At 63.3% G+C, this 54,496-nt stretch carries 45 protein-coding genes and 2 pseudogenes; 24 read left to right on the top strand and 23 right to left on the bottom strand.

Translation table 11 applies throughout. The features are described 5' to 3' along the window. Both B3T59_RS17255 and B3T59_RS17260 read right to left on the bottom strand, forming a co-directional pair. Positions 1 to 822: BRCT domain-containing protein (locus B3T59_RS17255; protein ID WP_349681974.1), on the bottom strand; the 822-nt coding region annotated here is incomplete at its 3' end. An 83-nt stretch (positions 823 to 905) separates the two neighbouring features. Then, positions 906 to 1,445, bottom strand: coding sequence for an exonuclease domain-containing protein (locus tag B3T59_RS17260; RefSeq protein ID WP_005206401.1), 540 nt, complete (start codon positions 1,443 to 1,445; stop codon positions 906 to 908). 580 nt (positions 1,446 to 2,025) lie between these two features. Between B3T59_RS17260 and B3T59_RS17265 the strand changes: the two genes are divergently transcribed. Beyond that, complete coding sequence (locus B3T59_RS17265; protein WP_005206402.1) at positions 2,026 to 2,937, top strand: DUF5655 domain-containing protein; 912 nt, start codon at positions 2,026 to 2,028, stop codon at positions 2,935 to 2,937. Positions 2,938 to 2,986: 49 nt separating this feature from the next. Here the strand turns inward: B3T59_RS17265 and B3T59_RS17270 are convergent, their stop codons facing one another. From B3T59_RS17270 to B3T59_RS17285, 4 genes are all read right to left on the bottom strand, one after another. Further along, entirely contained in the window at positions 2,987 to 3,349 is a 363-nt protein-coding gene (locus B3T59_RS17270; RefSeq protein WP_005206403.1) for a hypothetical protein, read from the bottom strand. Then, on the bottom strand, positions 3,346 to 5,793 hold the full coding sequence (locus B3T59_RS17275; RefSeq protein ID WP_267625683.1) for an AAA family ATPase: 2,448 nt from the start codon (positions 5,791 to 5,793) through the stop codon (positions 3,346 to 3,348). The genes B3T59_RS17270 and B3T59_RS17275 overlap by 4 nt, the downstream gene beginning before the upstream one ends. A gap of 146 nt (positions 5,794 to 5,939) precedes the next feature. After that, complete coding sequence (locus B3T59_RS17280) at positions 5,940 to 6,614, bottom strand: hypothetical protein (RefSeq protein ID WP_287004465.1); 675 nt, start codon at positions 6,612 to 6,614, stop codon at positions 5,940 to 5,942. A 225-nt stretch (positions 6,615 to 6,839) separates the two neighbouring features. Continuing rightward, the gene (locus B3T59_RS17285; protein ID WP_287004466.1) at positions 6,840 to 7,550 is read right to left on the bottom strand and encodes an NUDIX hydrolase; all 711 of its coding nucleotides are present in this window, start codon (positions 7,548 to 7,550) and stop codon (positions 6,840 to 6,842) included. 95 nt (positions 7,551 to 7,645) lie between these two features. Between B3T59_RS17285 and B3T59_RS17290 the strand changes: the two genes are divergently transcribed. The 3 genes from B3T59_RS17290 (at position 7,646) to B3T59_RS17300 (ending at position 11,489) form a co-directional block, all read left to right on the top strand. Then, positions 7,646 to 8,908 (top strand): vWA domain-containing protein, encoded by a 1,263-nt coding sequence (locus B3T59_RS17290; RefSeq protein ID WP_287004467.1) that lies wholly within the window; start codon positions 7,646 to 7,648, stop codon positions 8,906 to 8,908. A 286-nt stretch (positions 8,909 to 9,194) separates the two neighbouring features. Next, positions 9,195 to 10,289 (top strand): IS110 family transposase, encoded by a 1,095-nt coding sequence (locus B3T59_RS17295; RefSeq protein WP_064861632.1) that lies wholly within the window; start codon positions 9,195 to 9,197, stop codon positions 10,287 to 10,289. Between the two features lie 192 nt (positions 10,290 to 10,481). Next, positions 10,482 to 11,489 (top strand): ADP-ribosylglycohydrolase family protein, encoded by a 1,008-nt coding sequence (locus B3T59_RS17300; RefSeq protein ID WP_287004470.1) that lies wholly within the window; start codon positions 10,482 to 10,484, stop codon positions 11,487 to 11,489. Here the strand turns inward: B3T59_RS17300 and B3T59_RS17305 are convergent. Then, positions 11,486 to 11,743, bottom strand: a complete 258-nt coding sequence (locus B3T59_RS17305; protein ID WP_287004472.1) for a hypothetical protein — start codon at positions 11,741 to 11,743, stop codon at positions 11,486 to 11,488. The genes B3T59_RS17300 and B3T59_RS17305 overlap by 4 nt on opposite strands. 245 nt (positions 11,744 to 11,988) lie before the next feature. Further along, positions 11,989 to 13,836, bottom strand: coding sequence for a DUF2075 domain-containing protein (locus B3T59_RS17310; protein ID WP_349681975.1), 1,848 nt, complete (start codon positions 13,834 to 13,836; stop codon positions 11,989 to 11,991). Between the two features lie 174 nt (positions 13,837 to 14,010). Between B3T59_RS17310 and B3T59_RS17315 the strand changes: the two genes are divergently transcribed. Continuing rightward, a complete protein-coding gene (locus B3T59_RS17315) occupies positions 14,011 to 17,088 on the top strand; it encodes a DUF3427 domain-containing protein (protein WP_376782611.1) in 3,078 nt (1,025 codons plus the stop codon). A gap of 33 nt (positions 17,089 to 17,121) precedes the next feature. On the opposite strand, the gene B3T59_RS17320 is transcribed toward B3T59_RS17315, so the two are convergent. Continuing rightward, entirely contained in the window at positions 17,122 to 18,816 is a 1,695-nt protein-coding gene (locus tag B3T59_RS17320; protein ID WP_287004474.1) for a DUF262 domain-containing protein, read from the bottom strand. A 648-nt stretch (positions 18,817 to 19,464) separates the two neighbouring features. On the opposite strand from B3T59_RS17320, the gene B3T59_RS17325 reads away from it, so the two are divergent. Then, entirely contained in the window at positions 19,465 to 20,271 is an 807-nt protein-coding gene (locus tag B3T59_RS17325) for a Fic family protein (protein WP_287004476.1), read from the top strand. A gap of 167 nt (positions 20,272 to 20,438) precedes the next feature. Then, positions 20,439 to 22,061 (top strand): long-chain fatty acid--CoA ligase, encoded by a 1,623-nt coding sequence (locus B3T59_RS17330; protein ID WP_287004477.1) that lies wholly within the window; start codon positions 20,439 to 20,441, stop codon positions 22,059 to 22,061. Between the two features lie 30 nt (positions 22,062 to 22,091). On the opposite strand, the gene B3T59_RS17335 is transcribed toward B3T59_RS17330, so the two are convergent. Further along, on the bottom strand, positions 22,092 to 22,472 hold the full coding sequence (locus B3T59_RS17335) for an excalibur calcium-binding domain-containing protein (RefSeq protein ID WP_005207136.1): 381 nt from the start codon (positions 22,470 to 22,472) through the stop codon (positions 22,092 to 22,094). Between the two features lie 138 nt (positions 22,473 to 22,610). Next, positions 22,611 to 22,841, bottom strand: coding sequence for a zinc-binding dehydrogenase (locus tag B3T59_RS17340; protein WP_287004498.1), 231 nt, complete (start codon positions 22,839 to 22,841; stop codon positions 22,611 to 22,613). 325 nt (positions 22,842 to 23,166) lie between these two features. Between B3T59_RS17340 and B3T59_RS17345 the strand changes: the two genes are divergently transcribed. Next, the gene (locus tag B3T59_RS17345) at positions 23,167 to 23,388 is read left to right on the top strand and encodes a PASTA domain-containing protein (RefSeq protein WP_269449453.1); all 222 of its coding nucleotides are present in this window, start codon (positions 23,167 to 23,169) and stop codon (positions 23,386 to 23,388) included. Between the two features lie 10 nt (positions 23,389 to 23,398). Here the strand turns inward: B3T59_RS17345 and B3T59_RS17350 are convergent, their stop codons facing one another. Continuing rightward, positions 23,399 to 24,262, bottom strand: coding sequence for an N-acetylmuramoyl-L-alanine amidase (locus B3T59_RS17350; RefSeq protein ID WP_231894332.1), 864 nt, complete (start codon positions 24,260 to 24,262; stop codon positions 23,399 to 23,401). A 27-nt stretch (positions 24,263 to 24,289) separates the two neighbouring features. On the opposite strand from B3T59_RS17350, the gene B3T59_RS17355 reads away from it, so the two are divergent. Continuing rightward, on the top strand, positions 24,290 to 25,372 hold the full coding sequence (locus B3T59_RS17355; RefSeq protein WP_039856129.1) for an HNH endonuclease: 1,083 nt from the start codon (positions 24,290 to 24,292) through the stop codon (positions 25,370 to 25,372). A gap of 13 nt (positions 25,373 to 25,385) precedes the next feature. Here the strand turns inward: B3T59_RS17355 and B3T59_RS17360 are convergent, their stop codons facing one another. After that, positions 25,386 to 28,694 (bottom strand): DEAD/DEAH box helicase, encoded by a 3,309-nt coding sequence (locus B3T59_RS17360; RefSeq protein ID WP_287004500.1) that lies wholly within the window; start codon positions 28,692 to 28,694, stop codon positions 25,386 to 25,388. Positions 28,695 to 28,855: 161 nt separating this feature from the next. Here B3T59_RS17360 and B3T59_RS17365 point away from each other — a divergent pair, with 161 nt between their 5' ends. From B3T59_RS17365 to B3T59_RS17375, 3 genes are all read left to right on the top strand, one after another. Next, positions 28,856 to 30,511, top strand: coding sequence for a nuclease-related domain-containing DEAD/DEAH box helicase (locus tag B3T59_RS17365; RefSeq protein ID WP_005207143.1), 1,656 nt, complete (start codon positions 28,856 to 28,858; stop codon positions 30,509 to 30,511). Positions 30,512 to 30,578: 67 nt separating this feature from the next. Continuing rightward, entirely contained in the window at positions 30,579 to 31,094 is a 516-nt protein-coding gene (locus B3T59_RS17370; RefSeq protein ID WP_287004479.1) for a DUF1942 domain-containing protein, read from the top strand. A gap of 61 nt (positions 31,095 to 31,155) precedes the next feature. Further along, positions 31,156 to 31,848, top strand: a complete 693-nt coding sequence (locus B3T59_RS17375; RefSeq protein WP_064861742.1) for a hypothetical protein — start codon at positions 31,156 to 31,158, stop codon at positions 31,846 to 31,848. Positions 31,849 to 31,933: 85 nt separating this feature from the next. Here B3T59_RS17375 and B3T59_RS17380 read toward each other — a convergent pair whose 3' ends face one another. Next, positions 31,934 to 32,419, bottom strand: coding sequence for a pyridoxamine 5'-phosphate oxidase family protein (locus B3T59_RS17380; protein ID WP_064861741.1), 486 nt, complete (start codon positions 32,417 to 32,419; stop codon positions 31,934 to 31,936). A gap of 103 nt (positions 32,420 to 32,522) precedes the next feature. Between B3T59_RS17380 and B3T59_RS17385 the strand changes: the two genes are divergently transcribed. Then, positions 32,523 to 33,494 carry a ketopantoate reductase family protein gene (locus tag B3T59_RS17385; protein ID WP_064866990.1) on the top strand — a complete coding sequence of 324 codons (972 nt, stop codon included), beginning with the start codon at positions 32,523 to 32,525 and terminating at the stop codon, positions 33,492 to 33,494. 560 nt (positions 33,495 to 34,054) lie between these two features. Here B3T59_RS17385 and B3T59_RS17390 read toward each other — a convergent pair. Beyond that, positions 34,055 to 34,372 carry a DUF2853 family protein gene (locus B3T59_RS17390; protein WP_064861812.1) on the bottom strand — a complete coding sequence of 106 codons (318 nt, stop codon included), beginning with the start codon at positions 34,370 to 34,372 and terminating at the stop codon, positions 34,055 to 34,057. Between the two features lie 148 nt (positions 34,373 to 34,520). Here B3T59_RS17390 and B3T59_RS17395 point away from each other — a divergent pair. The 3 genes and pseudogenes from B3T59_RS17395 to B3T59_RS17405 form a co-directional block, all read left to right on the top strand. After that, positions 34,521 to 34,798: pseudogene (locus tag B3T59_RS17395) on the top strand (epoxide hydrolase N-terminal domain-containing protein); the annotation flags it as partial. A gap of 69 nt (positions 34,799 to 34,867) precedes the next feature. Further along, positions 34,868 to 35,680 carry an alpha/beta fold hydrolase gene (locus tag B3T59_RS17400; protein WP_287004502.1) on the top strand — a complete coding sequence of 271 codons (813 nt, stop codon included), beginning with the start codon at positions 34,868 to 34,870 and terminating at the stop codon, positions 35,678 to 35,680. A 91-nt stretch (positions 35,681 to 35,771) separates the two neighbouring features. Next, a complete protein-coding gene (locus tag B3T59_RS17405; protein WP_039856137.1) occupies positions 35,772 to 37,523 on the top strand; it encodes a DUF3556 domain-containing protein in 1,752 nt (583 codons plus the stop codon). Here the strand turns inward: B3T59_RS17405 and B3T59_RS17410 are convergent. Next, positions 37,477 to 38,733: a lipase family protein gene (locus tag B3T59_RS17410; protein WP_005207151.1), complete on the bottom strand. Its 1,257-nt coding sequence runs from the start codon at positions 38,731 to 38,733 to the stop codon at positions 37,477 to 37,479. The two genes, B3T59_RS17405 and B3T59_RS17410, sit on opposite strands and share 47 nt — an antisense overlap. A 211-nt stretch (positions 38,734 to 38,944) precedes the next feature. Here B3T59_RS17410 and B3T59_RS17415 point away from each other — a divergent pair, with 211 nt between their 5' ends. The 5 genes and pseudogenes from B3T59_RS17415 to B3T59_RS17435 all read left to right on the top strand — a co-directional run bounded on the left by B3T59_RS17415 (position 38,945) and on the right by B3T59_RS17435 (position 45,041). After that, positions 38,945 to 40,240 carry a TY-Chap domain-containing protein gene (locus B3T59_RS17415; RefSeq protein WP_287004484.1) on the top strand — a complete coding sequence of 432 codons (1,296 nt, stop codon included), beginning with the start codon at positions 38,945 to 38,947 and terminating at the stop codon, positions 40,238 to 40,240. A 26-nt stretch (positions 40,241 to 40,266) separates the two neighbouring features. Next, positions 40,267 to 40,980 (top strand): GNAT family N-acetyltransferase, encoded by a 714-nt coding sequence (locus B3T59_RS17420; protein ID WP_064861817.1) that lies wholly within the window; start codon positions 40,267 to 40,269, stop codon positions 40,978 to 40,980. Between the two features lie 22 nt (positions 40,981 to 41,002). Next, positions 41,003 to 41,959 (top strand): adenosine deaminase, encoded by a 957-nt coding sequence (locus tag B3T59_RS17425; RefSeq protein WP_287004486.1) that lies wholly within the window; start codon positions 41,003 to 41,005, stop codon positions 41,957 to 41,959. A 492-nt stretch (positions 41,960 to 42,451) separates the two neighbouring features. Continuing rightward, positions 42,452 to 43,836 (top strand): annotated as a pseudogene (locus B3T59_RS17430) (LLM class flavin-dependent oxidoreductase). Then, positions 43,833 to 45,041 carry an acyl-CoA dehydrogenase family protein gene (locus tag B3T59_RS17435; RefSeq protein WP_287004488.1) on the top strand — a complete coding sequence of 403 codons (1,209 nt, stop codon included), beginning with the start codon at positions 43,833 to 43,835 and terminating at the stop codon, positions 45,039 to 45,041. The pseudogene B3T59_RS17430 and the gene B3T59_RS17435 overlap by 4 nt, the downstream one beginning before the upstream one ends. A gap of 6 nt (positions 45,042 to 45,047) precedes the next feature. Here B3T59_RS17435 and B3T59_RS17440 read toward each other — a convergent pair whose 3' ends face one another. Next, entirely contained in the window at positions 45,048 to 45,692 is a 645-nt protein-coding gene (locus B3T59_RS17440) for a TetR/AcrR family transcriptional regulator (RefSeq protein ID WP_287004489.1), read from the bottom strand. Positions 45,693 to 45,855: 163 nt separating this feature from the next. On the opposite strand from B3T59_RS17440, the gene B3T59_RS17445 reads away from it, so the two are divergent. After that, the gene (locus B3T59_RS17445; protein WP_197494621.1) at positions 45,856 to 46,392 is read left to right on the top strand and encodes a hypothetical protein; all 537 of its coding nucleotides are present in this window, start codon (positions 45,856 to 45,858) and stop codon (positions 46,390 to 46,392) included. Between the two features lie 14 nt (positions 46,393 to 46,406). Here the strand turns inward: B3T59_RS17445 and B3T59_RS17450 are convergent, their stop codons facing one another. Further along, a complete protein-coding gene (locus B3T59_RS17450) occupies positions 46,407 to 47,780 on the bottom strand; it encodes an ATP-binding protein (protein ID WP_287004490.1) in 1,374 nt (457 codons plus the stop codon). A 453-nt stretch (positions 47,781 to 48,233) separates the two neighbouring features. Between B3T59_RS17450 and B3T59_RS17455 the strand changes: the two genes are divergently transcribed. Continuing rightward, on the top strand, positions 48,234 to 49,091 hold the full coding sequence (locus B3T59_RS17455) for a glycoside hydrolase family 16 protein (protein WP_005205398.1): 858 nt from the start codon (positions 48,234 to 48,236) through the stop codon (positions 49,089 to 49,091). 259 nt (positions 49,092 to 49,350) lie between these two features. Here the strand turns inward: B3T59_RS17455 and B3T59_RS17460 are convergent, their stop codons facing one another. From B3T59_RS17460 to B3T59_RS17470, 3 genes are read right to left on the bottom strand one after another with little or no spacing between them, the layout of a single operon-like run. Further along, entirely contained in the window at positions 49,351 to 50,085 is a 735-nt protein-coding gene (locus B3T59_RS17460; protein WP_376782612.1) for a helix-turn-helix domain-containing protein, read from the bottom strand. 3 nt (positions 50,086 to 50,088) lie between these two features. After that, positions 50,089 to 51,279, bottom strand: coding sequence for an NAD(P)/FAD-dependent oxidoreductase (locus B3T59_RS17465; protein ID WP_005205395.1), 1,191 nt, complete (start codon positions 51,277 to 51,279; stop codon positions 50,089 to 50,091). Next, positions 51,276 to 52,610, bottom strand: a complete 1,335-nt coding sequence (locus tag B3T59_RS17470; protein WP_005205394.1) for an FMN-binding glutamate synthase family protein — start codon at positions 52,608 to 52,610, stop codon at positions 51,276 to 51,278. Before B3T59_RS17470 ends, B3T59_RS17465 begins: the two co-directional genes overlap by 4 nt. Here B3T59_RS17470 and B3T59_RS17475 point away from each other — a divergent pair. Beyond that, positions 52,609 to 52,746 (top strand): hypothetical protein, encoded by a 138-nt coding sequence (locus B3T59_RS17475; protein ID WP_156527431.1) that lies wholly within the window; start codon positions 52,609 to 52,611, stop codon positions 52,744 to 52,746. The two genes, B3T59_RS17470 and B3T59_RS17475, sit on opposite strands and share 2 nt — an antisense overlap. A 95-nt stretch (positions 52,747 to 52,841) precedes the next feature. Here B3T59_RS17475 and B3T59_RS17480 read toward each other — a convergent pair whose 3' ends face one another. Next, positions 52,842 to 53,573 carry a protein glxC gene (locus tag B3T59_RS17480; protein ID WP_005205392.1) on the bottom strand — a complete coding sequence of 244 codons (732 nt, stop codon included), beginning with the start codon at positions 53,571 to 53,573 and terminating at the stop codon, positions 52,842 to 52,844. Then, the gene (locus tag B3T59_RS17485) at positions 53,561 to 54,457 is read right to left on the bottom strand and encodes a glutamine amidotransferase (protein ID WP_005205390.1); all 897 of its coding nucleotides are present in this window, start codon (positions 54,455 to 54,457) and stop codon (positions 53,561 to 53,563) included. The genes B3T59_RS17480 and B3T59_RS17485 overlap by 13 nt, the downstream gene beginning before the upstream one ends. Positions 54,458 to 54,496: the final 39 nt, after the last annotated feature.

The following is a 54,496-nucleotide window of genomic DNA, read 5'->3' on the forward strand; positions in this document are numbered from 1 at the left end:
CACATTGCCGTCGCTTCCGAGTTCGAATGCGACGACATCGACTTCGGGCGCAGCGAGCCGCGCGGAACTCCACGACACGTTGACGGTGAACTGCGCGAGACCCGCAGGGAGGTCGATCACCGCCCCTGGCGTCATCATCACCGGTGTCCGTTCCCTTTGTGCAGGAGAGCTTCTCGTTGGCTCATTGCTCGCGACTGCGTCGGGTTCGACACCGAGCGCGGCATCGACGTGGTGTATTCCCAACAACGTCAACGATCGCTCGCGAACCTTGGCCATCCGCGGATCGCCCTCACCACCATTGAGTAGCAACACATCAGTGACACCTGCGGTCAAATTGATGGCTGGCGCCGCACCCAACTGTGTAATACGCGAACGCATGAGCGTCGCCTCGAGGTGACTGCCACCCATGACCAGCACTCGGCGGCCAGCCCAGGGGCCCGACGGAAGTGACCTGGCGGACTGCTTCGCCGTCGTGGGTGTCGGCGCGCCAATCACGGTGACGATATCGACTGATTCCGGCGCCGTCTTCGGTACTCCAGCGACAATCCGGCCAGCGAGTTCTAGGACAGTTGCCTCGTCGAGGATCGGGATTCCAGATTCCCTTGCCCGCCGCAGTTTCCGTGAGTCAAGCAATCCGGGATTGGCTATGACGAGTCCGGTCTTGCCGCTTGCCGAGTTCATCACGTCAAGTCCGGCGTCAGAGAGACGTCGTGCAAGGTCAGGTCGGGGTATCGCCGTCGGGCCAGTGATGACGACCTTCGTGCCCTGCACTAGGCCGATCGTGGGATCGTACCGACCGGGCGTGCGCCATGGGCATGGCACACGTGTCGCCTTGTCGGGGTATGCGCGTGACGACTCGGAACACGCGACAATTGGTAGCTGCAGACCGAGGTCGTCGGCGAGGCCTACACTGCGGCGGAAAATCTCTGCGAGAGTGCGGACGTCGTCGCGCGCATCGTGCGCGGCGCGCTGGCGGATCCCCAGTAGCCTGCCAGGGTTCCGAGCTTGACGTTCGGTACGTCGAGCTGCAGCCGACGTGCAAGCGTCACCGTGCAGAGGCGTTGTGTAATAGGCAGTTTCGTATGAAGCCTGCGCGCCTCTTCCACGAGGAACCCGTGGTCGAAGGTGGCGTTGTGTGCGACGAGGGTGCGTCCGGTCAGCATATGTTCGAGGTGTGGCAACGCGGCGTCGAACGTCGGTGCGCCACGCAATCTCGCGGTGGTCAGGTTATGAATGTGGACGGGACCGGGGTCGCAGCCAGGGTTCAGGAGTGTCGAGTACTCGTTTTGCACTCGGCCCGCTGAGTCGAGCGTGAGCGCCGCGAGACTCAGCACGCGGTCACGGCGCGCGCTGGTGCCCGACGTCTCTACGTCGACGAGAACCCAACCCGTGCCGATATCGGCCGTCGACCACACACGCCCACTTGATTGCGCTGCGCCTGACATCTCCGCCCTTTCCTGATGCTAGACAGAGACTCTTGCACATATCGCCGACAATGAGGTGACGCATCGGTGCGCCATGTTGGAACAGGGTAACGCGCGGCGTGCAGCTCACGATTAATAGTCAACCCTTGAACAACGTGGTTGGAGGACCGTTGGCGAAATCGATCAAGCCTGGAATCCTCTGTCTTGAGGGCGATTGGGTTCGCGACGACCCTTCAAGCCGGATGACGATGGACCGGCGCTCGAGCTTCTCGAACGGATGGACTTTGTGACGCTGCACCACCGCAACGTTAAGACGATTCCGGAGTTGTGGCGACATGTCGATGACACTGGCTCGCGATGCAAACCCATGTACAAGAATCGATAGTGCTCAAATGTCTTGCTGTCCCAGTGGTCGAGAGATTCGCCAGATGCGGCTTGGTCAAGGCGGCAAGTCCACGCTCGAGGTCAACACCCGAAGAGCCCGCCCCCGGCACACGGCTAGCATGAGCGACAGGATTGAGGCTCACTGCGCCATCCCGACCACCACGGGACTTGCCTGGCCTCTGTCACGCCGAGGGCTGCACGCGAACAAGGAGGCAATGTGTCTGACCTGAAGTTGTTTCGGATCGACGACGGCATTGCAACCGAGCTGACCAGCTCCTCGGTCAAGTTGGAGAGGTCGCTACAGCTCGTCGTCGAACGGAACATGGACACTCTCTTCGGGGTCCGCTTTCTCTCGTCGGAATACAGCACCGGCGTTCGGCACGGCGGTCGGATCGACTCCTTGGGACTTGATGAGAACTCGTCACCGGTCATCTTCGAGTACAAACGCGCTACGAACGAGAACGTAATCAACCAGGGATTGTTCTATCTCGACTGGCTACTTGATCATCGAGCCGAGTTCGAAATGCTGGTTCAGAAACGCCTCGGGAGTGAGGTCGGAAGCGCAATCGACTGGCGAAATCCACGCCTGATATGCGTGGCGAATGGATTCACACGATACGACGAGTACGCAGTTCAACAAATCAACCGAAGCATCGAGCTAGTCAGGTACCGCGACTTTTCGGGCGAATTGCTGGCGCTTGAGCTGATGACTTCGACGAAGGCCGAGCCGACAGGCATCGACGAACCGACAACCCCACGACAACAACCCTCATCAAAAACGGTCACGGATCTACTGGGGCAGGCATCCCCGCAGTTGCGCGGCCTCTACGAATCAGTCGAGAGCTATTGCGAAGGCTTGGGCGACGACGTCACGAAGAAGGTCCTCAAGAACTACTTCGCATTTCGCCGACTGAAGAACTTTGCCTGCGTGGAGGTCCATCCACAATCGGGAGCCGTGCTTCTCTATCTCAAGGTCGACCCGACGAATGTCGTTTTGACCGAAGGTTTCAGTCGAGACATGAGAAACATCGGCCATTTCGGCACCGGCGACCTCGAGTTGCGCATTACAAACGACGCCGAACTCGAGACCGCTTTGCCGCTCATCCAACGAAGCTACGAAGCAAGCTGACAGACTGCCGCGGCGCTCCGAAGACCGGCAGGTGTCGACCGATCCGCGGTCAACACGGCCCGACACGTGCCTTGGCGACCACGTCCCCCACGCCTTCACACAGAGCCCTGACCTCGCCGACCGTCGGCGACAGTTCGTAGGCGTGCTGGTGGCAGCACGCGCTGAGCTGGTACCACAGCGAGGCCAGCTGGTCAGCACGCAGTCGGTCGTCGAGCGCTCTGAGCAGTGCCAAGCGTGATCGCATCGTCGCCCGCTCGCACGGGGCGTCGATGGCGAGACATCGCTCGTCGATGTACTCCTCCACCGCTTGCCGCGCGACGACGGCAGCAAGCCGCGACGAATTGCCCGACGTCGAACGACTCAGTCCCACAAGGAGTTGCTGTGCGTAAGCGAGCAACTCGAGCGGTGTCACTTCCCCTCCAAGAGGTCGGCGACGGTCTTCCGCAGATCCCGTACGTTGTCCTTGGTGACGACCGCACCTTCGTGAGTACCCTTGTTTGCAATGAACAGTGCGGGTCCGCGGTAGTCGCGCCACGACCGCCAACCCGAGATATTTGCGCTGGCGTCGCCCTCGAGAGCAAGTGCCACGCGTTGATTCATCTTGGTGAAGTCGCCCCAGAGCTTCTCGGACTCCCGCTGAGACTCTCCATCTGCATTGCGCCACGTGAAGAAGCGTTGTCGCGCAGCAGATTCAATTGCAAGTCGGAAGAGTGCCGGGCATGCCCGTTGCTTCACATCGTCGGGAACATTGTCGTCGACGACCACCGCGTACGCGTCTTCGACGTAGCGGCGTGCAGGATCTTCGGCCGGCTTTACCACCAACCTCGAACCGGACTCGCGCGACACTTCGATCAGATGCGCTTCAATGGATTGCTGACGAATCGCGGTGGCCAGGCGGTCGTCGTGCGAGAACACGATGATCTGTCGAGTCTTTGCGAGATCCCTGAGGACATTGAGGAATCCGTCGATCTTGGCGGGGTCCATCGCCTGGATTGGATCGTCGAGCACGATGAATCGGAATGGACTCGACGACGCCGTAGCCCGCGGCAAGAACAGCGCGAGGGCGAGCGCGTGCAGTTCACCCTGACTCATCACCGACAGCGCGCCTGCAGGTTCGCCGTCGACGGTTCCCTGCAGAATCGCCTTGCGGTGAGTGCGCTTACCTTCCAGCGTGATCGTGGAGACGTCGACGTCACTCTCCTGGCGAAGCTGAGCCCAAATCGCCCGCGCGCCTTCCGCAATCGGCTCGAGTCGTTGCTCGCGCAACAACTGAGCATTGTTGCTCACCCACTTCTTCGCAGCGTCGAGAACCGCGACGATGTCGTCGGTCTCCCTCGCAGTGCGTTCCAGCGCAACCCATTCCATCGTTCGCTCAGCCATCGGCGCCCAGACGCTCTGGTGTTCGTCGAGCGCGGCAGCGGCGTCTGCCTGCACTGCGCCCAAAGCGGCGTGAACAGCGGGGAGCTTCTCTTCGAGATAGAGCGGAAGATCCTCAACCGCAACGGCTTCGATAGCCTCCGCACGCGCGGCCCGATACGCGTCGAGGGACGCCAGTTCGACGTCGACGAGAGGAGCGATGTCGGGGAGCGAACTGAGCAGGCTTCGCGCTGAGCGTTCGAGCTGTTGGATGGATTGTCGCGCTTCGCGATACAGTGCCAGTTGCTCGTTCTCTTGATCGATGACCACGCGTGCGTGTGCTTCCCACTCCGCATCGAGGACGCCTTGTTCGCAGACCGGGCACGCGACAGAGCCGGTCCCCGATGCCGTGCGAAACTCCAACGCTGCCGACAGCAACTGTGTGCGCTGTTCGGCACGTTCGAGCGTGCTGTCGGCAAGTGTGCGCAGATTGACCAGGGCGTCACGCAGTTGAGCGGCCAGTGCCGATGCGTCGACGTCGGGTTGTTGATATTCGACGATCACGCGTAGCGCGTCAACACCGCCATGTTGTCCACTGACACCGGACACCATGTTGGCGATCGCATCGAGGTCATACTTGTTGGGACGCAAAATCTTTGCCAGCGCCACTACTGCCGGATCGTCAATTCCGACCACGGCCTTCTTCAGCGCAGTGCGAGCGTCGTTGGCCGTCTTTCTCGCCTGACGTCGTGCCGTGTACTCGGCAGTGAGCCGTGTCTCGGCGTCGAGAACCTCATCGAGCGCGAGGAGCTTGTCGAGCGCGTCGTAGAGCTTCGAGGGTTCTTGTTCCAGCAGTCCGCCGATTTCGTCGTAACTGAGGATCGGACGATGGATCTCGATGGCTGTCGACCATCCCAATGCGTCGACGCCGACTTCCCGTTTCTCGCCCGTGCGCTGCGACCAGCGCTTCGCGTCGTCGAGACTCGCGTCGGCCGACCATGATGCCCCGATCGAGGTCGACGGGCCGTCTTCGACGGTGAAGTCGACCTGGACCTCACACGGGTTGCCCTGGTGCAGGTTTCGCCAACTGTCGGCCCACAGTTGCGACTTCTTCGCCCGCCAACGGTAGCTCTCGCCGGTGAGGGCGTACTCAAGCGCTTCGGCGAAGCTCGACTTGCCCGATCCGTTTCGACCGCTGACGACTGTGATTCCCGGGTAGGGCGTGATGTCCAGGGATGCTGCGGGACCGATGCCGCGGAAGCCGGCCACCGTGATGCTGCGCAGGAACGCTCCGGCGGGTTCGGCTGCCGCCTCGGTCGGCTCGGGTCGCTGATGCGCGGATGTGCCACCACCGAGGTAGTCGCTGAGCGCCTGATCGCTGTCCATCGCCGCGAGGACGAGATACTTGACGTTTTCGTTGAGATCGGCGTCGGCGTCAAGGAGATCCCACACCGTCTCGGTGAGCGACTTCTGCCCGATGGTGTCGATCGTTTGCGTCATGGCTGCCCCTTCCGCGTGCAGGATGACTCTCGCATACGGGGCTGACAGTCGGGACGAAGTTGCGCAGCAATCAGGACGTATCGAGTTCGAAGTGGGCAGGGTGAGCTGACTTGTGACCAGCGGTGCGTAGTGACCTCGAACGCCACTCAGACCGGAAACCGACCGGCCAGATAGCGTTCCGCCGCTCGTCCATCTCCGAGTTCTGCTCGCGCCTCGGGCGTCAACCAATAGAAGCGAAGCATCCAGAAGAGCCCGATACCTCCCGGCGTGTACGAGCCACTCTGCTCAAAGTTGTAAGCGCGGCCGCTCTCCGGTACGACGCAGATAGTGTGGCCGGTGTGGGATCGCCCTGCTTCGGGGTGGTCTTTGATGGTCGCGATGTTGTCCCACGGCACGTCGAGTCGCCGCAGCCCGTCAAAGATCGTGATCGTGTTTGCGCCAAGCTGCACGCGGGGCGACCCGTGACGCGCGAGCATGAGTAAATGAGTCAATGCCGTCGCCGCGGCAACCGCCGCAGCGATAGAGAAAATGAGCCTTTGCCCGCCGGACAGTTCGAGATCAATCAGATGCAGAGGCGCCAGTACTGCGAACGCGGCTCCAGCGATATCCAACGCACCTATTCCCGTGTTCGCGAGCGTTTGACTTTTCGCGTCCGGCAGGACGATCAGTCCCGCCGCTGACCACACACATCGCGGCACGACGCGTTCCGCAATTCTGACGCGGTACGCGTTGACTGCAAGCGCGCCCGCCCCGATTCCCAAGGGGATCGACACGAGAACCGTCGGTAACTCCCCAACCGCCAGTACGCGAATGGTCCACATCGCACACAGCATCGTGAAGACCGCAAAGAGCCCGATCGAGAAGAGGAACTGGCCACGGCGATCGGTCCACGAGTCGGGTACCGGAAAGCGCGTTACCGACACGCGGGATCCCCAGCCTTTCGACGGTTAAATAAGTCGCCCAGCATCGCTTCCCTCGTCGAACGTTCGAGAGGCTAATGTAGCAACTCGGACATTTCACCTACCGTTCGACCGCCGCCAGCGCGATCACCCATCCTTACTCGGCAGCTTCCAGCCGAACGTCGCGGTTGGGGGTGCGCTCTTCATGAACAACCGCGCCGGCCGTCCGCCGCCGACCCTGGTCTCCGGAACGCCCATCTCATTGATTTTCGGCTCCAACAGCGGCTGCACGCGCCGGTTGAACGAGTCCCGCATCAGGCGTCGCCCAAGGATCGCTTCATGCAGCTCACGCAGGTCCGATAGCGTGTACGGCTCGGGCAGCAGACTGTCTGGGTCGGGACGGTCCTCGTAGCGTTCACGAAGGTTGTCAGTGGCGGATGCAATGATCTCGTCATGGTCGTAGAGCAACCGCTCCCCCGACGCGAGACGCCCGTCAGCGTCGAGTGGGGCAAGCTCTCCGACGACGTCCGTCAGCGATGAAGCAGGTTGCGCGACGGCATGCGCGATCGAGATCGTCCACCCGCGGGGATCTCGATCAGGATCGCTGAACACCGCGAGCAGATGCGGACGGACGCGATCGGGTGAAAGCCCCAGCTTGAGTTCCAGAACCTCACCGACCGTCTCCTCGACGGTGCGCCGTTCTCGAATGAAACGGCCCGGCAAGGCTGGTTGTCCAGAGTCCGAATCTCGTTGCACGACAACGTTCAACTGACCGTCGACGACGGTCAGTACTGCGATGTCGACGGCGACGTTCGGGCGTGGATAGCTTGCGAGGCGAGATCGTGAGGTCGTAGCCACCCCTTGACACTATTCGCATTTTCACTCAAACTACTAATCGCACTTCCGCGCAAAGTCGCCTCGGTTCGTCACCCGGGCGGGAACAGGAGCAGATCATGAAGTTCTCCACCGCCCTCGACGTAGACGTCGTCGCTCACGAGTCCGCCGACGAAGTCTCCGTACTGATCGAACTGGAAGCACCCGAGGCGCCAACCACGGAACGGGCGCCCTCCGCTCTGCAGATCGTCCTGGACCGCAGTGGTTCGATGAGCGGTCCCCCACTCGAGGGCGCCAAGAAGGCGCTCGCCGCGGTCATCAGCCGACTCGACCCGCACGACGTATTCGGTGTCGTGACTTTCGACAACGAGGCCCAGGTTGCCGTGCCCGCTGGCCTACTGGCCGACAAGGAGCGTGCCGCCGATCTCGTCGAATCGATTGTCTCCGGTGGCTCCACCGACCTTTCGTCGGGCTACCTTCGTGGCCTGCAGGAACTACGCCGCGCTGCCAAGCAGGCCAGAATCAGCGTCGGCACAGTGCTTGTCATCAGTGACGGCCACGTCAACAGCGGTATCAGCGACGTCGACGAGTTCGCATCGTTGACCGCCAAGGCCGCCTCCGACGGCATCGTGACCTCGACGCTCGGTTACGGACGCGGCTACGACGAGACGCTGCTCGCAGCAATTGCGCGCTCTGGCAACGGGAACCACGTGTTTGCCGACGACCCGGATGCCGCAGGTGCGGCGATCGGCGGCGAGGTCGACGGGTTGCTGTCGAAGGCCGTTCAGGCGGTGACACTGACCGTGCGGTTCGTCCCGCAGGTGCAGGTGAGCCTGTACAACGATCTTCCCGCACATCAGACCGCGGACGGCGAGGTGACGATCGAACTAGGCGACCTGTACGGCTCCGAAGCGCGAAAGCTGCTGCTGAAGTTGGCCGTTGACGGGATGTCGGGGTTGGGTGTCGCGCAGATCGCGGAGCTCGAGCTGCGCTACGTCGAGTCGGCGACGCTGACTGAGCACACGGTGACTCTGCCGGTGACGGTGAACGTGGTGCCGGGCGACGAAGCAGAGGGTCGAGTCGCCGACCCCCGCGTGCAGTCGGAGAAGCTCTACCAGGAGGGGCAGGCCGCCAAGCTGCGCGCGTCGGAAGCGTACGAGCGTGGCGATCTGGATGCCGGCAGCTCGTACCTGGAAGCGTCGCGGGACAGTTTGATCTCCTCGGCAATGCTCGCCGCACCTGCCGAGCGAAGCGCGATCGACGACGAGCTGTCGCTGATCGAGGAGCTCGGGACCGTTGGCGCCACAGGTGACGCGGGCTACGTCTCGAAGATGACGCGGGACTCGTACCATCTCGGAAACCGGAAGCGCGGTCGGCGGTAGGGATCGCGCTGGTCGAGCTTGTCGAGACGGTGAGGATGGGAGTGCGGCTTGATCGAGTGTTCTGACTTTTGTCGAGACTGACCCCGGTTGGGTGTCTTGAAGTGGACCTGTCGATCCCGGTCGGGTCGTGGACACACCCTTGGTTCGACTGATGGAGCCGGGTGAGGCAGTGACTTCATAGGAACCTGTCGGCAGCGGTTATGGCCGACTCTTCACCGTCCTGTCCGCCTCACCCGGCGATGTCATCCCCGTGCCGTAGGACACGACTCAAGGAGACATAACCGCGATGACCAGCATGACCGTTACCCCGCCGCCGCTGCAACCGATGTACGGCGGAGTCGACACCCATAAAGACACCCACCACGCCGCGGTCGTCGATACCGATGGCCACCGCATCGCTGACCGCGAGTTCGCAACCGGCCAGCACGGTGATGATCAGATGTGTGCCTGGCTGACGCAATGGCCGATCGAGGCGATCGCCGTCGAGCAAACCGGCACCTACGGTGCCGGCCTGACACGTTCGCTGCACGCTGAGGGCTACCGCGTCAAAGAACTCAACCACCCCGATCCCACGGTGCGCGCGTGCGCAGGCAAATCCGATCCCATCGATGCCTACAGCGCAGCGCAGGCAGCCCGCACCGGGCGAGCCTCCATCACCCCGAAAGACCGGACCGGGATCATCGAGTCCATCCGAATGATCAAGGCCGCCAGAGCATCCGCGATCAAAGCACGCACCGCCGCGGTCAACCAGATCCGCGACTTCACGATCATCGCACCCCAGATCCGCGACAAGCTCACCGGCATGACCACCACCGGCATGATGGCCGTCATCATCACCTGGCGACCCCACCGCGACCACCTCGACGACCCCGTCCAAGCCGCCAAACTCGTGCTCCGTCAGGTCGCGATCCGAGTCCGTGAACTCGACGCCGAAATCACCGCCTACACCCGCCACCTCGACACGTTGACCGCCCAGATCGCGCCACGGCTGCGTGCACTGCCACAAGTGGGCACCCTCAGCGCTGCGCAACTGTTGATCACCGTCGGTCAATGCCCCACCCGAATCAAGACCGACGCCCAGTTCGCGCGGCTGTGTGGGATCGCCCCGATCCCGGCATCCTCGGGTAAAACCCACCGCACCCGCCTGCACCGTGGCGGCGACCGTCAAGCCAACTGCGCGATCCACCTCGTCACCATCGGCCGGCTCAACCGACACGAGAAAACCATCGCCTACCGCGACCGCCGAACAGCCGAAAACCTCTCCACCAAAGACATCATCCGCGCCGTGAAACGCTACGTCGCCCGCGAACTGTTCTACGCCCTCAAAGCAGACCTCACCGCCTGGGACACCAACCAAAACAACCACGCCCACACCACTTGACGGACTATAGGAACGTCCACCCCCGGCAGTTGAGCCGAGCCGCCGCTGGTCGAGCTTGTCGAGACCCCCGGTGGTTAGCCGCCCCCCGCTGGTCGAGCCTGTCGAGACCCGCCGGTGGTTGAGCCGACCGCGAGGCGCCAGCCGAGCCGTCGTGTCGAAACCACCCACCCAACCCGAAAGGCCTACCCACCAATGCAACTCACCCCCGCGCAAGCTGACCGCGCCTCTGCGGTCGTCCTCGGCACCGGCATCGGCGACGCGCTCGGAGTTCCCTACGAATTCCAACCCCGACTCGGCTCAGAAGAAGTCCCAGTCATGAAAGGCGGAGGCCTCGGCAATTACGAACCCGGCGAATGGAGCGACGACACCTCGATGGCGATTGTGATCGCCGAGGCTGTTGCCGACGGGCACGACCTCACGTCCGAGGAGGGCCTCGACGCCGTTGCCCGCGGATTCATGCGCTGGTACACCGACTTCGACGGCAACCCGCCCGACATCGGCAACCAGACGCGGGCTGTACTCAGCGCAACACATCGTCGTCTGAAGTCAGATCTGACCGCGACAGTCGGCTCTGTGATGCTCGCGGAGTCCCAGTCCTTCGCCGCTGCCAACCCTCGCTCAGCCGGCAACGGCGCGCTGATGCGGACTGGACCGGTCGCGCTGGCTCACCTCGATGATCGCGAGACGCTCGCCGACGCCGCAAGGGCCGTCGCCTCGCTCACCCATGCTGACGAACTCGCCGGAGACTCGTGCGTTCTGTGGAGCGAAGCAATCCGTCTCGCGATCGTCGACGGCAAACTCGACGTCTACGCCGGACTCGACCTCATCCCCGATTCGCGGCGGTCCCAGTGGCGCTCCTGGCTCGCTGACGCCACGACCCAGAGTCCGGCGCGCTTCACTCCCAACGGCTTCACGGTCACAGCGTTGCAGGCAGCCGCCTCATCCATCCTGCACACGCCAGCCGACGACGGCCAGACGCATGTCAGGGAAAGTCTCTACACCGCGATCCGAATCGGGGATGACACCGATACGGTCGCGGCCATCGCCGGCGGACTGCTGGGCGCGCGCTGTGGGCGGGACGGGTTCGCCGAAGAATGGGTCAGTGCTGTGCACGGGTGGCCAGCGAGTGGTGGCCTGTCGACGACCGCTGCGGTTCTCACGCATCTCTCCCGCCCCACTGAGCGGCGGAGCACTCTCTAGGCGCCCCTCCTCGAACGTTCCTTCACTTCGTCGACGAGCGCCGTCCACTGGGAGGCGCTGATTAATTCGACCGACTCGGCTTTTGGGTTGGCTGCACGACGGATTCCTTCCGAGATTGCCTTTGGGATCGGATCGTCGTACGCCGTTGGCACCTGGGTCGCACTTGCTACGAGTTGGGAATCGAATCTATAGCGGTAATAGAGCGCCGACTGCTCTTTTTCATCCGGCCAGAAGTAACTGGATTCGATCCTCACGGGAGCCAGTACGCGGAACAAATACAGGCCAACCGCACTGGTAACCCATTCTTCGGGCTGGCACCGCGGACCGCGGCGTAAACCGCTTGCACACGCACCAATCACGTGCCAGTCGAAGGAAATTCCTTTCTTCCACCCGTACGGCTCACGGCGCAAACCCCATCGACCGTGCTTGATACCAAACCGAAGATTCTGCTGTACACCGGGCGCGACTCCCGAGTATGTCGTCAGTACTGACGGCATGTTCACCGCCCCACTAACTTTTGTAGCAACTCCTGCGTCTCCGGGTCCGTCGAGTAGATCCTCATACCCCGCATACCGCGTGTCAGGAGCACCTTGTAGGTATTCCGAATCGCCTTGTCGAAAGCAGCGTGGTCGGCCTTCTTCACCTGGTTGTCGAAGTTGTACTCTGGCCGCGCAACCCAGTGGTCCTCGCGCCACACCAGGTCGGGACCGAAAATGACTGCGCCATAATCATATTCAAATCCCTGCGCGGTATATACGCACCCAACCTGTCCGAAGCCTGCTGGATCGGTGGCCCAGAGCTCTCGGCCGGGGGCGTCACCGTGCCGCGTCGATTTGGGATTGTTCCATGGTCGCTTCCAGTCGCCGATCACGATGTCAGTCGCTAGCGGCTGACCGGTCTCGGGGTTACTCCATCGCCAGCAGTACCCTGCGACGATTCGGGCCGAATAGCCTTCATCGAGCATCCGCTCAAGCTTGTCCTCGACCGCTGACGGCGTCTCGTCGACGCTGACTTCAAAGGCCTCGTCGCCCTCCCACTCGATCGGGCCTCCCGGCTCGAGGTCGAGGAGCCTTCGAACCCAGTGGTCGTAGGCGCTGCTGCCGCCACACCGGAACTGACCGTCGAGCGAGATGAGTTTGAACTCGCACCCCAGCTTTTCGGCAGCGTCCCGAATCTCTTCGACGCTGCCGCGCTCACTTGGCTTGACTACCTGGTTCTCGTCCAGCAGAAATACCGGCGTCCGCGCCGCGTCGATCAGCTCCTCGACCTGCGGCCGTCCAGTTCGGTTGATGGCGCGAGTAAACCGATTCGTGGACGTCTCGCGAATACGATGCGCCTCATCACAAACCTCCAAGTCGTTGGGCTCGGAGTTGATGAAGTTGTTGTAGTAGGTGAAGAGCTTCTGCACGCGCGGCGCTCTCGCGCCCGCAACCTTGCGCAGCGTCTTGGTGAACGCCGAAGACCCCGTTGCATGCACGGCCGTACGCCCCTGCCGATAGAGCTCACCGAGCAGGCTGAGTGCGATCACCGACTTGCCCGACCCCGGCCCACCGACGATCACGACGACACGCTTGGTATTCGACTTCGTGGCGTCCTGCACTGCCCGCAGCACCTCGGAGTAAGCGACCTGCTGCTCGTCGAGGAGCACGAACTGCTCACGTCGTTGAACCTCGTCAGCGGCGAGCGTCATCAGCTGCTTACTCGGACGCACCGCCGAGCTCAGTAGCTGGTCCGCTGCATCCGCACCAGACCGCGGGCTCAACCGAGATCGGAGGAAGTCGACGAACTCACCTCGACGCTGCGCGGTAAACATCCGACCCGTCGTCGACTGCTGGCGACTCCACAGGGTGCTGATGTCAGTGTCTGTTGCGTTGTGCAGGTACGCCACGCCAGCCAGCTGCTCAGTGCTCCCGCCCAGGCTCGCGATGAAGTCGGCGAGGTGCGTGCAGTACTTCTCGACCTGGTCGACCGGGTGCAGCCGCTCACCGACGCCATCGAGGTAGACCACATCGTCGGTACCGTCGACCATCGAGGCCTTCGTCCACTGCTTGAGCTCAACGACCACATACGACGGTTCGCCCGTCTTCGGGTTGTGCCCGCACACCACAACATCTGCACGCTTACTGGTCAGCGGGAGTCGATACTCGATGAGCATTTCGGCGTCGTCGAGGCCAGCGTCTTCGAGATCGCTGACGAGCACGCCCAGGCTGCGCTCCCAAGAGCGCACCTCAGCCTTCGACGGGTGGTAACCGAACTCGTAGAAGAACTGTTCAGTCAAGGCGGATACGAGCTTGTCGGCGGTGATCTGGCTGCGCACGCCAGACACCGAACCCCGATACAGCGACACTGCGGCTCCAGGAAGACACGACGGACTTCCCGCCCGGGTTGGAGCCTTGTCTCAGTGACGCGTCTGTCGGGCCGTGGCGGATGACGTATCGAAGACTATCGCTTCCGCCTGACATTCCGCGGGCACAACACCCGATCACGGATTCTCGTCAGACTGTTGTGATCTACTCCCCTCGTGATCGATCCTCTGTTCCCAGGCATCTACGAGTCCGTCCTCACTTCGCGACTGCAGCAGCAGCTCGCGGAGTCCGAACTCGACGCCGAGTTTGAGCACATCACTGAAGACGACGAGCCGCACATATACGCTCGCCACATCGCTGCCGTCGTCGAGCGGCATCTACGGTCCGTCAACAAGTCCGAACGCCGCGATGCCGCCAACGCGATCATCAACCGACTCATCGATGGGGAGATCGACAACGTCGCACGCAGCGAGATGCTGGGGTCTCTGCATCCCGCTGGTAGGCCGGCACCCGTCCGACCGGCCACCCCTCTATCCGACGTCGCGCTGCTGACCAATACCCGCGACGAGCCGAACATGGCTAGCGAGATCGCGCGCGAACTCAGTAGCGCGGACCGCGTCGACTTGCTCTGCGCTTTCATCCGCTTCGCCGGCATTGCAGTAATCGGGCGCGAACTGCGCACACTGCGTGAGCGCGGCGTTCAACTGAGAGTCATCAGCACAACCTACCGTGGCGCCACTGAGCGCCGAGCCATCGATGACCTGGTCAACAAGTACGGAGCGGACGTTCGGATTCGCTACGAGACGGCATCGACCCGACTCCACGCCAAAGCCTGGTTGTTTCGACGTAATTCCGGCTTCGATACGGGATACGTTGGCAGCTCGAACTTGTCGCGGTCAGCCATGGTCGACGGACTCGAGTGGAACGTGCGAATCTCGAACGTCAGCACTCCCGCACTGACGCGCAAGTTCGAAGCCACCTTCGATACCTACTGGAACGACCCTGCCTTTAAGGCCTACGACCCAGCCACGGACGCGGAGCGTTTAGACACTGCCCTCGCCGAGGCTGGTGGATCCGGGTCTGGTCGAGAAACGATCACCGTCTCCGGACTGGACGTGAAACCCTATCCACATCAGGAGCGAATCCTCGAAGCGTTGGAAGTCGCACGCGTAGTTCACGACCAGCACCGCAACCTCGTCGTGGCAGCGACAGGTACGGGCAAGACCGTCGTCGCAGCTCTTGACTACCTACGACTCTGCGCCGACGAACACTCGGACCCGACTCTTCTGTTCGTAGCCCATCGGAAGGAGATTCTGGAGCAATCGCTGCGCAAGTACCGGGAAGTGTTGGGCGACGGAAGCTTTGGTGAGCTATTCGTCGACGGTCGACGCCCATCAAAGTGGAGGCACGTGTTCGCGAGCATTCAGTCGCTGAGTGGCCCCGGCGGCCAGGATATACACCCAGGTGATTTCGACGTCGTGGTCATCGACGAATTTCACCATGCCGCTGCAAGCACCTACACCAACCTACTCTCCCGCGTCGAACCTCGAGAGCTGCTTGGACTTACAGCAACTCCCGAGCGCTCCGACTCTCTCGACATTCTGCACTGGTTCGGCGGCCGCGCTACGTATGAACTCCGACTGTGGGATGCATTGGAGCAGGATCTGCTGTGCCCGTTTCACTATTTCGGTATAACTGATAACACCGATCTCCGCGGCATCACCTGGTCACGTGGCGACTACAATCAAAGCGACCTCGAGAATGTCTACACCGGAAACGATGCGCGCACGCGCCTGATATTGAACGCTGTCCGCGAACGCGTCGTCTCGCCGAGAACAATGCGCGCCCTCGGATTCTGCGTCTCGATCGCTCACGCCGAGTACATGGCGCGCGAATTCACTCGACAGGGGGTGCCATCAGTCGCCCTGTCTGCGAGAACTAGCTCTCCCGAACGTGCTGATGCTTTCCGGCGACTTCGGCATGGCGAAGTCGCTTGCCTGTTCGCGGTCGACATCTTCAACGAGGGACTCGACATCCCGGATGTAGATACGTTGCTGATGTTGCGACCGACGCAAAGTGCGACTGTATTCCTGCAACAGTTGGGTCGTGGGCTACGGCGTAGCAAGGGAAAAGCAGTTCTTACAGTGCTCGACTTCATCGGGCACCAACGCACGGAGTTCAATTTTTCACCACGCTTTACCGCGCTCACCGGTGCACGCGGGCAGCGGCTAGTCGACGAAATCGCAGATGAATTTCCCTTTTTACCTGGCGCGAGCCGGCTCGTGCTCGATCAGCAGGCACAAGAGATCATCCTCGATTCGGTCAAACATGCTCTGCCAAAAAATCGGCGAAGCGCATTGGTCGAATCCGTCCGGCAGGTGAAAACCTCAGTGCTTGGCGACTACCTCCAGGCGACGGGCGGCGAACTCTCTGACATCTACTCAGGCAGCGGGACCCGCGCATGGACGCCGCTCCTTCGCGATGCTGGCCTGCTCGACCCGACGGCCGCCTCGAGTGAGGAACCACTACTTCGACGAGTTCGCGCGCTTGCGCATGTCGACGACCCAGAGCGGGCAGACATCTACAGACAGCTCGCATCACCCGAGGGTCCTCGGTATGAGGAACTCTCCGCAAGGGGGCAGGCATACGCGCGCATGCTTTTCATGACTCTATGGCCGGACCACGGTGGATTCTCGAGCTACGACGCCGGCTTCGCATTCCTGCGAGAACACCCGGCTGTCGGCTCCGAGGTCAGGCAGGTCCTTGACGTGTCTGTCGCAACTATTCACCACGTGCCCCGAGCGATCGAGGGCCAGCACGACGACATGCCGCTTCTCACCCACGCGCAGTACCGGCGCGAAGAGGCCCTAGCGGCGATCGGATTCGCCAGCATCAAGCGCAAAGCACGCGGTCAAGCAGGTGGAGTCACTTGGAGCGACGGAACCGCAGCACTTTTCGTCAATCTCCACAAAGACGAACGCGAGTTCAGTCCGACCACGATGTACCGCGACTACCCGATCTCGCTTACCGAATTCCATTGGGAGTCGCCCAACAACACCGCCCTCAACTCGGATATGGGCCGACGATTCGTGGAGCAGCGCACGAACGGTTGCAAGATCTTGCTGTTCGTTCGCGACCGCCCCGAAGGCGACTTCGGCGCGTCCCCGTTCATCTTCTTGGGTCCGATCGACTACGTCAGTCACCAAGGCGAACGACCCATCGCGATCACGTGGAAGCTCCGACGGCCGATGCCGATCGACGTTTTCGAAAGCGGGTCGGTGGTGGCGAGTTGATTTAGCAAGCAAAGATCCCAACCGGAAGGTGCGTCACTGCAATTCCCACTCTCTCGCGAGCACACCGACCAACTCAATCTGCCTAGCCGCGAGCGTCTTCGGATTCCACTTTGGCTGACTAAGAACCTGTGTCGTCACTGCGAACGAAGCGACTCCACCCTTCGCAGTGAAGTACAGAGTCCTCTTTTTTTCGAATTCGTAATTTTGCGCTTGGGAGTTCTTGGCGCGAGATAACAGAACGAGATTTGCCAGCTTGTGGGTCCAGTCATCCCGCTCAGCATCACTGAAATCCTTTACCCACTGAGACTTTCGTTGCGGGTTCTGCGGTAACACATGCTCGACAGTAATAATTCTTTGGTCGTACACGACACCGGAAGTACCAGCTAACGCCTCGTCTAGTCGAAGGAGGATGTACTTGCGCCCTTGGGAGTGAAGATAGACGTTCGAGTTCAGCGCCTGCAACGTGTCCCCGATCTCGCCAGGTTGCAGCGCGAAAGCTGGAGACGCTAGGCCAAGCGCCTTGTCGTCGAGCTGCTCAAGGAGTTCCGCATAGCGCGTCACTCGTGGAGTTGCGTAGACGCGCCTGATCATCATCGAAGCTGCTAGGCGTTCAAGTTTCTTCAGAAATTCCACTAGAAAGACAGGGTCGTCCCACTTGTTCTTCAAGGCCCAGAGCGCAGGAGGCTTCCAGTCATTGTTTCCAATGCCATTCAATCGTCGCAGCCACAGATTAACTTCTTCGGCGTTTGATGATGACTCGTAGTTCATTTTCTGAATACTCGAATAGGCCGACGAATAGGGAACAACCACTTCGTCAACAAACTCCGCGCCACGGTCCTGCTTCAAATAGTCATTGAGAACTTGTTTCGGAAACTCTCGCAGCAGACTTTCGCGTGCACGCTCCTTCGAGTAGATCATTCTGATGTGCAGAAACAGATCCCCGAAGTCGTCGTGTCCAAGCCTAGTCTGTGCATAGTCCCACCGGTCGGCGTACGTTTCCTCCATTTCGGTTCCACTCAAAGAACCAATTACATCTGCTTTGAAAATGTCAGCCGCCGACAAATCCAACCCTCGCGCATTCATCACACGGAAGATGCGATACGCGCTATCCCTATCCGGCGTTGAAACCGCGACCATAGAAGCGTTCGTACTAAGAAACTTGACAAGCGCTAACCGATTGTCGACATTCCAGCGCTTAACGAGCTCGTTACGTAAAGCGCTCGCATTATCCCGAACGTTGCGCACCGAATCTCGGTTTACGTGATTATCGTTGAGTTCCACGAGTTCATTCGTACCACCCGGCTTGTGCACGTAATTCGCGAAAAACTCAGCGTCTCGTTCGCGCGGGAGAAGGCGTGGGCTTGCCTCCAAGCCTCGCAATACATCTCCAGGCTCTGAAAGCAGCTTGTCGAGCGCGAGTTTGACTGCATCATCAGTAGCCATGTCTCGCAACACTGCAAACAAGATGCTGAGCGTCGTAAGCCGCTGCTGACCGTCGATCACGTCAGCGAGTTGGTCGTCGTCCTTTATGAGAACGATCGAACCGAGGAAGTACGGCTCATCAGTTCCTCTATCCAACGCCTCACCGAGATCGTCCAGGAGCTGAAGCGCATGCTCCTTCTTCCACGAGTAGGGGCGCTGATAGTTAGGGATCCGGAACTTAAAATCACTGCTGAATACTTTGTGCAGCCGCAGCTCATCCGCCGTCAACTTCGCCGAATTTGCCAATCGTTTCCCCTTGCCACGTTTGTTGTGTAATTATCGCGCCCCGCATGGCGCTGCAGTTGCGAAATCGAACTTGCAATCTATGGTAGAGGATGTTTCCATTCTTGGACGCATCGATTGCTCAACTCATCCACAGAACCGAGTCGGGTCATTCACTGTGCGTGCCTGGCTGAATCAGAGCGAAAACGTCACGCTTTCGGCCTCGGATGGCCGCCATACCCTCACTTATACAACAACCGACGGTAAGATCAGGACGTGCCGTCAGATCTGCCATGCAGCGGGTGCCGGCGCTTCAGTACGAATCCGTCGTCTGTCCGCCGACCGTTCCCGTCGATCTACTGACCCGGGGCGCAGCGTGAGCGTTACCGGGGACCGTACTCCGCAGCCGTCGTACCGACCATCGCCAAACGCTCCCCTTCGCTTCCCGACGATGTCGCCACACTGGCCTCTGAGGCCACACTGACCCTGACCCGCTTCGACGCCGAGCTCGGACATGACATCGCTCCGTTTGCGTCGATTCTGCTGCGTTCGGAGTCGGCGGCATCGTCTCAGATAGAGAACCTCTCGTCTGGCGCCAAGCAGATCGCGCTTGCGGAGTTGGGCAGCCGCGACAAGCGCAACGCATCGGCCATCGTCGCGAATGTCGCTGCGATGTCTGCAGCCGTTGACCTCGCGGATCACCTTGATTCTGCAGCCATTCTCTCTATGCATCGTGCCCTGATGGAATCCCAGGTCCCGACGATTGCGGGACGCTGGCGCACGGATCAGGTCTGGATTGGCGGCAGCAGCATCGGCCCGCATGACGCAGATTTCGTGGCGCCTGTCGCCGCGAAGGTACCCGGGCTGATCGATGATCTGATCAGTTTCACCCACCGCACCGACTTACCTCCGCTGATCGTCACGGCCATAGCCCACGCGCAATTCGAGACCATCCATCCCTTCCCGGAAGGCAATGGGCGAACCGGGCGCGCCCTACTGCAGTCGATGCTGCGGCACCATGGCGTCACCCGCAACGTCACGATCCCCGTATCTGCCGGATTGCTGTCGGACACTGCGGGCTACTTCTCATCGCTCGACGCCTACCGCAACGGAGATGTATCGCCGATCGTCGAAAGGATCTCCCACGCAGCGATTCTCGCAGTAGACAACGGCAGTCAGCTGGTCGCCGAGCTACATCGGATCCGCGCCGGCTGGGACTCCCGTCTTCGCGCACGACGCGGCTCCGCGGCGCAGCGCCTCCTCGACGTTCTGCCGCGTCGTCCCGTCATCGACAACAAAGAGGTCGCCGCACAACTCGGAATCTCCGCTGACAACGCAGGCCGCGCTATTAGACCGCTAGTCGACGCCGAAATACTCCAGGAGTTCACTGGCTTCAACAGAAACCGAATGTGGCAGGCCGTCGAGGTGACCGCAGCACTCGACGCCTTCGCCGACCGAGCTGTGCGTCGCGCGCGATAGTCCGCCAGCTCTCAGCCGGTTCAGTCAACAAGCCCCTTCTCGACGAGATCTCCCCCACCTCTACGCCCGCCTGTCCGATTCTGCATAATCGACACAGTGACCGGAGTCACTCCACTGCCCTGAACCCAGGACCACCACACCGAGCCACGCGAGCCACAGGAGCACCCATGCAGAGCACCATGCAAGACGCACCGCTGCAGATTGCGCAGATCCTGCGCCACGGCAGCACGGTCCACGGCGACGCCGAGGTCGTGACCTGGACCGGAGACGGCTCGCGGCGTCGAAGCTACGCCGGCGTCGGGCGACGCTGCGCACAGTTGGCACACGCCCTGCGCGGACTCGGCGTCGACGGTGACCAGCGCGTTGCGACCTTCATGTGGAACAACGCCGAGCACCTCGAGGCCTACCTCGCCGTGCCCGCGATGGGTGCGGTCCTGCACACCCTCAACATCCGACTCTTCCCCGAGCAGCTGATCCACGTGGCCAACCACGCCGAGGATCAGGTCATCATCGTCGACCCCTCACTGCTGCCGCTGCTCAACCCGCAACTGCCACAGCTGACCACCGTCAAGCACGTCATCGTGACGGGCGACTCCACCGACGGCGTCGACGCTCCCGACGGCGTCCAGGTGCACTCATACGAGGCGCTCATCGCCGAGCAGTCCGTCGACTTCGAGTGGCCCGAGGTCGACGAGCGTTCGGCCGCCGCGATGTGTTACACCTCCGGCACCACCGGCGACCCGAAAGGTGTTGCCTACAGCCATCGTTCGATCTACCTGCACTCCATGCAGGTCTGCATGACGGATGGCCCTGCGCTCAAGCAGGGTGACCGCGCGCTCGCCGTCGTGCCGCAGTTTCACGCGATGTCGTGGGGTCTGCCGTACGCGGCGTTCATGATCGGGGCGTCGCTCATCATGCCCGACCGCTTCCTGCAGCCCGAACCGCTGGCCGCACTCATCGCTGCGGAGCAACCCACCACCGCGGCGGCTGTCCCGACCATCTGGCTCGGCCTGCACCAGTACCTCACGCAGCACCCGCAGGACATCTCCTCACTGCGCGACGTGCTCATCGGCGGATCGGCTGTACCGCCATCGTTGATGCACACCTTCGAGGATGAACACAACGTCGAGGTACTCCACGCCTGGGGCATGACCGAGACCTCACCTCTCGGCTCCGTCGCCCGACCACCCGCGGGCACCGAAGGCGACGAGCGGTGGCACTACCGCTACACGCAGGGCCGGTTCCCGGCGTCGGTGGAAGCGCGACTCATCGGCGACAACGGCGAAACCCTCCCCCACGACGGAAAAACCGTCGGCGAACTCGAGGTCCGCGGCCCGTGGATCACCGGCGCCTACTACGGCGTCGACGCCGCCGACAAGTTCGACGACGGCTGGCTGCGCACCGGCGACGTCGGCTCGATCACCCCCGACGGCTACCTCACGCTGACTGACCGCACCAAGGACATCATCAAGTCCGGTGGCGAGTGGATCTCGTCGGTCGACCTCGAAAACGCTGTCATGGGACACCCCGACGTCCTCGAAGCCGCCGTCATCGGCGTGCCCGATCCCAAGTGGGACGAGCGGCCACTCGTCGCCGTCGTGCTGCGTGAGGATTCCGACGCGACGCCGGAAACGTTGCGAGAGTTCTTGTCCGACAAGGTCGCAAAGTGGCAGCTCCCCGAGAACTGGACCATCATTCCCGAGGTTCCCAAGACCAGCGTCGGCAAGTTCGACAAGAAGCGCCTGCGCTCGACGTTCCACGACGGAGGACTCGACGTCACCCGGTTGTAGGTGACGCAAGTCCTCAGTCGCGGAGACGAGCTACGAGAAGAACTCGACCGAGCCCCAACCCCCACGATTCGGCTTCGACTTCGGAGCCTTCTTCTTCGGCTTGGGTTGGGGCTTGGCCTGGGGTTTCGGCTGAGCTTGGGGAGCGGGCTGCGCCTGCGGGGCGGGCTTCGGCGCTGATCGCGACCCGGTCTCACACGCGACACCGTCGCCATCGCGATCAAGTGCCGAGCGGTATCCGTCCTGGCCGCGGTAGATCGGCGCGACGCCCGCGTCACGTGCCGCCTGGCAATTCTTGTAGTACGCCACCGGCGTAGGCGCAGGAGCCGCCGACGCAACCGGGGCAAACCCCACCAACCCTGCGGCGACGCCTCCGGCAACCAGCCCGGCGATGGCCGAGTACTTCTTGTTCATCTCTCACCCAATCTCTCGATTATCGATCAGTGACAGTACTGGACGCCGCCACCATCGTCGGCGGTCCCAGCGTCGGCCGAACAGACGAATCTTGCTGACGCACTGATCGATGTCGACTTCAGACGGGCAGTCCGACGCTCAGTCCTCGCCAAACGGAACCACGACGACCTTGCCCCGCAGCCGACCCGCCTCGGCCTCCTCGTGCACCTGGATCAACTCAGGTAGCGAAACCCGCTGCGCGATATTGACTTTGAGATCTCCGGTGTCGACCAGGCCCACCAGTTCGGTGAGCACCGCGGCGTCGCGGCGTCGAAAGAAGGACACGGACGCAGAGGAGTGACGCTGTGTCCCCCGATCGGACCAATCGATCCGGAATCGGACATGGCGTCGGTAGGCATGCGTACGTTTACCAGTATCTGACGTCGGGGGTCGTCACACACTATCCGTCGGAGGACTGATGAAGCACGTTCGCACACAGGGTCATCTCGCGCTCTGCGCACTTGTGGCCGCTGGAGTACTCGGCCTTACCGCATGCAGTGGTTCGAGCTCGGAACCAACAACGGCGACCACTACCACCACGACGGCAGAGGTGACCACGTCGCAACCCGCTGAGGTCACTGAAACAACAATGGCAACAACAACTCCGAAAGCTCCGGCGGCGGCACCGGCGACCACCGAACCCAAGGCAGCTGCCATGCCTAACGTCGTCTGCATGAACCTCCAGGAAGCACAGAACACCATCCAGGAAGCCGGCGTCTTCTACTCACGCAGCAAGGACGCGACGGGTCAGGGCCGCAGGCAGGTTGTCGACAGCAATTGGATCGTCGTCGCGCAGACTCCATCCGCGGGCGCGCCTGTCACAGAGGGAGAGGCCGTATTGTCCGCGGTCAAGATCGGTGAACCCAGCCCCTGCTGATCACACCGACTCACCCCGCACACCCCCGCCCGTCCACGGGAAGCGCGGTCTGCACGCCGTAGGCGATGCCCTGCGCGTACCTGGCGAGCCAACTCGATGGCAGGGGCGTCGACCCGCCCGCGCTGTCGAGTCCGAACTCGTTGTAGACCCAGGGCACGCGGTCGGACATCAGCGCGATCATCGGGATGTTGCCGGTCCATAGCGGTGCGCGACCACCAAAGTCATTGTTGGTCACCATGACTGGTAGTCCCTCGGCTCGGGTTCGAGCGTCTGCTATCGCCTGGCCGTAGCGCTGACTGGCAGCGGCAGTCGCCCCGCTGCGATATGTGATGCGCAGCGTCGTGCCATCGGCCGCGGTACCTTCGCGATACAGGCCGACGCGCTGCACGAACACCGCGTTGGCACCCGGGCTAGTATGGATACTGATCGCGACACGCGCGTGCGCCGCCACCGCACGGCCCACCCGCTGCCGATACGTGACACTCTCTGTCACAGAGGTTTTCAGCATGACAACGCGATACCCGCTCCGTTGCAAGCGTTCTCGTACCCGAGTCGCGACCGCGAATACGTCCGCATCCTCTGCGCCGTTGGGATAGTCGATCTGCGATGCGCCGGTCACCGGGTCGAAGCCGTCGATACGCACCGGGTTGTGTCCGGGGTCGAGCGCGACCACGACCTGAGGACACGTCGCCTTCGACGACGCCGCCGCGGTCGTCAACACCGCTGTCGTCAACGCCGCTGAGGAGCGGTCCGGAGCAGCACTCTGCGTCGCGCAACCACCGAGGCAGCACGCGAGAACCACGACCCCCACCCGCCTCAGAGCCCTCCGCGCTTGTTCTCGCATCATCCGATGATCGCAGACTGAACGCTGCATCGACCTCACCTCACTACACTCGACCCCGTGCCCACGGACCCCTTGACGCTCGGCCAGCAGCTGGTCGCGGTGCTCGAGGGTGGGCGGCGGACATCCACGTACAAGCTCGCCGTGATGGTCGCGCTCCTCGACCTCGCCGTCGAATCCGTCCCCGATGATCCCGCCGCGGAAGTCCCGATCGACCTCGACGAGCTGACCGACCGCGTCATGGCTCAGTACTGGACCCAACTACGCCCGCTCAGCGAGAAAGGCCATGTGGTCCTGCGGCAGTCGCGGGACGGACGTGGCGTGGTCTTCGCTGCACTTGCCGACCTACGCGAACAGTGCAGCACCCCGAGCCTGCGCGAAATGCCCATCGAGAGCGCGAAACTTGCTGCGCCTGCGGCCTATTCGAAAACGCACGAAGCGGTCAAGAAGAACCTCGTGCGCTACCCCCTCCACCTCCTCCAACAAGTCGGCACCGGCCCACACGAGTGTTTCCTCTACGACGACTCGTGGATGGGCACCGATTCGACGCGAGTCATGGCCGAGCACGGCAACCGACTCGTTCTCTTCGGCGGCGTGTGCCACACCCTCGCACGGCTGGCACCGCTGGTGAAACCGGCCTTCCAGCTCGCCTGGGTCGACGACGTGCGGCACATGAACCGCGACATCCTCGACGACGGCCCCGACATCGCCGACCACCTCTTCGGCACCGAACGCGTCTCGCTCACCCGCCCCGCGGGCATCCTCTCCGAACACTTCGGCAACGATTGCTTCTACTGCAACGCCCGACTCCGCACCGGCCGCCACGTCGACCACGTCCTTCCGTGGTCGCGAGTCCCGATCGACGGGCTCGCGAACCTCGTCCTTGCGTGCCAGCCGTGCAACACAAGCAAATCCGACGTCTTGCCGGCGCCGACGTACGTCAGCCGTGCACTCGACCGGGGGCAAGACGTCATCGACGCCCTCGCCGACGAGATCCGGTGGCCGAGTCAGTACAGCAGGGTGAAATCTGCGTCGCGCGGCCTGTACTCCACACAACCCGACACGACGCCGATCTGGCTGGGCGCCAGACACATTCAGCCACTCAAACGTGTTGACTTCGGGCGGTGGGACGTCGAACTGTAGCGGCGCCTGAACGCTACCCGAGCATCTCCCTGATGTCGTCGGAAGAGAGTGCGGTGCCGAACAATTCACCGGCGTCGATGGCTGCGTCGAACAGCGCGCGCTTGCGGTCCTGGAGTCCCACGACCCGCTCTTCGATCGTGTTCGCCGAGACCAGCCTGCAGACGGTGACCGGACGTTGCTGGCCGATCCGATGGGCACGGTCGACGGCCTGCGCCTCGGCTGCGGGATTCCACCACGGATCGCAGACGAAGCAGTAGTCGGCCTCGGTGAGGTTGAGGCCGAATCCGCCTGCCTTCAAACTGATCAGGAAGATCTGCGTTGCCCCACTGGTGAATTGGTCGACGGCCTGCGCTCGCGCATTCGCTGTCATCGACCCGTCGAGATAGCTGTACGCCAGCTCGGCGTCGTCGAGATGCGCCCGGATGATGTCGAGGAATCCGGTGAACTGACTGAACACCAGTGCGCTGTGTCCTTCGGCGACGAGCTCGGGCAACGCTTCCATCAGGTACTCGACCTTCGCCGATGCCACGCCACTATGTGTGCCGTCGACGAGACCCGCGTGTAGGCTCAGTTGCCTCAGCAGGCTCAGCGACCGGAAGACCTGGAACCGGTTCTTCTCCCAATCACCGAGCAGCCCAAGCACTTTCTGTCGTTCACGGGTCAGGCGGGTGTCGTAGATGCGGCGGTGGCGGGAGTTCAACTCGAGTGCGAGCACCTGCTCCTGCTTGGCCGGAAGGTCCAGTGCTACTTGCTCTTTCTTACGTCGCAACATGATTGGCTTGATCCGGCGTCGTAATGTTTCCATCCGCTCCGGATGTGCCCCGGATTCGATGGGCTTGCGGAAGTACTCGGTGAACGCGGTCGGCGAGGGGAACAGGCCAGGCGCGGTCACCGACAGCAGCGCCCACAACTCCATCAGGTTGTTCTCCATCGGAGTTCCGGTGATAGCAATCTTCGACGGCGCTTCCAGTCGCCGGGCGGCCTGGTGAGTCTTGCCGGTGTGGTTCTTGATGAACTGCGCCTCGTCGAAAATGATTCCGTCCCAGCGCAATGCGTCGAGATCGTCGAAGAGAAGGCGCATCAACGTGTACGACGTGACAACGATGTTGGCTCCGGCGGCAGCGTCGGACACTGCGATTCCTGACTTGGCAGGTGTGGCGACAACCGAGGAGACCGTCAAGGACGGTGCGAATCGCCCGGCCTCTGCCACCCAGTTGGGCACGACGCTCGTCGGCGCGACTACCAGGTAGCGGGCCTGCGGTGTCGACTTCACCACGCGCGTGATCATCGCCAAGGTCTGGATTGTCTTTCCCAGACCCATGTCGTCGGCGAGGATTCCGCCGATGTTGTTGTCAGACAAGAACGCTAGCCAGTTGAGTCCGTCGCGCTGATAATCGCGCAGCTTTGCCTTGAGCGTCCGCGGACAGGCCACCCGCTTCGGTGGTGTCAGCGCGGCGAGCTTGGCCATCTGCGCGCGCCACTGCGCGATCTGTTTGTCGACGACGCCGAGCTCTAGTAGTTCCTCCCACAGCGTCGCATTCATGCTGCGGGCGCTGACTTTTCCGTTCTCGATCTCGCCCAGTGCGCGGGCTTCGGCGATCAGCTCGGCGAGCCGACGCAGTTCCGGGACATCGAGTGAAAAGTAGCTGCCGTCGTCGAGGATCAGATGCGTGGCACCAGAGCTCAATTCGGAGATGAGACGCGACGTGGGGACCTGGTGGTCGCCGACCGTGACCGTGACGCCGAGGCCGAACCAATCGTTGCCGGTCGAATCGTCGGCGGTGAAGGAGATCGAGGGTTCGTCGTCGAGCTGTCGGAAGTCCACGGCGATGCGGTTGTCGATCACGATGCGTTCATCGCCGGCAAGGTCGGGCAGGACCGTCGCGACGAGCAGCGCGGCGTCGACCGACGTGATCGGTACGGCCGTGGCGAGTGCCATCGCCGGGAGCATCTCGACCTGTTGCCCTGCGAGACTTGCTTGTTCAAATGCGTGCTGGAGGTCGCGCACGGTGCTCGAACGCTGGGTGGCCGCTGCAGTCCACGCCTTGGAGAACCACGAGGCGATGCACTCGACGACCTCCTGCATCGGCTCGCGAAGCGACTCCCACAGCTCGGACTCGGCGGAAACGTCTCGATACGGCGTCGCACCGACATTCTCGGCGACGTCGAAGACATGACGACGGTCGTTGACCTGATAACCGACGCTCCAGCCGTACCGGTAGTTTCCACCGCTGTCGGTCAGGGTCAGCACGGCGAAGGGCCCCGATACGTCGGGCGGGGTGAGGACACCGTCGGCCACGCGCACGGCACGACGCTGCTCGATGCGCGGTACCACCTCGACAGCGAACTCGTCGAGGTCTTCGTGCGGGATGAGCACCGGTGAGTTGTGGGCGAGGAGGTCGACCTCCGCCTTGACCAGTGGCGGGTCGAACCCGGCGAGCGACAGCACACGGTCGCCGACTAGCCACACTCCACTGGGCACGTCCCGACCGATGTAGCCGCGCAATCGATCACCGATCAGTTCACCGTCGATGGCGAGTCCGCATCGGAGCGCGGCTCCGTCGGGGTTCGCCTCGATGTCGTACCGCAACGACGCCGTCGTGAGCTCTACCTCGACGGCACCGGGAACAGCGTCGACGACCATCTCGACGCCTGCGTCGCGGACACTACGTAACGCGTCCCATACAACATGGTTGGCTGCGGCCATACTGAGCCAATCCGACGACGTGGCATAGCTGTGGCCGGTGATCGCTTGGTGCAGTGCGCGGATGGCACCCGCGTGAGTCGCCTTCAACGACGACGTGTTGTACCCGCTGATGACTTCGCGCCACGTCGCACCGGTCTTGATCCACCGCCCCTGCCGCCCCATGAGCATGGGCCGCAGTTGCAAAGACGGTCCTAGTGAGTACTTGGTGGGAGTCGCCTGACGGAAACTCAACGCCAACGGGACACCTGCGGGCTGGACTGGCGTCGAAGTCTCTACTGTCACGCCGGCAAGGAGGTTTCGCCACGACGGAGGCTGTGGTGGAGGTACGGCCCTGAGGTGACGCTGCGCGCGATCGCGTGTCAAGCTGCCCTGCCCACCCGGGGATGACGCGGTGAGCAGTACCGCGACCGCATGCTTGCAGTCGATGCCGACCGGGCAGGTGCAGTTACCGTGGCTGAACGCTGCCATCGTCGGCGGGCGCTCGGTGAAATGAACCCGGACCGCGTAGTGGCGACCACCACTGCCCTGACACGTACCCGCGAGAACCCGATCACCCTCGACCCAGTTGTAGCTTCGCACCATGGACTGGCGGGAGTAAGCCTCGCCGCGGGACATGGTTCCCTGGTCGAAGCGCCGCCGCAGGTCTTCCGTGGTTACGTGGAACGCGGGTGTCACAGTGCGAGACTAGCGTGATGCTGACTTCGAGCCTGTCGGACTCACCTGCAACACTGCGATGAGTAGCCACGCCAGTCAGGCGAACCGAGAGAGTGGATGCAATGCCGCATACGATCCCCGAGTCGCCCCGCTTCGCTTCGAGTGCCGAGGAGTCGGTCTGGCGGCTGCTGAATGAACAACTCCTCGACACCGACCTCCTCGTCGCGAACCAGCGCGTCACCGATCACGACAAAGACCACGAGATCGATCTCGTGGTGGCCATCGAGGGCGCGGGAATCGCCTGCCTCGAAGTCAAGGGTGGCGAGGTATGGCACGACGGCGAGTCGTGGTGGCAGGCGCGAACCGGCCGACCTCCGAAAGAGATCACTCCCGTCAAGCAGGCGTTGGAAGGCTGCTACGCGCTGCGTGAGTTCGTCGAATCCGATCCGCGATGGACACAGGGGCGTCGACGCTGGGATCACCTCGTGGTCTTCCCCCACACCGAAATCCCCTCCGACTTCGCGCTGCCGGAGTGCCCACGATGGAAGATCATTGACCGCACGCAGCTCGACCAGATCATGCCCCTCGTCCGAAGAGTGTTGTTGCAGAAGGGAACCGACGTACCATTCCTCGACGCTGCGGGTATCGACCAACTCGAGACGACGCTCGGCGGGCGGGGTCTCCCGCAGCGCGACGTCGTCGCGCGAGCGATCGAGAACGAGGACGTCGCCGACGCGCTCACCGCGAATCAAGCGGTCATTCTGCGCGCTATCGACCAACTATCGCGTGTCGAGATCCGCGGTGGTGCGGGCAGCGGCAAGACCTTCCTCGCACTCGAGCAGGCACGTCGCCTCACGCGTGCGGGGCAACGCGTAGCACTGGTCTGCTACTCCCACGGGCTGGCGTCGTACCTCACGCGCATCACGTCGGCGTGGAACCGTAAGGACCGCCCGGCCTATGTCGGCGAGTTCCACGACCTCGGCATGCAGTGGGGCGCCCCCGCCGGGCCCGACGAGTCTGTTCGTACCGAAGCGGCGTCGCAATTCTGGGAACATGAACTGCCACAACAGATGCACGACCTCGCCGAGACCCTCCCACCCGGCAAGCGATTCGACGCGATCATCGTCGACGAGGCACAGGATTTCGCCGACGAGTGGTGGCCGCCGTTGCTGGCAAGTCTGCGCGATCAGGACACCGGTGGCATCTACGTATTCAGCGACGAGGCGCAGCGCGTCTTCGACCGACAGGGTTCACCACCGGTTCCGCTCGTGCCGATCGTGCTCGATCACAACCTGCGCAACACACGCCAGATCGCGAGCGCATTCAGTTCGCTTGTCGGACAACGTATGCAACTGAAGGGCGGCGAAGGCCCCGACATCCGATTCGTCGCGTGCACCGCAGAGGAAGCCCTCGAGGCCGCGGACGACCAGATCGACGTCCTGCTCGACGAAGGCTGGCGTGCCGAAGATATCGCACTACTCACCACGGGCAGTCGCCACCCGGAACAGATCGAGCGGCAAGCCGAGGGCAACGCGTCGTACTGGGCGACGTTCTGGGACGACGAGCAGGTCTTCTACGGACACGTACTCGGCTTCAAGGGGCTGGAGCGTCGAGTAATTGTCCTCGCGCTCAACGAGTCCCAGGTGAGGAGCCGGTCGACGGAACGGTTGTATGTCGGGCTGTCGCGTGCACGCGAGCAACTCGTGGTGTGCGGCGATCCCGACTTCGTGCGGACAGTCGGCGGACCCGAGGTTGCGCGACGACTGGGCATCGACTGACTCGCCCGAATTGTCAGACCCTACGCATACGGTGTCACCAACACTCCCCACAGACAGGACACCCACTGTGCGTTCCACCCTCGCGGCGATCATCGCCACCATCATGTGTGCTCTCTTTTCGATCGCCGTGGTACCCGCGGCAGCGAGCGCAGCACCGCCCTCGAACGCGCGTTACATCTCCGGTGACGGCTGGGGCGGCTACGTCCAGATCACGGATATCAACCTGCGCGGCAGCACCTTCAGCTTCACGGCGACTATCGAAAGCACCCGGGGCGCCATTCCGGTCAACCCCTTCTATTTTGTCGCGAAGGCGTCCGACGGAACAACCTACGACGATCCCGACTTCAGCACCACCGACCTTCACTCGGGGTATCTGTCAGCGGGTCAACGTGTCAAGGGCACAGTTGCGTTCACAGTCAACGGCCCTCGACCGACCGCAATCCAGTACGAAGGAGTTCTCGGGGAAACGCTGGCCACATGGACCTTCACCTGGCGCGAGGCACCAAAGTCGAAGAAGCCCGCACCGCTGTTCGGGTCTGCGTCCTGGTCGCTATCGACCCGAGCACGGAAGCTGACCCTGTAACCCGAACCGCGCTCCGCCCGTTATGTCGCTAACAGCAACGCCGCTGACGATTGGAGCTGAAATGCCACTCACTCAAGAACAACTCGACGTCATCGCCGACCGAATCGCTGATCTGAATCCCCAGCAGCGCACCAGGCGATGGAGCAGCATCAGCCTCTGCATTCTCGACGCAGTGTGGAGTATCGGAGCACATTACGACAACGTGGTCACGCCCCTCGTCGTCAAGTTTGCCCGTTCGCAGGGCGTCTCCAGTGCCGTGGTTCCAGTCGACGAGCTACCCAAGGATGATCCGATACCAGCTTCGAGTCTCGCAAGATTCACCGACGACGCACTCTTGTCCCTGACTAATAGCCAGCTCACCTCGACTCGCGGAGGAGTGACAAAAGCACATGCCTCAATCGCCTACGCGCAAGTACTGGTTGATAGCGGCGTCGAATCGCTCTCGGACGCAATCGAGGCATTGGGGGATAAAGCACGTCTCGCGAGCATTGACGCCGAGCTAGCTCGCGTTCCGGGCGACGGACAGCATGGCATACGTCGCGGATATCTCTGGATGCTTGTTGGCGACGACAACCGAATCAAGCCGGACCGGATGATTCTTGGATGGTTTAGGAGCCTAGGAGTTCCGAGTGATCCTGCATCGGCAGAAGATTACATCCGAGCTGCCGCGCCAATTGTTTCTGCGCGACTGCAGCGTCCCGTCACGCCGTGGGAGATCGACCATGCGATCTGGAATTACGCTCGATCATCCTAGAACCATCTAGCCTAGGACGCGTGGCCGATACTGCAGCCGACCCGCGAAAGTGTCAACGCCGTGGGCTGGCTGAGCCGTCCAACACTCAGAGATCAACCGACGCGTTGGTGGCGACGTCGGGCTGTTCGCCTGACACGATCGCTTTGGCGTATTTGAGCAGCGCAACGGGTTTGGGGCTGTCCAGGGTCCAGTACTCGGCGGAGTCGGCGTGCACCTTCAACAGTGCGACGCCCGGGTCTTCGCGGCCCTTCTCGAACCAGGCCTCTGCGTGAGAGTTCCAGAGCTCGTCGATCAGCTTCTGTTCGTGGGTGACCGACGCTGTGCCGGCGATCGAGAGATAGTTGTCGTCGGCCTGCAGGCTCACATTGACGTGTGAGTCCTCGGCGACCTGGTCAGTTTTGGGCGAAGGGTCGACGGTGAAGAAGTACAGATCGCCGTCGAATTTTCTGTCCAGCACTGCTAGTGGACGGCTCAGCAATCGACCATCCGATTCGCTGGTCGTGACGAAGGCGACGCGACCCTTCGAGATCAGCTCGCCGATGTGCTCGAATTCGGTGTTGTCATCAGTCATGGTTTTCACGCTACGCGCAAGTGCTCTTCACGCCCACCGTCCCGCGTGACTGTGACGGCGGGCGGCACGCTCCCGCGTCGCGCTCGCATCTACCCTGAAGACCATGCGTTTCGTCATCTACGGTGCCGGGGCCATCGGCGGCGTCATCGGTGCTCACCTGGCACTTTCCGGAGCAGACACCACCTTGGTCGCGCGCGGCGAGCATCTGCGAGCAATGCGTAAGGGCGGACTCGTCCTCGACACCGCCGAGGGACACCAATCCATTTCGACCACGCTTGCGTCAAATGCGTCCGAAGTGGACTGGAGCGACGACTCCGTGACGCTCCTCGCCGTCAAGTCGCAGCAGACCGCCGCGGCCATCGCCGACCTTCGGGCGCATATGCCTCTCGACACTCCGGTGGTGTCGGCCCAGAACGGCGTCGCCAATGAACGTAAACTGCTTCGCGTCTTTCCGCACGTCTACTCGCTGTGCGTGATGCTGCCCGCCTTGCATCTCGAGCCTGGTGTCGTCGTTCAGGCGTCGTCGAACAAGCCCGGAATCCTCGACATCGGGCGCTATCCGTCGGGTATCGACGAAGTGGCGCAATCCATTTCGTCAGCACTGCGTGCCGCGACGTTCCTCTCCGAGCCGCGCCCCGACATCATGGCGTGGAAGTATCGAAAACTGATAATGAACCTGGTCAACGGTATCGACGCCAGCTTCCGCAACGACGGCGACGCCTTCGCCGAGCTTGTTCGACGCGCACGAGCCGAAGGTGAGGAGGTCATCGAGGCGGCGGGTATCGATGTCGTCTCCGAGGCCATCGACAAGCAGCGGCGCGGCGATGCCATCGTCCGCCGTGACACCGGAGAGGCTTCCTTCGGCAGTTCAACCTGGCAGAGCGTCGCCCGTGGAGCGCGCAGCGTCGAGACCGACTATCTGTCCGGTGAAATCGTGCTGCTCGGGCGACTACACGGCGTGGCGACGCCGGTCAACGAGCTCGTCCAAAACGAAACCGACCGCCTTGCGCGCGAGGTGCTGTCGGCAGCGAGTTCGGATGCGGGCGTCGCGCTGGAGAGTCTCGACCTTCTGTAGCAGCACCGTTTTCGATACCGTGCAGGATCTCCTCGCAGGTCTGCGCCGCGATGTCGCACAACTTTTTCGTCCGGGACGTCATCTGTGGATCTGTCGAACGTTCACGCCACACCTGCGACATCCTGCGCGCTGTAGCGGCGATCTCACGCGGATCGCTGTCGGGTGAGAGACCGAGACGTCGAGCGGGGTCGGACCCGTGCGAACCGAGAAGCGAGACCAGTTCGTCGCGCAGTGGCGTCGAAAGATCCCTGTTCTCGCGCAAGCTCGGGAACCGCTCGGTGCGCGTGCTCGGACCGATGCCACGATGCGACGTCGGCACCGCGAACATCTCGGTCGGCGAGTTGGGGTCAGTGGATGTCTCGTGCATGGCCTCGACTGTGCCCGTCGACCCTTGCCGCGCTCTCAACGCGACCTGAGAGCAGCCTTCGGATCCTGTTGCATCTCAACGCCCTCCGACATGCCGGGTGACGTACAGCACTAGAGAGCGCCTACACGCGTTCGGCGTCGACGACTTCTCTGTGAAGACGTCGACGCCGAAGGCGGAAACCAGGTGAACAGCGCTATTTGAACACGCCGAGCTTGCCGAACTTGTCAGCGAGCTTGTAGTACACGGCAAGCCGCGGATTGGACTTGCCGTCCTTCATCTCCGCGAGCACGTCCTTGATCGCATTGTCGAGGTACGCGTCGCTTTCGGTCAGACCGAGCTTCTTCTTCAGGAAGTTCTCGCGGACGGTCTTGAGTTCTGCGGGATCGCTCGCCGACACCAGAGCAGCGTCGGCGTTCTGAAGGGCGAGGCGGTAGGTCGACGCCATCTTCTCGACCACGGCAGGGTCGGCGTCGGGGACGTACTTCTTGACGGTTTCCAGGGCATCAGACATGGGGACACTCCATTGGGTTGTCGCTGGTACAGGCGACACGGTACGCCCGTAAAGACGATCAAGTCTGATGAATCGCGGGTTGTCGGAAATGTCCGCCCCCTGTCGATCATCGAGCAACGAGACGTCGTGCACCTCCTACCCTTGGTTCATGGCAGCCACCAGCGCGATCCGGCCGTTCATTCCACACACCGACCCGGCCGTCGTCGACGATCTTCGACGACGCCTCCGCACCACTCGGTGGACCGACGCTCCGGACGGCAGCGGATGGTCGATGGGTACGGATGTGTCGTATGTGCGCGATCTCGCCGACTACTGGCGCACGGATTCGACTGGGCCGCAATCGAATCAACGATCGCCGGATTGCCTCACTTCACGGCCACCATCGACGGCCTCGACATCCACGTTATCCACAGCCCTGCATCCGACCCCGACGCGGCATTTCCCGTCCTGCTGGCCCACGGCTGGCCCGACTGCTTCTGGCGATTCCTGAAGGTCATCCCGCTCCTCACCGATCCCGCCGCACACGGCGCCGAGCCCGCCGACGCCTTCACGCTGATCGTTCCCGACATGCCGGGGTTCGGATACTCCGGTCATCCCAGTGGGCCGACGCCCGACACACGAGACATCGCGCGAATGTGGGGTCAACTGATGCAGGTGCTGGGGTACGACCGGTACGGCGTCGCCGGCGGCGACATGGGCAGCCACGTGGCCCGCTATCTCGCACTCGCCCATCCTGCCCGCGTCGTCGCGGTGCATCGAACCGACGCCGGGCTACCTCCCGCGACCATCGACAGGTCAACATTGAGTCCTGAGGAGATCGCCTGGATCGACGACGCCGCACGCTGGTCGGCCACCGAGGGCGCATACGCGGCTATGCACAGCACCAAACCCCAGACAGCCGCGATCGGCCTGGCCGATTCACCGGTGGGCGTGGCGTCGTGGATCGTCGAAAAGCTGCGGTCGTGGAGCGACTGCGACGGAGACCTCGACAGCATCTACACGAGAGACGAAATCCTCACGCTCGTCACGCAATACTGGGTCACCAACACGATCGGATCGTCGATCCGCACATACCGAGCCAACGCGGCGATACCAGTCGAGGACCGCATGCGCTACGTCGACGTCCCATCCGGGTTCTCGATCTTCGGCGGCGACGTTGTTCGACCGCCCCGCGCCTGGTTGGAACGCACCGCGAACACCGTTTACCACTCCGAGCCCAAGCACGGCGGCCACTTCGCACCGTTCGAGGTGCCGGAGAGCTACGCCACCGAACTGCGTACGTTCTTCCGTCCCTACCGCAACGCATGAGCGGCGTCGGAAACCACTGAACCCCAACCAAGCATTCGCTTGGTTTGTTAACGTCCAGGCTGCGGCACCCATCGGCAGTGAGGGCGGAACATTGGGGTTCATCACACAGACCAGGCCCGACGTCGACTTCCCGACATGGAGTCAGGGCTCCCGAGCCGAGAAGATCCGGCCGATGGCACGCCAGTGGGCAGAGGTCGGGTTCGGCACCCCCGTGGTGTTGCACCTGTTCTACGTCGGCAAGATTCTGGCCTACGTGTTCGTCGGCTGGGCGATCGTCGCCGCGACGCCGGGCATCGGCGGGTTCTTCGACGTCGCGTCGTGGTACAGCGAGACGGTCGTCTTCCAGAAGGTCGTGCTCTACACGATGCTGTTCGAGGTCATCGGCCTCGGTTGCGGCTTCGGTCCGCTCAACAACCGCTTCTTCCCGCCGTTGGGCTCCATTCTGTACTGGTTGCGCCCCAGAACAATTCGTCAGCCACCGTGGCCCACACGTGTGCCACTGACGCGCGGCGATGTGCGCGGCCCGGTCGACATCGCGCTCTACGCAGCACTTCTCGTGATTCTGGTTGTGGGACTCGTCAGTCCCGGTAGCAGGGAACTTCCCGATTTGAACTCGGCAACCGGCGCACTACCGCTGTGGGAGATCTGGACGATTCTTGTACTTCTCGCGCTGATCGGGTTGCGCGACAAGACAATCTTCCTCGCCGCGCGTGGCGAGGTGTACGGCGCGCTGTGCGTGACGTTCCTGTTCACCGGTGTCGACATGATCGTCGCCGCCAAGGTTGTCTTCCTGGTGATCTGGCTCGGTGCGGCGACGTCGAAGCTGAACAAGCACTTCCCGTTCGTGATCGCAACCATGATGTCGAACAACGCGGTCATCCGGTCTCCGAAGATGAAACGACTGTTCTTCGAAGACTTTCCGGACGATCTGCGGCCGGGTAGGCCATCGCGGTGGATCGCTCACTTCTCCACTGCGGTCGAGGGTCTCGTGCCGATCGTGCTGTTCTTCTCGCATGGAGGATGGCTCACGTGGGTTGCCGCGGCGATCATGCTGATCTTCCATTTCGGCATTCTCAGTTCCATTCCGATGGGAGTTCCGTTGGAGTGGAACGTCTTCATGATGTTCGGAGTTCTCGCACTCTTCGTCGGTCACGCCGATCTCGGCCTCGGCGACCTCGAGCAGCCGTGGTGGGTCGCCTTGCTGTTCGTGGTCATTGCGGGCACGGTGGTGATCGGAAACCTCTTCCCGCGCAAGGTGTCCTTCCTTCCTGGGATGCGCTACTACGCCGGAAACTGGGACACCGGGATCTGGTGCATGACACCGTCGGCGTCGGAGAAGTTGGAGAAGAACGTGGTGGCGATCGCGGCTTTGCCTGCATCGCAGCTACAGCGGATCTACGGCAGCCCGGAAGCGGCTCAGGTTGCGTTGTACATGGGATATGCGTTCCGCGCCTTCAACAGTCACGGTCGGGCGCTGTTCACGCTCGCACATCGCACGATGGCCGGGCACAACGAATCGGACTACATGCTCACCGACGGCGAACGTATCTGTTCGACGGCGATCGGCTGGAACTTCGGCGACGGTCACCTCTCCAACGAACAGCTGATCGCCTCGCTACAGAAGCGCTGCGAGTTCGAGCCGGGCGAGGTTCGGATTGTGCTCGTCGACGCCCAACCTATTCACACGCAGACCCAGCAGTATCGCCTGATCGACGCTGCGACAGGAGAATTCGAGCGCGGCTATGTCCGCGTCGCGGATCTGGTGACCCGTCAGCCGTGGGACGACGAGGTCCCGGTCACCGTGACCTGGACAGCGACACACGCTGACCGGCAATCGCAGTGATCGTTTTGTCCTCGCCCGGCCGACCGTCGAGTCGATGGGTCAGCCAACTGACCGCGAGGGGCCCGGACAGCGGCAACAGCGAATAGTGTTCTGTGACAAGGTCGCGCACGTAGGTGACGGGCACGCCGAGATCACGGTACCGCTGCGCCTGCGCGTCGACGTCGGCAGCATCGATCACCTCGTCGTGCACCGCCTGCATGACCAGCAGCGGCACGGCGGGTGCATGTGTACCGAGTTGCAGGTCGTCCATCATCTTCACGACGCCCGGATCCGCCAGCACGTCGGCAAGCGGGATGTCGAAGTAGTCGTCGAGATCGTGGTTGCGGAAGCGCCGGATCGCCGCGAGCGTCGGAAGAGTGGCGGCCTCGTCGAGGTTGTGGCGCCCGAATTCCGTTGCGTGCTCGGTGATCATGCGCTCGAGAGCGGGATAGACCCGACGCAGACCGGCCACCACGAGGATCGGAAGCCCTGCGTGCAGGCCACCGTTGAGCCGTAGCAGCGTCGACGCCATGTCGCCGACGGGCGAACCGAGAACGGCACCAACGATATTCAGCTCAGGTGCGTACTCCGGAGCCATCTCGGCGGCCCACGATGTGGCAAGTCCGCCACCCGAGTATCCCCACATTCCGATCGACGCGGTCGAGTCGAGGCCGAGAGGCTCGAATGCCAGCGCGGCCCGAATGCCGTCCAGCGCACGGTAACCCGGCTCACGGGGCGCTCCCCACGCACCCTTGGAGCCCTCGTGGTCGGGGATCGAGACCGCCCAACCCTTCGAGAGCGCACGACGCACCACCATGAATTCGAATGGTGCGACGGCGCGCGACGCGTCGGCACCCTTCTGCAGGGCATACGACGGGAAGCACTGCGACGTCACCGCGTCGATCGCGCACTGGAACGACAGCACCGCCGGATTCGGATGCTTGGTGCGATCGGGCACGACGACCGTCGTGACAGTCGCGTCGGGATTGCCGTCGAGGTCGGTTGATCGATAGAGCAGCTGCCACGCCTGATGATTCGACGCCCAGAAGTTCTTGAGCTCGACCTGTCGTGACCGGATCACCTCACCGGGCCGGCAGTCACCGAGATGCGCCGGGGCGGCGTAGAAATGGTCGTCGACGGGCAGCAACGGACCGGCAGATACGTCGTCCTGATTGTCGTGTACTGCGGGCGATGCACCTGCCGACGTCGTTGTCAGCGTTTGCGCTGTCATGGTCACTCCCCTCGCTACTACTTGTATTTACCAACATTGATCGCCGGTGGAGAATTCCGAGTCGCTCGTCTCATCTTGGAGTGAAAGAGACGAAGCAACAGGCCTGAACTGGACAAACACGACGTGTCAGACCCTGCGGCTACCTTGCATCTCGAACACACATTCGCACCTCGGCGAGTGCTCCAGGGTGCACAACAGGATGGGGAACCGCATGTCCACCCACGGCTTCGACAATCTCATCGAGAACGCATGGCGCGAGTTTGCCGCCACCGTGACATCACGCGTACCCGACCTCGGGCGCAAGGAGTTCCTCGAGATCGCCCGCCAAGACGGCCAGCGATATCGCACGCTGCTCGTCTTCACCAAGACGGGTTCCGGAAAGGTGCGCTGCACGCTCGACGGCACTGCGCTGCCGTGGGCCGGACGAGCGGAGTGGATACGCATTCGCGGTCGCCTGGCACAGCTCGGATGGCGGTTTTTCCCCCGAAAGGGCCAGCACATCGCCGAATCCGGCCAGCGTGACGCGAGCACTGTCGCCGACATCGCCGTGTCGACGCTGCGTGAGATCTTCGACGTTGCTCACCCCGTGTTCGTCACGGTGAACGATCCCTTCGGCACGCACTCCGACGCGTGGCAGGTCGACGAGACCGCAGCTGCCACCGAACGTCAGCTGACCGTCGTTCCGCAGGCGCCCGACCGAAACGTCGAGCCGCCGACGGATGAGCACTACACCGCGGAGATGCGTGAGATGGCCGCAGCCATGGATGCGCTTCCCGAATGCATCGCACCCGGGTTCGTCATCTCGGGTGTCGACGAACTACTCGAAGTCACCCGGAGCGTACTCGCAAGGCATTTCGGATGGCAGGTGTCGGTCGTCAACGGGTGCATCGAACTGCCCGCCTTCGACGCCGTACCGTGCACGATTGTCGGTTCCGATGTCGGCCCGAGCCTCGTTTTCACGACGACGCTCACGCACCGACTCCTCGATCCCTCACTTCTCGGCACTCTGACCGCCGAACATTCGTCGAGGTGGTCAGGGATCACCATCGTGGTCCACGATCAGCACGTCTATGCGCAGCGAGTCGTCGACGCCGCAGTGTTCCATCCGCACAACCTCGACGCGGCGCTGCGCACCTGGCGGCGCTTTCTGAACAATGAGGCAGGCGAGTTGATCGACGCGCTCAACTCCGGCGGCCCCGGTGCTCACGCCTGCGCACAGAGCTCCGTACCCGTCGGGCTCCAGACGTTGTTCGACTTGGGCTTCTCCGAAGCACTCACACCCGAACGCGTCCTGCATCTGACGAACGGGAAGGTCGGTCGGCTCACCGACTATCTCCGTGTGTGTCGCGAGCTCCTCGCCAACGCCACGGTGTTGGCCGCGGAATCGCGCATCCGTGGCGCCGCGCCGGAGGAGATCGAATTACACACGGACACAGTGGATTTCTACCGCCAGTTCTGCCTCTTGCTGGAGCAGGCGATCACTCGCGCGACCCCGAAAGGTGCGTGACGCGATGGGCGCATATCGTCGAGTGAATGGCGAGTGTTCTTCCCCCCGACGGCCCGGTTCGCGATGAGACAGTCCTCGACAACCCCGCCCGTTCCGCCCTCCTCGGGCCGCATTCGCGATTCGCACAGACACACGGCGACGCGCTGCGCTATCCCGCCGACGTCGCGCCCTGGTGCGCCCTGCCGGATGATCCGACGATCTCCGACTGGGAGGATGCGGCAGAGCTGGTCGGTCCTGACGGCTCCATCACGCTCGCCACCGTGACCGTCGAGCCGCCGGAGGGCTGGACGAGCTCGATGCGGATAACCGGCGTTCAGCTGATCGGCGACGCCGTCGAGGGGTATACCGACCCGCGGGTGGTCGAACTCGACGACTCCGACGTCGACGACATGCTCGATCTCGTGGAAAGGACGCGGCCGGGGCCGTTCCGACGCCACACCATCGATCTCGGTACCTACCTGGGTATCCGACGCGACGGCAAGCTGATCGCGATGGCAGGCGAACGCATGCATCCGCCTGGGTGGAGTGAGGTCAGCGCGGTCTGCACCGACCCGGCGTTCCGTGGAGAGGGATTGGCCAGGGCGGTGGTCCTCGCGGTCGTGGACGTGATTCGCGAGCGCGGTGACCTGCCCTTCCTTCATGCGTCGGCCGATAATGTCTCGGCCATCCGGCTCTACGAGAACGTGGGTTTCACCCGTCGACGGAAGGCGATCTTCCAGGCTGTGCGCGCCCCACAGTGACGCGCCCGGCAGGATGGATCTTATGAACGACGCCGAGCTGCTGACACTGCCCAAAGCCGAACTACACATCCACATCGAGGGCACCCTCGAACCGGAGATGGTCTTCGAGCTGGCAGCACGCAACAACGTCGCACTCCCCTACGCGTCCGTCGACCAGCTGCGCGCCGCGCACGCCTTCGCCGACCTTTCCCACTTCCTCGACCTCTACTACGCGTGCATGGCCGTGCTGCGCACCGAGGACGACTTCGCCGATCTCGCCGCCGCCTACCTGCGCAAGGCGGCGGCACAGGGTGTCACGCACGCGGAGATCTTCTTCGACCCGCAGGCGCACACGTCGCGCGGCGTCGACCTCGGTGTCGTCGTACGCGGGCTGCGTCGTGGACTTAATACGGCGTCGGCGGAGACACGTGTGCATGCCGATCTCATCGCGTGCTTCCTACGCGACCGGCCGGTGTCGGAGGCTCTCGACACGCTTGACGCGTTGGAGCCGTTCTTCGGCAGCCTCATCGGGGTCGGGCTCGATTCGGCCGAAGTCGGCTTTCCGCCAGGACAATTCGCGCCTGTCTTCGACCGTGCGCGTGAGGCGGGCCTGCACGTCGTGGCGCACGCAGGAGAAGAGGGTCCGGCTAAGTACATCTGGGAGGCCCTCGACGTGTTGGGGATCGAGCGCGTCGATCACGGCGTCCGCGCCCTCGAAGACCCCGCACTGCTCAGGCGCCTGGCCACCGACCGAATCCCGCTAACCACGTGCCCGCTGTCGAATGTGCGGTTGCGCGGCGTCGAAAAGCTCTCCGATCATCCGTTGCTCGACCTACTCGACGCCGGGCTGGTCGTCACCATCAACTCCGACGATCCGGCCTATTTCGGCGGGTACGTCGGTGACGCGTTCGTCGAGGCGCGGCGCGAGCTCGACCTGAGCGACGAGCAGCTCCGCGCCATTGCGCAGTACTCGTTCGACGCGTCGTTCACCACTTCGTAGAGACTTTTGGTCGGCACGTGTATTTGGGATGATCCGCGGTTCCAGACTGAACGGCCACCATGTTGCGGCCTCCCGCCGTCGTACAGGCGTAGTTGTGGGACGACCCCTTGCCTGCACCCGGAACAATCGAACCCGGCGCCACCAGCGCGATGACCGCGGCACCCGCGACGGCGACGAGAGCCGCTATCAGTGCGACACGAAGGGTCCGTCGGCTTGTTCGTTGCTGTCGAATCTCGGACACGCGTCCTCCTAGACAGTTCTGCCAGACGGACGGTGTGCACCCGCCGACACCTAGTGTCGCGGTTCGGCCGCCGAGTCGTATCCGCAATCGGATACGCGAGTTATCGGCGCCGAACTACCTAGGAGACTGCCGGCTACTCGCCGAGGCCACCCGGAGGAGCGAAGATCTCCTGCAGCCACCTCTGGTCGCCCCTTGTCATCACCCTGATTCCAAGTAGTCATCACGTCGGGCGCGGTCGTAACGTCACGCGCATGGCCCAACCCGTACCACTGAGATTCGCCGCGTTCGTGATGAACACGACGTCGCACATCCTGCACGGAGCCTGGCGCGCACCGGAGGCGCAGCAGACGAACTTCAACGACCTCGATCATTGGATCTCGCTCGCGAAGACGTTGGAGCAGGCCAAGTTCGACATCATCTTCTTCGCCGATGTCGTCGGCCTCTACGACGACTACCAGGGCGACTGGAAGAAGTTCGTCGACTCGGGACTGCAGATTCCGAGCAACGATCCGCTGGTCCTCGCTTCGGCATTGGCCTCGCACACCGAGAATCTCGGTATCGCCGTGACCAGTTCGATCCTGCAGGAGCACCCGTTCGACTTCGCGCGCAAGATCTCGACACTCGACCACGCATCGCGCGGCCGGATCGCGTGGAACATCGTCACCAGCCTGTCGAGCAACGCGTGGCGCAACTTCGGCTACGACGGTATCACGCGCCACGACGACCGTTACGCCTGGGCGCAGGAGTACGTCGACGTCGTCTACAAGCTGTGGGAGGGCTCGTGGGACGACGACGCGCTCGTCCAGGACAAGGAATCCGGTCTGCACGCCGACTTCGACAAGGTGCACAAGATCCATCACGTCGGCGAGCGGTACCGCGTCGAGGGACCGCATCTCGTCGCGCCATCTCCGCAGCGCACACCTGTTCTCTTTCAAGCAGGTTCGTCACCCGCAGGACGACGCTTCGCCGCCCGCAACGCCGAGGCGCAGTTCATCGTCTCGCCGAATCCCGCTGCGGCGAAGGGACTTATCGACGACACTCGACGGCTGGTTCTGGAGCCGGGCGTGATCCGCAGGATCTCACGTTCTTCCAAGGGCTTTCGTTCGTGATCGGCTCCACCGAAGAGGAAGCCGCGCGGAAGGCACGCGAGCTCGACGACCTCATCGACCCCAGCACGATCATCGCGCACTCCGCCGGCGGACTCGGCATCGACCTCGGCCACTACGATCTGGATACGCCCATCGGGGACATCGAGACCCAGGGCACCCAGAGCACCCTGCTATGGCTGCGCGAGGCGGTATCCGATCGGGAGCCGACGGTCCGCGACCTCGCTGAGTTGCGCAGCCGCTCAGGACGAGTCGTGGGAACTCCCGAACAGATCGCCGACCGCCTCGAGTTGTGGCGAGACGCAGGCGTCGGCGGCGTGAACGTCATCAATGCGACCATCCCGGGGAGCTACGTCGAATTCGCGGAGCATGTCCTGCCGGTTCTGTGCGATCGTGGTCTGGCACAACGTGATTACGCACCGGGCACCGTGCGTGCGAAGTTGACCGGTCGCGACCGGCTACCGGATACGCACCCCGCTGCGGGCTACCGCGGCGCATTCACCACGAACCGTGAAGAGGTGTCGGCATGACTGCGGCAACGAGAGTCGTCGCCGATCGTGCTTCGGTGCTCGCCGAGATCGCAGCCGGATCGGCCGAACGTGAACGGGCGGGCCAGGATCCGCGTGTTCAGATCGAGCTACTGCGTGACGCAGGACTCACCGCTCTCACACTCGACTCCGAACACGGAGGTGGCGGAGCCGATGTCGTCGAACTCGTTGAGTTCATCATCGATCTCGCGCGGGCCGACCCGATCGCCGCGCACATCCTGCGCGCGCACTACTGGTTCGTCGAACAGGTGAAACGTCTTCCCGACGGGCCAGTCCGTGACCGATGGAGTGCCCTGATTGCCGACGGTGCCATCTTCGGCAACGCCACAAGCGAGCGAGCCGGTACGGCCGGCGCTCGCAGATTCGCCACGACCATCCTCCCCACCGATACCGGCTGGCTACTCTCCGGCGAGAAATTCTATTCGACCGGAACGGCTTTCGCCGATTTCATCGCCGTCCAAGCGACGGTCAACGATGCACAGGGCGGAGAACGACTCGCCCGCCTCATCATTCCCGTCGACCGCGCGGGTGTCTCGGTGATCGACGACTGGGACGGAATCGGCCAGCACCGCACGGGGACCGGTTCGACGCAGTTCACCGATGTGGTGATCAACGCCGACGACATCCTCGGGATCGTCGACCTCGCGGCAGCGGATGCTCCGCGAATCGCCAACGACGCTCCCCTGCTTCAGCTCTTCCTACAGGCGCTCATCACCGGAATCCTGTTGTCGGTGAACGACGATGCGATCGAGCTTGTGCGTGGTCGCACACGCACCTTCGACCACGCACCGGCCGACGAACCACGTCACGATCCCGTGCTACTCAAGACAATCGGCGAGATCGACGCCACTGCACACGTCGCACGCGCCGCTGTTCTCGCCGCAGCGCGCGACGTCGAAGCGGCATTCGAGTGCGCGCGGCAGGGCGTGATCGATCCCTCGCTGTTCGAGCGGGCCTCCGTCGCCGCCGCGCGCGTGAAGGTGCACGTCGACTCCGTCGCATTGCCCGCTGCCACAGCACTATTCGATGTTGGCGGAGCGTCGTCGGCCAGTCGCGCACGCAATCTGGATCGACACTGGCGCAACATCAGGACGATCACACTGCACAACCCGACGTCGTACAAGGCGATCGCACTGGGCGATCTTGCGGTCAACGGCACCGCGCTTCCGGCGAACGGCTATTTCTGAACCGACCTACGTCGAACTGCTTTCAGTCTGCGCGTCGTCAACAGCCGGAGAGTCTGGCCCATACATCGTCAACCAGTAGGCGCGGGCGAGTGATGCGGCGAACTCGGCGTCGAATTTCTCCGGGGCGTTCGTGAGGTCGAGGAGGCTGCCCCGCGTGGTGACGGTGATGAATCGTGCGGTCTGGTCCGGATCGAGGTCGGCAGGGGCGAGACCGTCGACCTGATCCTGTCGCAGGCGTTCGGCCATCTTTGCCATGTACAGCTCGAGGAAGCCGCCGAACTCGGTCCGTAGCCGGGCGTCGACGTCGACCGTTTCGAGGAAGGCGCGCCAAATCGGGCCGTGCTCACGCCCCAGCTGGAACATGCGGCTGATGGTGTCAGCGAGGTCGTCGGGGCCCATCGGCTCGGTGCGCATCCACCACTGGTCCGACACTTCCCAGAACGCGGTGAAGAAGGGTTCGGCGGCGTTCTCGATCAGATCGCCCTTGTCGTCGAACCATTGGTAGAAGGTCGATCGGGACACGTTGGCAGTCGTCAGAATGCGTTCGACCGGGACGTCCGCGTAGCGCACACCCGACTCGAGGATGGTGCCCACGGACTCGAGGATCCGTGCCCGGGACGAGGTTCGACGCTTGACCGGGGCCCGTGACATGCAGGTCAGAGTACTCGCCGATGCCCACGCGCAGCGTCCTTCACGAAGGGTGCAGACGAACGACGGACAGCGGCGTTCATCACGTTGACGAACTCTTAGCGCCGTTGATGAAGTCTTAGCGCCCCGGATGCTGTCGTCGGCCAGGCGTCGGGCGTAGACCGAAGTGGTGACACTGTTCGACATACTGCCCTCTCTGAAAGGGGTCACCGTGGCCAGATCGTTCGATTCGACGAAGTGGCGCTTGCCCATTCGATGCTCGGGGTGCGACATCCTCGTCAACGACATGTCGCTGCGGGAGGAGTCGTTGCGGCGCAAGGTCGCGTTCTTCCTCGATGAGTCGGGCGAGCCCGTCAGTCAGGCGCTGTGCCCCGAGGCAGTGTGGTTTCCCGCGCTCGTCACTCGAATCAGCAGTGCGCAACTCACCGCAGAACGCGCCGTGCTCCACGTCGACGCCGCGCTACCGCTCACCACCGCCATCGACGACGTCGCCTTCCCGGGCAACGAACTCGCCGGTGCACACCTCGTCGACATCACGGTGGTCGACACGTCGGGGCATCGCCGCACACTCAACGCGGAGCTACCCGCGCACGTGTCGGTGACGGGGACCATCGTGCTGGCGCTGCGCGGCGTGTCGACGCAGCTCCCGACGGTCGAGAGCGCACCCCGCCGGAGCCCGCTGACCGTCGACGGTCAGCGGTAGCCGACAGCGGCTCGCTACAGGTAGGTGCCCGTCGGCAGTGCGGCCTCGTGCGCGCGTGAACCGATGACCGACAACAGCGTCGCGGTCGTGAGTGCGGCTCCGTCGACGAGGATCGCGCGACGTACCAGCTCGCTCACATCAGCGCCACTGCGATCGCGAGGCAGTGCTGCGACGACCCGTGCGACATCGACGTCGCGAGCGCCGATTCTCGCGAGCACACCGGACAGAATCGCTTCTGCCGCAGCATCATCGGGCGGATTGAGCTCGATCACCGAGTCGAAACGGGCTGCACGCGTGGCGGCGCCGTCGAGCGCGCGCGGATCGTTCGTCGTCGCGATCGTCAGGACGCGGTCATGGGCCGTCGCGCCGTCGAGTGCCGACAGCAGCGCACCGAGTGCGGAGTCGTCGCCGTCGCCCCGGCGTCGGACGTAGAGGTCGACGTCGTCGAGGATCACGACGAGCGGTCCGAGGACATCGGCCATGGCGTAGACGGACCCGAGCTTTGCCATGACTGCGGCGGATTCGACGAGGACAACGGTGAAATCGCCGAGCAATTCTGCGGCGATCGTCCGAGCGATCGCCGTTTTACCGACGCCGGGAGGTCCGGCGAGCAGCAGACCACGACTCGTCGACATCCCCGCCGCGGTCAGGATTTCGTGCCGAGACGTGACAGCGGAGATACTCAGATCCACCTCGCGCCAGACGCTGTCGGGGATGGCCACGTCGGCGCGGGTTGTCGACGGCGCAGGGGCAGCCGACAGCGAGATCTCGTTGTAGTCCACCGATACCGATAACACTCTGCCGCGCAGCGGGTTACGTGCATCGATACGACGACGCAGCTCGACCACGGCACGAGACACCATGCCCCGGAGTTCATTCGGCGCATACAGCGAGATAGTGGCTCTCGAGTTGGCATCGCTGAGCAACGACGAAATCACCAACGGTTTACTGCCGAAGGGGTTATCGGGGGTGAAGGCCAGCGAGATGTCGGCGGGTACCGAGAACTCGTCGTCGCCGACGCTGCGTTCTGCCCACCGCGGAGGTGCGTCGTCTTCGTCCGGACCGATTGCGGGCGAATGCCTTTCGATCAGGTCGCCGAGAACGAGACCTGCGGCGATTCTACTGGCCGGGTTGATGGACATGACCTGCACGAAGAGTTCGTTCCGGTCAGCACAGAGATGTGTTGTCAGGAAGGTGTCGATGGACACAGGGTCTGCGGGGAGCGCATCGTTGAACAACTGCGCGATCACGGTGACGGCGCGTCGTACATGGGGGTGCTCCCTCGCGAGCGCGTCGAGCGTAGATGTTGTTGCGGGCGTGGTGTCCTCCTTCTGCGGCAAGCGTGTCAGCTTGGCACTGGTCGACGACGCGGTGCAACTGGTTTTCACGCGACGAGACCCCGCCTTGGCCAGGCGGGGTCTCGCGAAGGGATGGAACAGCGCCGATCAGTTGACCCACACCCAGTTCCAGCGACGGGTGCGCGAGTCGAAGCGACGCACCCGGCGACGACGCTGTGCCGGAGCGGGGTTCTGGCGCTGCTGCTGGTTGTTGTTCGGGATGGGCATGACTACCTCTTTCACTTCGGCGGACCGCTCGTCGGTGAGCGCTCTCTCTGACATCACCGACAATGCCAACCGAGACTTGCGAGGCACTCGACGTCGGCTGGGAGATCGCTGAGTCACTTGGAGGCTGGGAGGTGGCTGGGACGCTGAATGCCGTTGATAGGCGCGGCATCACAGATTGCTACACGGATTCGCTGTTCGGCTGGCAGACGAGGCGATCGTTCGATAGTGTCCGAATTGTCATCACCGGGGGATAGCACCGACGAGGAGAACGTCCCGATGAATCGACGCCCACCCCGGCCGACCCTCCCCCACTCGATACGACGCCGCGTCACATCAAGGCTGCGCCGCCTGACCGGTCCGATCGCACTCACACTTGTCGCATCGTTGACGGCCCTTGGGTTCTCGCATGTCGCGCCGGCTCGTGCGGCCACTTTGGTGTGGTCAGACGAGTTCAACGGCGCGGCAGGCAGCTCACCGTCGACGTCGAACTGGAACTTCGAAACCGGCGGCGGTGGCTGGGGCAACAACGAGTGGCAGACCTATACCAACTCGCGGCAGAACTCCTACCTCGACGGCAACGGTCGTTTGGTGATCGCGGCACGCTCCAACGGGACGTCGATCACGTCGGCGCGCCTCAACACCCTGGGCAAGGTGGCATTCACCTACGGGACGGCGTCGGCCAGGATCAAACTTCCCGCGGGCAAGGGTCTACTGCCGGCGTTCTGGCTGATGGGCACCGACATCTACTCGGCGGGTTGGCCCGAGAGCGGTGAGATCGACGTCATCGAAACTCCCTCTGTGACAACGGCATACACGAATCACCTGCACGGTCCGACGACGTCAGGCGGGACATGGCAACTCGGCAACTCCGGTGCGATCGCCGATCTGTCGACCGACTTCCACACGTACTCCGTCACGAAGTCGAAGGATGCGATCACCGTCGCGCTCGACGGGCGGACGGTGGGCAGCTACCGGGCGTCGCAGTTGAGCGCCGACAAGAAGTGGGTGTTCAACAAGCCGACGTACCTCCTGCTGACGCTCGCCGTCGGCGGGAACTGGCCCGGCGACCCCGACCTCACGACGCCGAACCCGTCGTACATGACGCTCGACTGGATCCGGGTCTACTCGAGCTGAGGTGGTCTCGACAAGCTCGACCAGCGGGGGTTGGCTCGGCCGGCGGGTGGGTGGCTCGACCGGCGAGCGGGCCCTCTTCCGCTGATTGAGCCGGCCGCGAGCGCAGCGAGCAGCCGAGTCGAAATCACCTGCGGTGGTCTCGACAAGCTCGACCAGCGAGTAGGGCTCGACCAGCGGGGGTTGGCTCGACCAGCGGGGGTTGGCTCGACCAGCGAGTAAGGCTCCGCCGGCGGGTGGGTGGCTCGACCGGCGGGGGTGGTCAGATGGCCGAGTCCGGGAACGCGATGACCGAGAGGAACCGGATCGGGAGCTCGACCAGTTCGACCGGCCCGTGCGCGCCCTCGCCGTCGAGTTGCAGCGAATCGCCGGGGCTGAGTCGGTAAACCGAGCGTGAGTGCGCGTAGTCCATTGTTCCGTCGAGCATGAAGATGAACTCGGTGCCCGGGTGCTGGAACAGCGGCTGCGTCACCGACTTCTCGGTGAGCGTCACCAGGAGGCATTCGAGGCGCTTGTGCTCGCCGCGAAGCGAGCCGAGCATCTCGTATTCGTGGCCCTCGCGCGATCCCTCGCGCACGATCTGCGAGCCCTCCCCCGCCTTGACGAACACGGCGGACCGTTCGAGGTGGGCGCCGCGGAAGAGTGAGGTCACCGAGACGTCGAATGCGGTCGCAAGCGCCGCCAAAGTGCTCAGGCTGCACGAGGTCTGCGCGTTCTCGATCTTGGAGAGCATCGCCTTGGAGATGCCGACCTTGGCGGCCATGTCGCCGACCGACAGCCCCTCCTGCCTGCGGAGACGTCGGACGTTGTGCGCAATCGCCGATTCGAGTTCAAGTTCTTCGACGGGTTGATCGACGGGACGTTCGCGCGCGGTCCCCGACTGGTTACGGATCAGAGCGTCGTCGGTCACCTCGCCAGCATATCGGTAGACGGACTTCACTCCGGGTAGACGGCGAGGTCCGGCGGACGTCGGTGTTCCGCCGTACAGAGCACACATCCGCTACCGCATCTCGCCCGCGCCGACGTACGGGAATCTGGTCTTGAGCAGGTCACCGTCGTCGAAGCGGGACAGCCGGAAGTCGGATTCCGGGATGCGCGGATCGTTGCTGCGACCGTCAACGACGAGGTCGGCGACGAGACGCCCGACGGCCGGCGAGATCTTGAAACCGTGACCGCTGAATCCGGCGGCGATGACGAGTCCGTCGAGCGGACCGGTGGAGATCACCGGGTTCCAGTCGGGCGTGACGTCGTAGCAGCCCGCGTAGCTGCTGGTGATGCTCGCGTCGGTGAAGGCCGGGAATCGGGTGCCGACCTTGTCGACGGTGAGGTCGAGGAATGCCTCGTCGGCGCGATTGAGGTAACCGTCGGGGTTGGCGACCTCTAGCTCGGCGAGATCTGAGTTGCCGAACAGGATCTCACCGCGGACGTCCGGGCGCACGTACTGCAGCGACACCAAGTCCGAGAACACCGGCACCTCACCGAGTTCCATGCCCGGATGGATCATCACGATCTGCTCGCGGTGCACCGTGATCGGGACGTCGATGCCGTACCTGTCGAGGAAGGGCTTGGTCCAGACGCCTGTCGCGACGACGACCGTGTCGGCGGAGATGGTCGAGTGGTCGGTGAGTTCGACTCCGCTGACGCGCTCTCCGTCGGTCAGCAGACCGGAAACCGTGGTGCCCTGTTTGATTCGGACACCGGCAGCTCGCGCCGACGCCGCGAACGCCTGCGCAGTCTGATACGCGTCACCGTAGCCGCCTCGTTCTTCCCAGCCGAACGCGGCGAACGGTTCGAGATCGGCTGCTGGCCAGAGCTTTGCCACGTCGGAGATGTCCATCTCCTCGGTCTGCACTCCGACCTCGCGCTGGGCTGCAAGGCTTTTCCGAAGATTCTCGACGTTGGGCTCCCCGACTCCGACGACGTAGCCGGTCTGGCGGAAGCCGATGTCGGTGCCGAAGATCTCCTCGGCCTTTTCGAACACCTCGAGGCCGATGGCAGCCATGGCCGCGAGCGAACTGACACCGTAGTGGCAACGGACGATGCCCGACGACTTGCCCGTCATTCCTCCTCCGACGGTATCGCGCTCGCACACAACGACATCTGTGATGCCGCGCTGCGCCAGCGCCCACGCCGTCGCGACGCCCTCGAGGCCACCGCCGATGATGACGATGGATGCGGTTTCGGTACTCACAGACCCGCTCCCGTCCCGGGGATCCAGTTGGTACCCGCGAGCGGAACGCGCGCCATGGCCGCGGCCTCGATCGAGATCGCCACCAGGTCTTCGGGTTCCAGGTGATGCAGGTGTGCCTTGCCGCAGGCGCGGGCGATGGTCTGCGCCTCCATCGTGGTCACGCGCAGGAAGTTGGCGAGTCGGCGTCCACCGGCGATCGGGTCGAAGCGCGCAGACAGCTCCGGGTCCTGGGTGGTGATACCGGCCGGATCCTTGCCGTTCTGGAAGTCGTCGTAGAAGCCCGCGGCCGATCCCAGTGCCGCGTACTCGTCCTGGTATCGAGGATCGTTGTCGCCCAAGGCAATCAGTGCGGCGGTACCGATCGCCACGGCGTCGGCTCCGAGTGCCATGGCCTTCGCGACGTCGGCGCCGTTGCGGATGCCGCCGGAGACGATGAGCTGGACCTCCCGGTGCACTCCGAGCTCTTGAAGTGCCTGCACCGCTTGGGGAATCGCGGCGAGTGTCGGAATGCCGACGTGCTCGATGAAGACTTCCTGGGTGGCGGCCGTTCCGCCCTGCATGCCGTCGACCACGACGACGTCGGCGCCGGAATGCACCGCGAGCTTGACGTCGTAGTAGGTGCGGGTGGCGCCGACCTTGACGTAGATCGGCTTCTCCCAGTCGGTGATCTCGCGCAGTTCGTTGATCTTGATCGCGAGGTCGTCCGGACCTGTCCAGTCGGGGTGCCGCGAGGCGCTTCGCTGATCGATACCGACGGGCAGGGTGCGCATACCCGCCACACGCTCAGTGATCTTCTGGCCCAACAGCATTCCGCCGCCGCCCGGCTTTGCGCCCTGTCCGAGGACGACCTCGATCGCGTCGGCCTTGCGCAGGTCGTCGGGGTTCATCCCGTAGCGCGACGGAAGGTACTGGTAGACAAGGTTCTTGGACTGTCCGCGCTCCTCGGGGGTCATGCCGCCGTCGCCTGTGGTGGTCGACGTCCCGACCTCCGACGCTCCACGGCCAAGCGCCTCCTTCGCGCCTGCCGACAACGCGCCGAAGCTCATGCCCGCGATGGTGACAGGGGTGTCGAGGTGCAGCGGGTACTTCGCGTTGCGGGTGCCGAGCGTGACGTCGGTGCCGCAGCGCTCGCGGTAGCCCTCCAAGGGGTAGCGCGACATGGAGGCACCGAGGAACAGGAGGTCGTCGAAGTGCGGCAGTTTGCGCTTGGCGCCCCACCCGCGGATGTCGTAAACGCCTGTCTCCGCGGCGCGTTGGATCTCGGCGATGGTTGAGCGATCGAAGGTCGCCGACTCGCGCAGACCGCGCTGCGCGTTGCTGAGGTTGGACATGGGATTCTCCGTTGTGGGTAGTGGTCTCGACGGGCTCGACCAGCGGGTGTGGCTCGACCAGCGGGTGGGCTCGACCGGCGGGCGGGGCTCGGCCGGCGAGGTGGGTGGTCTCGACAAGCTCGACCAGCGAGAGTAGGGCTCGGCCGGCGGGTGGGGTGGTCTCGACAAGCTCGACCAGCGGTTGTGGCTCGACCAGCGAGGGTTGAGCGCTCGACCGCCGGGTGGCCGGCGTCAGTAGGCGGACGAGTTGTCGACGTGGAAGTGGTAGAGCTCGCGGGCGGAGCCGTAGCGGGTGTACGCGGACAGGTCGTCGTCCTTGAAGCCGGCGGCCTTGAGGAGTCCGGCGAGTTCTTCGAGGTGCTCGCTGCGCATCGGCTTGGCCACGCAGTCGGCGCCGAGGGATGCGACGGAACCCCGCACGTACAAGCGGGTTTCGTAGATCGAGTCGCCGAGGCCGTGTCCGGCGTCGCCGCGGATGACCAGGCGCCCGGCCTGCGCCATGAATGCGCTGCTGTGGCCGACGTTGCCGCCGACCACGATGTCGACACCCTTCATCGAGATGCCGCAGCGGGCCGCGGCGTCGCCCTCGACGACGAGCAGTCCGCCGTGGGCGGTCGCGCCGGCCGACTGGGACGCGTTGCCCTTGACGACGACGGTTCCGCTCATCATGTTCTCGGCGACACCGGTTCCGGCGTTGCCGTTGATGATGATCTCGGCCTGCTGATTCATACCCGCCGCGTAGTAGCCGACGTGTCCGTTGACGGTGATCTTGACCGGGGCGTTCACGCCTGCCGCGACGCTATGTGCGCCGTGCGGGTTGTCGATCATCACCTCGCCCGAGATGTCGCCGTGCAGAGCCGAATTGATCTCACGCAGTGGTGTGGTGTCGAGGTCGAAGTACAGATCGGTCATCGGATTCTCCGTGGGCGAGGATGTGGTTGGGGTTGCTGTCAGCGTGTCCATGCGTAGACCACCTCGGGCTCGGGCTCCCAGATGCGAGCCTCGTCGACTCCGGGAAGGTGTGCAAGAGCGCGATATTCGCTCGCCATCGCGACCCAGTCGGGTGTCTCGGCGATGACCGCGGGCTTGCAGGCGATGGCGTCACGGACAACCGCGAAGGAGTCGCGGTTGGAGACGAGGAGTGTGTAGAAGCCATCGAAGGTGGCACACACCTCTTTCAGTGCCGTTTCGACGTCCTTGCCCTGCGCGAGCTGATGGGCGACGAAGCGCGCACCGACCTCGGTGTCGTTCTCACTGTCGAATTCGACGCCCTGAGAGCGCAATTCGCGGCGGATCGTCGCATGGTTGGAGAACGAACCGTTGTGCACCAGGCACTGCTCCGGACCGACGGCGAAGGGGTGTGCACCCGACGGAGTCACAGCCGATTCCGTCGCCATGCGAGTATGTCCGACGCCCTGCCAGCCCGACGCCGATGCAAGGTTCCACTTCTGCGCTAGATCTCGTGGTGCACCAACACCTTTGAGCACGGTCAGGTCGGAGCCGAAGCCTGCGACGAGCGCCGTCGGAAAGGCGGAGCGGGCAGCGTCGAGGACGGTTGCCGAGTCGAGGTCCGCCGATACGACCAGCGTGTCGTCGACCTTCTGCGCGGCAACGGGTGTACCGAGCGTCGAGGTGAGAAGGGCTGCGGCGTCGGCAGGTTCGACGTCGGCGTCGAGGAGGCAGACGCAGCCGTGTCCGGCGGGCGCCCACTCCGGGTTGCCGTAGACGGCGATGCCCGCCGAATCAGCACCGCGGTCTTGCATCTCGCCGAGCATTCCGGAGAGGAGTTCCCCGAGGCGGGGATAGAGATCGGGGTTGCGCAGGTGCAACCCGACGATTCCGCACATGATGTGGACCTTTCGTTGGTTGGGGTGATCTCGACAAGC

It is taken from the genome of Gordonia sp. UBA7860 (genome assembly GCF_002500165.1).
In the GTDB taxonomy this organism is placed as follows: domain Bacteria; phylum Actinomycetota; class Actinomycetes; order Mycobacteriales; family Mycobacteriaceae; genus Gordonia; species Gordonia sputi.

Excerpts from the sequence above, each read along its gene's own strand:
- B3T59_RS17360 (WP_287004500.1), bottom strand. The coding sequence starts at position 28,694 with ATGTCCCGCGGCGAGGCTTACTCCCGCCAGTCCATGGTGCGAAGCTAC.
- B3T59_RS17470 (WP_005205394.1), bottom strand. The coding sequence starts at position 52,610 with ATGTCCAACCTCAGCAACGCGCAGCGCGGTCTGCGCGAGTCGGCGACC.
- B3T59_RS17295 (WP_064861632.1), top strand. The coding sequence starts at position 9,195 with ATGACCAGCATGACCGTTACCCCGCCGCCGCTGCAACCGATGTACGGC.
- B3T59_RS17325 (WP_287004476.1), top strand. The coding sequence starts at position 19,465 with ATGTCTGCAGCCGTTGACCTCGCGGATCACCTTGATTCTGCAGCCATT.
- B3T59_RS17485 (WP_005205390.1), bottom strand. The coding sequence starts at position 54,457 with ATGTGCGGAATCGTCGGGTTGCACCTGCGCAACCCCGATCTCTATCCC.
- B3T59_RS17365 (WP_005207143.1), top strand. The coding sequence starts at position 28,856 with ATGCCGCATACGATCCCCGAGTCGCCCCGCTTCGCTTCGAGTGCCGAG.
- B3T59_RS17260 (WP_005206401.1), bottom strand. The coding sequence starts at position 1,445 with ATGTCAGGCGCAGCGCAATCAAGTGGGCGTGTGTGGTCGACGGCCGAT.
- B3T59_RS17345 (WP_269449453.1), top strand. The coding sequence starts at position 23,167 with ATGCCTAACGTCGTCTGCATGAACCTCCAGGAAGCACAGAACACCATC.
- B3T59_RS17415 (WP_287004484.1), top strand. The coding sequence starts at position 38,945 with ATGTCCACCCACGGCTTCGACAATCTCATCGAGAACGCATGGCGCGAG.
- B3T59_RS17350 (WP_231894332.1), bottom strand. The coding sequence starts at position 24,262 with ATGCAGCGTTCAGTCTGCGATCATCGGATGATGCGAGAACAAGCGCGG.
- B3T59_RS17455 (WP_005205398.1), top strand. The coding sequence starts at position 48,234 with ATGAATCGACGCCCACCCCGGCCGACCCTCCCCCACTCGATACGACGC.
- B3T59_RS17330 (WP_287004477.1), top strand. The coding sequence starts at position 20,439 with ATGCAGAGCACCATGCAAGACGCACCGCTGCAGATTGCGCAGATCCTG.
- B3T59_RS17335 (WP_005207136.1), bottom strand. The coding sequence starts at position 22,472 with ATGAACAAGAAGTACTCGGCCATCGCCGGGCTGGTTGCCGGAGGCGTC.
- B3T59_RS17480 (WP_005205392.1), bottom strand. The coding sequence starts at position 53,573 with ATGGACACGCTGACAGCAACCCCAACCACATCCTCGCCCACGGAGAAT.
- B3T59_RS17300 (WP_287004470.1), top strand. The coding sequence starts at position 10,482 with ATGCAACTCACCCCCGCGCAAGCTGACCGCGCCTCTGCGGTCGTCCTC.
- B3T59_RS17380 (WP_064861741.1), bottom strand. The coding sequence starts at position 32,419 with ATGACTGATGACAACACCGAATTCGAGCACATCGGCGAGCTGATCTCG.
- B3T59_RS17375 (WP_064861742.1), top strand. The coding sequence starts at position 31,156 with ATGCCACTCACTCAAGAACAACTCGACGTCATCGCCGACCGAATCGCT.
- B3T59_RS17475 (WP_156527431.1), top strand. The coding sequence starts at position 52,609 with ATGGGATTCTCCGTTGTGGGTAGTGGTCTCGACGGGCTCGACCAGCGG.
- B3T59_RS17420 (WP_064861817.1), top strand. The coding sequence starts at position 40,267 with ATGGCGAGTGTTCTTCCCCCCGACGGCCCGGTTCGCGATGAGACAGTC.
- B3T59_RS17425 (WP_287004486.1), top strand. The coding sequence starts at position 41,003 with ATGAACGACGCCGAGCTGCTGACACTGCCCAAAGCCGAACTACACATC.
- B3T59_RS17385 (WP_064866990.1), top strand. The coding sequence starts at position 32,523 with ATGCGTTTCGTCATCTACGGTGCCGGGGCCATCGGCGGCGTCATCGGT.
- B3T59_RS17275 (WP_267625683.1), bottom strand. The coding sequence starts at position 5,793 with ATGACGCAAACGATCGACACCATCGGGCAGAAGTCGCTCACCGAGACG.
- B3T59_RS17435 (WP_287004488.1), top strand. The coding sequence starts at position 43,833 with ATGACTGCGGCAACGAGAGTCGTCGCCGATCGTGCTTCGGTGCTCGCC.
- B3T59_RS17290 (WP_287004467.1), top strand. The coding sequence starts at position 7,646 with ATGAAGTTCTCCACCGCCCTCGACGTAGACGTCGTCGCTCACGAGTCC.
- B3T59_RS17440 (WP_287004489.1), bottom strand. The coding sequence starts at position 45,692 with ATGTCACGGGCCCCGGTCAAGCGTCGAACCTCGTCCCGGGCACGGATC.
- B3T59_RS17410 (WP_005207151.1), bottom strand. The coding sequence starts at position 38,733 with ATGACAGCGCAAACGCTGACAACGACGTCGGCAGGTGCATCGCCCGCA.
- B3T59_RS17390 (WP_064861812.1), bottom strand. The coding sequence starts at position 34,372 with ATGTCTGATGCCCTGGAAACCGTCAAGAAGTACGTCCCCGACGCCGAC.
- B3T59_RS17460 (WP_376782612.1), bottom strand. The coding sequence starts at position 50,085 with ATGTGTGCTCTGTACGGCGGAACACCGACGTCCGCCGGACCTCGCCGT.
- B3T59_RS17280 (WP_287004465.1), bottom strand. The coding sequence starts at position 6,614 with ATGTGGACCATTCGCGTACTGGCGGTTGGGGAGTTACCGACGGTTCTC.